The 56570-nt window shown below is 69.2% G+C and carries 50 protein-coding genes and 2 tRNA genes (2 of these 52 only partly in view); 28 read left to right on the top strand and 24 right to left on the bottom strand.

Features of this window, described 5'->3' with window-relative positions:
* On the top strand, positions 1-476 hold the 3' portion of the coding sequence (locus AC2SGK_RS02885; RefSeq protein WP_488322091.1) for a GcvT family protein. 2017 nt of this gene lie to the left of the window's left edge; 476 of the gene's 2493 nt are visible here — the last part of the coding sequence; the start codon falls outside the window, past its left edge; the stop codon is at positions 474-476.
* On the opposite strand, the gene AC2SGK_RS02880 is transcribed toward AC2SGK_RS02885, so the two are convergent.
* From AC2SGK_RS02880 to uvrA, 3 genes are all read right to left on the bottom strand, one after another.
* The gene (locus AC2SGK_RS02880; protein WP_488322090.1) at positions 473-1051 is read right to left on the bottom strand and encodes a TetR/AcrR family transcriptional regulator; all 579 of its coding nucleotides are present in this window, start codon (positions 1049-1051) and stop codon (positions 473-475) included. The two genes, AC2SGK_RS02885 and AC2SGK_RS02880, sit on opposite strands and share 4 nt — an antisense overlap.
* 266 nt (positions 1052-1317) lie before the next feature.
* Positions 1318-1392, bottom strand: a tRNA-Gly gene (locus AC2SGK_RS02875).
* Positions 1393-1517: 125 nt separating this feature from the next.
* Entirely contained in the window at positions 1518-4379 is a 2862-nt protein-coding gene (uvrA, locus tag AC2SGK_RS02870; RefSeq protein WP_488322089.1) for an excinuclease ABC subunit UvrA, read from the bottom strand.
* A 223-nt stretch (positions 4380-4602) separates the two neighbouring features.
* Here uvrA and AC2SGK_RS02865 point away from each other — a divergent pair, with 223 nt between their 5' ends.
* Complete coding sequence (locus AC2SGK_RS02865; RefSeq protein ID WP_488322088.1) at positions 4603-8037, top strand: pyruvate carboxylase; 3435 nt, start codon at positions 4603-4605, stop codon at positions 8035-8037.
* A gap of 122 nt (positions 8038-8159) precedes the next feature.
* Here AC2SGK_RS02865 and AC2SGK_RS02860 read toward each other — a convergent pair whose 3' ends face one another.
* From AC2SGK_RS02860 to infC, 5 genes are all read right to left on the bottom strand, one after another.
* Complete coding sequence (locus AC2SGK_RS02860) at positions 8160-8531, bottom strand: hypothetical protein (protein ID WP_488322087.1); 372 nt, start codon at positions 8529-8531, stop codon at positions 8160-8162.
* 31 nt (positions 8532-8562) lie between these two features.
* On the bottom strand, positions 8563-10587 hold the full coding sequence (locus AC2SGK_RS02855) for a M3 family metallopeptidase (protein WP_488322086.1): 2025 nt from the start codon (positions 10585-10587) through the stop codon (positions 8563-8565).
* A gap of 26 nt (positions 10588-10613) precedes the next feature.
* Positions 10614-11666, bottom strand: a complete 1053-nt coding sequence (locus AC2SGK_RS02850; protein ID WP_488322085.1) for a HesA/MoeB/ThiF family protein — start codon at positions 11664-11666, stop codon at positions 10614-10616.
* Complete coding sequence (gene dut / locus AC2SGK_RS02845) at positions 11663-12145, bottom strand: dUTP diphosphatase (RefSeq protein ID WP_488322084.1); 483 nt, start codon at positions 12143-12145, stop codon at positions 11663-11665. The genes AC2SGK_RS02850 and dut overlap by 4 nt, the downstream gene beginning before the upstream one ends.
* A 76-nt stretch (positions 12146-12221) precedes the next feature.
* Positions 12222-12761, bottom strand: coding sequence for a translation initiation factor IF-3 (infC, locus tag AC2SGK_RS02840; RefSeq protein ID WP_488322201.1), 540 nt, complete (start codon positions 12759-12761; stop codon positions 12222-12224).
* A gap of 202 nt (positions 12762-12963) precedes the next feature.
* On the opposite strand from infC, the gene AC2SGK_RS02835 reads away from it, so the two are divergent.
* The 8 genes from AC2SGK_RS02835 to AC2SGK_RS02800 all read left to right on the top strand — a co-directional run bounded on the left by AC2SGK_RS02835 (position 12964) and on the right by AC2SGK_RS02800 (position 22228).
* Positions 12964-13704: a hypothetical protein gene (locus AC2SGK_RS02835; protein WP_488322083.1), complete on the top strand. Its 741-nt coding sequence runs from the start codon at positions 12964-12966 to the stop codon at positions 13702-13704.
* Complete coding sequence (locus AC2SGK_RS02830; protein WP_488322082.1) at positions 13704-14579, top strand: glycosyltransferase family 2 protein; 876 nt, start codon at positions 13704-13706, stop codon at positions 14577-14579. Before AC2SGK_RS02835 ends, AC2SGK_RS02830 begins: the two co-directional genes overlap by 1 nt.
* Positions 14580-14697: 118 nt before the next feature.
* On the top strand, positions 14698-15207 hold the full coding sequence (fabA, locus tag AC2SGK_RS02825; protein ID WP_488322081.1) for a bifunctional 3-hydroxydecanoyl-ACP dehydratase/trans-2-decenoyl-ACP isomerase: 510 nt from the start codon (positions 14698-14700) through the stop codon (positions 15205-15207).
* Between the two features lie 22 nt (positions 15208-15229).
* Positions 15230-16459 carry a beta-ketoacyl-ACP synthase I gene (gene fabB, locus AC2SGK_RS02820; protein WP_488322080.1) on the top strand — a complete coding sequence of 410 codons (1230 nt, stop codon included), beginning with the start codon at positions 15230-15232 and terminating at the stop codon, positions 16457-16459.
* Positions 16460-16474: 15 nt separating this feature from the next.
* Positions 16475-17278 (top strand): enoyl-ACP reductase FabI, encoded by an 804-nt coding sequence (locus AC2SGK_RS02815; protein WP_488322079.1) that lies wholly within the window; start codon positions 16475-16477, stop codon positions 17276-17278.
* Positions 17279-17337: 59 nt separating this feature from the next.
* Entirely contained in the window at positions 17338-18189 is an 852-nt protein-coding gene (locus AC2SGK_RS02810; RefSeq protein WP_488322078.1) for an alpha/beta fold hydrolase, read from the top strand.
* Between the two features lie 105 nt (positions 18190-18294).
* The gene (locus AC2SGK_RS02805; RefSeq protein WP_488322077.1) at positions 18295-18834 is read left to right on the top strand and encodes a PAS domain-containing protein; all 540 of its coding nucleotides are present in this window, start codon (positions 18295-18297) and stop codon (positions 18832-18834) included.
* Positions 18827-22228: a chemotaxis protein CheB gene (locus AC2SGK_RS02800; protein ID WP_488322076.1), complete on the top strand. Its 3402-nt coding sequence runs from the start codon at positions 18827-18829 to the stop codon at positions 22226-22228. The genes AC2SGK_RS02805 and AC2SGK_RS02800 overlap by 8 nt, the downstream gene beginning before the upstream one ends.
* Positions 22229-22237: 9 nt before the next feature.
* Here the strand turns inward: AC2SGK_RS02800 and AC2SGK_RS02795 are convergent, their stop codons facing one another.
* On the bottom strand, positions 22238-22816 hold the full coding sequence (locus AC2SGK_RS02795) for a TetR/AcrR family transcriptional regulator (protein ID WP_488322075.1): 579 nt from the start codon (positions 22814-22816) through the stop codon (positions 22238-22240).
* Between the two features lie 132 nt (positions 22817-22948).
* Here AC2SGK_RS02795 and AC2SGK_RS02790 point away from each other — a divergent pair, with 132 nt between their 5' ends.
* The 3 genes from AC2SGK_RS02790 to AC2SGK_RS02780 are packed head-to-tail and all read left to right on the top strand — an operon-like array spanning position 22949 to position 28686.
* Positions 22949-24184 (top strand): efflux RND transporter periplasmic adaptor subunit, encoded by a 1236-nt coding sequence (locus AC2SGK_RS02790; RefSeq protein ID WP_488322074.1) that lies wholly within the window; start codon positions 22949-22951, stop codon positions 24182-24184.
* Between the two features lie 6 nt (positions 24185-24190).
* On the top strand, positions 24191-27304 hold the full coding sequence (locus AC2SGK_RS02785) for an efflux RND transporter permease subunit (RefSeq protein ID WP_488322073.1): 3114 nt from the start codon (positions 24191-24193) through the stop codon (positions 27302-27304).
* Positions 27301-28686 (top strand): efflux transporter outer membrane subunit, encoded by a 1386-nt coding sequence (locus AC2SGK_RS02780; RefSeq protein ID WP_488322072.1) that lies wholly within the window; start codon positions 27301-27303, stop codon positions 28684-28686. The genes AC2SGK_RS02785 and AC2SGK_RS02780 overlap by 4 nt, the downstream gene beginning before the upstream one ends.
* Before the next feature lie 74 nt (positions 28687-28760).
* On the opposite strand, the gene AC2SGK_RS02775 is transcribed toward AC2SGK_RS02780, so the two are convergent.
* Positions 28761-28847, bottom strand: a tRNA-Leu gene (locus AC2SGK_RS02775).
* Positions 28848-28954: 107 nt separating this feature from the next.
* Here AC2SGK_RS02775 and lipB point away from each other — a divergent pair.
* The 4 genes from lipB to AC2SGK_RS02755 all read left to right on the top strand — a co-directional run bounded on the left by lipB (position 28955) and on the right by AC2SGK_RS02755 (position 32513).
* Entirely contained in the window at positions 28955-29599 is a 645-nt protein-coding gene (lipB, locus tag AC2SGK_RS02770) for a lipoyl(octanoyl) transferase LipB (RefSeq protein ID WP_488322071.1), read from the top strand.
* A gap of 117 nt (positions 29600-29716) precedes the next feature.
* Positions 29717-30157, top strand: a complete 441-nt coding sequence (locus tag AC2SGK_RS02765) for a c-type cytochrome (RefSeq protein WP_488322070.1) — start codon at positions 29717-29719, stop codon at positions 30155-30157.
* Between the two features lie 170 nt (positions 30158-30327).
* Entirely contained in the window at positions 30328-32004 is a 1677-nt protein-coding gene (locus AC2SGK_RS02760; RefSeq protein WP_488322069.1) for a cytochrome c oxidase subunit I, read from the top strand.
* Positions 32005-32018: 14 nt separating this feature from the next.
* Positions 32019-32513: a DUF2244 domain-containing protein gene (locus AC2SGK_RS02755; protein ID WP_488322068.1), complete on the top strand. Its 495-nt coding sequence runs from the start codon at positions 32019-32021 to the stop codon at positions 32511-32513.
* A 42-nt stretch (positions 32514-32555) separates the two neighbouring features.
* On the opposite strand, the gene AC2SGK_RS02750 is transcribed toward AC2SGK_RS02755, so the two are convergent.
* Together AC2SGK_RS02750 and AC2SGK_RS02745 are read right to left on the bottom strand one after the other, a co-directional pair.
* Positions 32556-32744, bottom strand: a complete 189-nt coding sequence (locus AC2SGK_RS02750) for a DUF3008 family protein (RefSeq protein WP_488322067.1) — start codon at positions 32742-32744, stop codon at positions 32556-32558.
* Positions 32745-32786: 42 nt separating this feature from the next.
* Positions 32787-33248: a GatB/YqeY domain-containing protein gene (locus tag AC2SGK_RS02745; protein WP_488322066.1), complete on the bottom strand. Its 462-nt coding sequence runs from the start codon at positions 33246-33248 to the stop codon at positions 32787-32789.
* A 155-nt stretch (positions 33249-33403) separates the two neighbouring features.
* Between AC2SGK_RS02745 and carA the strand changes: the two genes are divergently transcribed.
* Both carA and AC2SGK_RS02735 read left to right on the top strand, forming a co-directional pair.
* Positions 33404-34552 (top strand): glutamine-hydrolyzing carbamoyl-phosphate synthase small subunit, encoded by a 1149-nt coding sequence (gene carA / locus AC2SGK_RS02740; protein WP_488322065.1) that lies wholly within the window; start codon positions 33404-33406, stop codon positions 34550-34552.
* Between the two features lie 107 nt (positions 34553-34659).
* Positions 34660-36786 (top strand): glycosyltransferase, encoded by a 2127-nt coding sequence (locus AC2SGK_RS02735; RefSeq protein WP_488322064.1) that lies wholly within the window; start codon positions 34660-34662, stop codon positions 36784-36786.
* 7 nt (positions 36787-36793) lie between these two features.
* Here AC2SGK_RS02735 and AC2SGK_RS02730 read toward each other — a convergent pair whose 3' ends face one another.
* Positions 36794-39589 (bottom strand): [protein-PII] uridylyltransferase family protein, encoded by a 2796-nt coding sequence (locus AC2SGK_RS02730; protein ID WP_488322063.1) that lies wholly within the window; start codon positions 39587-39589, stop codon positions 36794-36796.
* Positions 39590-39804: 215 nt separating this feature from the next.
* On the opposite strand from AC2SGK_RS02730, the gene AC2SGK_RS02725 reads away from it, so the two are divergent.
* The 3 genes from AC2SGK_RS02725 to ilvN all read left to right on the top strand — a co-directional run bounded on the left by AC2SGK_RS02725 (position 39805) and on the right by ilvN (position 43145).
* Positions 39805-40644, top strand: coding sequence for an arginyltransferase (locus AC2SGK_RS02725; RefSeq protein WP_488322062.1), 840 nt, complete (start codon positions 39805-39807; stop codon positions 40642-40644).
* Between the two features lie 160 nt (positions 40645-40804).
* Positions 40805-42559, top strand: coding sequence for an acetolactate synthase 3 large subunit (locus AC2SGK_RS02720; protein WP_488322061.1), 1755 nt, complete (start codon positions 40805-40807; stop codon positions 42557-42559).
* Positions 42560-42584: 25 nt separating this feature from the next.
* Positions 42585-43145, top strand: coding sequence for an acetolactate synthase small subunit (gene ilvN / locus AC2SGK_RS02715; RefSeq protein WP_488322060.1), 561 nt, complete (start codon positions 42585-42587; stop codon positions 43143-43145).
* 16 nt (positions 43146-43161) lie between these two features.
* On the opposite strand, the gene AC2SGK_RS02710 is transcribed toward ilvN, so the two are convergent.
* Both AC2SGK_RS02710 and AC2SGK_RS02705 read right to left on the bottom strand, forming a co-directional pair.
* The gene (locus tag AC2SGK_RS02710) at positions 43162-43536 is read right to left on the bottom strand and encodes a hypothetical protein (protein WP_488322059.1); all 375 of its coding nucleotides are present in this window, start codon (positions 43534-43536) and stop codon (positions 43162-43164) included.
* A gap of 287 nt (positions 43537-43823) precedes the next feature.
* Positions 43824-44606, bottom strand: a complete 783-nt coding sequence (locus AC2SGK_RS02705) for a M48 family metallopeptidase (protein WP_411837179.1) — start codon at positions 44604-44606, stop codon at positions 43824-43826.
* Positions 44607-44748: 142 nt separating this feature from the next.
* On the opposite strand from AC2SGK_RS02705, the gene AC2SGK_RS02700 reads away from it, so the two are divergent.
* From AC2SGK_RS02700 to AC2SGK_RS02690, 3 genes are read left to right on the top strand one after another with little or no spacing between them, the layout of a single operon-like run.
* Positions 44749-44994, top strand: coding sequence for a hypothetical protein (locus AC2SGK_RS02700; protein ID WP_488322058.1), 246 nt, complete (start codon positions 44749-44751; stop codon positions 44992-44994).
* Between the two features lie 27 nt (positions 44995-45021).
* On the top strand, positions 45022-45594 hold the full coding sequence (locus AC2SGK_RS02695; protein ID WP_488322057.1) for a nitroreductase family protein: 573 nt from the start codon (positions 45022-45024) through the stop codon (positions 45592-45594).
* Positions 45591-46307 (top strand): EI24 domain-containing protein, encoded by a 717-nt coding sequence (locus AC2SGK_RS02690; RefSeq protein ID WP_488322056.1) that lies wholly within the window; start codon positions 45591-45593, stop codon positions 46305-46307. The genes AC2SGK_RS02695 and AC2SGK_RS02690 overlap by 4 nt, the downstream gene beginning before the upstream one ends.
* Here the strand turns inward: AC2SGK_RS02690 and AC2SGK_RS02685 are convergent.
* Together AC2SGK_RS02685 and mce are read right to left on the bottom strand one after the other, a co-directional pair.
* Complete coding sequence (locus AC2SGK_RS02685; protein WP_488322055.1) at positions 46264-46533, bottom strand: DUF1467 family protein; 270 nt, start codon at positions 46531-46533, stop codon at positions 46264-46266. The two genes, AC2SGK_RS02690 and AC2SGK_RS02685, sit on opposite strands and share 44 nt — an antisense overlap.
* Positions 46533-46937: a methylmalonyl-CoA epimerase gene (gene mce / locus AC2SGK_RS02680; RefSeq protein ID WP_411837184.1), complete on the bottom strand. Its 405-nt coding sequence runs from the start codon at positions 46935-46937 to the stop codon at positions 46533-46535. Before mce ends, AC2SGK_RS02685 begins: the two co-directional genes overlap by 1 nt.
* Positions 46938-47063: 126 nt before the next feature.
* Between mce and AC2SGK_RS02675 the strand changes: the two genes are divergently transcribed.
* Complete coding sequence (locus AC2SGK_RS02675) at positions 47064-47798, top strand: response regulator (protein ID WP_488322054.1); 735 nt, start codon at positions 47064-47066, stop codon at positions 47796-47798.
* A gap of 3 nt (positions 47799-47801) precedes the next feature.
* On the opposite strand, the gene AC2SGK_RS02670 is transcribed toward AC2SGK_RS02675, so the two are convergent.
* The 6 genes from AC2SGK_RS02670 to AC2SGK_RS02645 form a co-directional block, all read right to left on the bottom strand.
* Entirely contained in the window at positions 47802-48977 is a 1176-nt protein-coding gene (locus AC2SGK_RS02670) for a DUF1501 domain-containing protein (RefSeq protein ID WP_488322053.1), read from the bottom strand.
* A 4-nt stretch (positions 48978-48981) separates the two neighbouring features.
* On the bottom strand, positions 48982-50349 hold the full coding sequence (locus AC2SGK_RS02665) for a DUF1800 domain-containing protein (protein WP_488322052.1): 1368 nt from the start codon (positions 50347-50349) through the stop codon (positions 48982-48984).
* Between the two features lie 68 nt (positions 50350-50417).
* Complete coding sequence (aspS, locus tag AC2SGK_RS02660; RefSeq protein WP_488322051.1) at positions 50418-52193, bottom strand: aspartate--tRNA ligase; 1776 nt, start codon at positions 52191-52193, stop codon at positions 50418-50420.
* A 62-nt stretch (positions 52194-52255) separates the two neighbouring features.
* Complete coding sequence (locus tag AC2SGK_RS02655; protein WP_488322050.1) at positions 52256-52918, bottom strand: CPBP family intramembrane glutamic endopeptidase; 663 nt, start codon at positions 52916-52918, stop codon at positions 52256-52258.
* Positions 52891-53697, bottom strand: a complete 807-nt coding sequence (locus AC2SGK_RS02650; RefSeq protein ID WP_411837190.1) for a glycoside hydrolase family 25 protein — start codon at positions 53695-53697, stop codon at positions 52891-52893. The genes AC2SGK_RS02655 and AC2SGK_RS02650 overlap by 28 nt, the downstream gene beginning before the upstream one ends.
* A 166-nt stretch (positions 53698-53863) precedes the next feature.
* A complete protein-coding gene (locus AC2SGK_RS02645) occupies positions 53864-54187 on the bottom strand; it encodes a hypothetical protein (protein WP_488322049.1) in 324 nt (107 codons plus the stop codon).
* A gap of 157 nt (positions 54188-54344) precedes the next feature.
* Between AC2SGK_RS02645 and AC2SGK_RS02640 the strand changes: the two genes are divergently transcribed.
* Both AC2SGK_RS02640 and AC2SGK_RS02635 read left to right on the top strand, forming a co-directional pair.
* Positions 54345-55199, top strand: coding sequence for a glycosyltransferase (locus tag AC2SGK_RS02640; protein WP_488322048.1), 855 nt, complete (start codon positions 54345-54347; stop codon positions 55197-55199).
* On the top strand, positions 55199-56014 hold the full coding sequence (locus AC2SGK_RS02635; protein ID WP_488322047.1) for an NAD-dependent epimerase/dehydratase family protein: 816 nt from the start codon (positions 55199-55201) through the stop codon (positions 56012-56014). Before AC2SGK_RS02640 ends, AC2SGK_RS02635 begins: the two co-directional genes overlap by 1 nt.
* Here AC2SGK_RS02635 and cobT read toward each other — a convergent pair.
* Positions 56011-56570, bottom strand: the final stretch of a protein-coding gene (gene cobT, locus AC2SGK_RS02630; RefSeq protein WP_488322046.1) for a cobaltochelatase subunit CobT. 1309 nt of this gene lie beyond the right edge of the window; 560 of the gene's 1869 nt are visible here — the last part of the coding sequence; its start codon lies off the right edge, out of view; it ends in the stop codon at positions 56011-56013. The genes AC2SGK_RS02635 and cobT overlap by 4 nt on opposite strands.

The raw sequence follows: 56570 nt of genomic DNA, 5'->3' as shown, positions 1-56570 counted from the left end.
TGATCGAGGCCGGGGAGCCCTCTGGCATGCGGCTGGTCGGCGCGCGCGCCCAGAACTGGCTGCGTCAGGAGAAGTCCTATCGCGCCTTCGGCACCGAGCTGGGCCGGGACGCGACGCCGCTGGAGGCGGGGCTGGACCGCTTCGTGGATCTGGGCAAGGAGTTCCGCGGCAAGGCGGCGATGGAGGCCAAGGGCATCCGGTCGACCTGCGTCACGCTGCTGATCGACGGGCCGGCGGATGCCGATCCCTGGGGCCGCGAGGCGCTGTTCCTGGACGGGCAGAAGGTCGGGCGGCTGACCTCGGGCGGCTGGTCGGTGGCCTTCGGCAAGCAGATCGGCATGGGCTATGTCCGCCCCGACTTGGCCGCGCCGGGCACCCGTCTGCAGCTGCGGATGTTCCGCGAGCTGTATGATGCCGTGGTGACCGAGGACAGCCCCCACGACCCGCAGAACGCGCGCATCCGGCTGGACGGCTAAGCGCCGTCCGGGCGCACCAGAAGCCGCAGCAGCGACCGGTAGGAGGCATCGACCGCCGGAAACCGGTCGTTCCACTGGGCCAGCCCCAGCATGGCATAGCCATGCGTCAGCGCCCAGATCGCCAGCAGCATGGCCTCGGCCCGCTCGGGACCGGTTACGGCCGTGCAGGCGGCCAGATGGATGGCATGGGTGCGCCGCACCGCCTGCTCCAGGTCCGGATCGGGCGGCAGGGGCGCGCTGAACATCAGCCGGAACAGGTCCGGATGGCGCGCCGCGAAGCCCAGATAGACCTCCTCGATGCGCACCAGCCAATCGAACGGGTCCGGATGGGCGTCGCGGTCCAGCGCCTCCAGATCGGCGTGGAACATGCGGAAGCCCTGCGCCGCGATGGCCGCCAGCAGCCCCGGCATCCCCGCGAAATGGTGCGCCGGCGCCGCGTGCGAGACCCCTGCCCGTGCCGCGATGCGCCGCAACGTCAGCCCCGCCATTCCCTTTTCGGCCAGAATCGACAGCCCGGCCTGCACCAGACGATCCGCGACGCCGCCCTCGGCCGGAGACGCTTTGACGAAGGTCATGTTTCACCTACCTTGACAGTGTCAAGCCAATTGCACCAGACAGGACAGAACCCAGACGATCCCAAGGCGAGCGCGCGGCGCAACCTCGGGGGGCTTTCGACGCCTCGGTGCTCGGATCTGGGGGTCGGCCTGGCCGTCAGCGTTTCTGTGTCATTTTTCCGATTTCGCGCCAGTGCCGGCCAACCCTCACGGGGGCCTGTCCGACGCTCCAAAACAAAAGGCCGGCCAAAACAAAAGGCCGGACCCGAAGGTCCGGCCTTTTGTTTTGGAGCGGGCGATGAGATTCGAACTCACGACCCTAACCTTGGCAAGGTTATGCTCTACCCCTGAGCTACGCCCGCACTCCAGTTCCTCTGGCGATCCGTGTGACCGTCTCGCCTTCGGTGAGCGGTGATTTACGGTCTGCCGCCGGGGGTTGCAAGAGGAAAAAACACCGCCCTGCGATTTTTTTCCGCGATGCCCCCGATCACTCCGCCGCCCGGCTGCGGGCCGGGTTCAGCATCGGGCCCAGATAGCGGCCCGTATGGCTCTCGGGGACGCGGGCGACCTCCTCGGGCGTGCCGGCTGCGACGATGACGCCGCCCCCGTCGCCGCCCTCGGGGCCGATGTCAATGATCCAGTCGGCGGTCTTGATGACGTCCAGGTTGTGCTCGATCACGATGACCGAATTGCCCTGATCGACCAGTTCGTGCAGCACCTCCAAGAGCTTGCGCACATCCTCGAAATGCAGGCCCGTCGTCGGCTCGTCCAGGATATAAAGCGTGCGGCCCGTGGAGCGGCGCGACAGCTCCTTGGACAGCTTCACGCGCTGCGCCTCGCCGCCCGACAGGGTCGTCGCCTGCTGGCCGACCTTGATATAGCCCAGGCCCACCTGCATCAGCGCGTCCATCTTCTCGCGGATCGACGGGACGGCGCTGAAGAATTCCTGCGCGTCCTCCACGGTCATGTCCAGCACGTCGGCGATGGACTTGCCCTTGAACTGCACCTCCAGCGTCTCGCGGTTGTAGCGCTTGCCCTTGCAGGTCTCGCATTCGACATAGACGTCGGGCAGGAAATGCATCTCGATCTTGATGACGCCGTCGCCCTGGCAGGCCTCGCAGCGCCCGCCCTTGACGTTGAAGCTGAAGCGGCCGGGCTTGTAGCCGCGCGCCTTGGCCTCGGGCAGGCCCGCGAACCAGTCGCGGATGGGCGTGAAGGCCCCGGTATAGGTCGCCGGGTTCGACCGGGGCGTCCGGCCGATGGGGCGCTGGTCGATGTCGATGACCTTGTCCAGCTGCTCCAGCCCCTTGATCGTCTCGCAGGGCGCGGGCGTCTGGCGGGCGCCGTTCAGGCGCAGGGAGGCGGTCTTGAACAGCGTCTCGATGGTCAGCGTGGACTTGCCCCCGCCCGACACGCCCGACACGCAGACGAAGCGGCCCAGAGGAAATTCAGCGTTGACGTTCTTCAGATTGTTGCCAGTCGCCTTGACCACGGTGATCTTCTTGCCGTTGCCCTTGCGGCGAGTCTCGGGAACCTCGATCGCGCGTTTGCCCGACAGATACTGGCCGGTCAGGCTGTCGGGATCGGCCGCGATTTCCGCGGGCGTGCCGTGGCTGACCACGGTGCCGCCATGCACCCCAGCACCAGGCCCCATGTCGAAGACGTAATCGGCGTGGCGGATCGCATCCTCGTCATGCTCGACCACCAGCACCGAGTTGCCCTGATCGCGCAGGTTCATCAGCGTGGTCAGCAGCCGGTCGTTGTCGCGCTGATGCAGACCGATGGACGGCTCATCCAGCACATAGAGCACCCCGGTCAGGCCCGAGCCGATCTGGCTGGCCAGGCGGATGCGCTGGCTTTCGCCGCCCGACAGCGTGCCCGCGGCGCGCGACAGGGTCAGATAGTTCAGGCCCACATTGACCAGGAAGCCCAGCCGCTCGCGGATCTCCTTCAGGATCGCGGAGGCGATCTCGGCCTTCTGCCTGGACAGGTGGTTCGGCGCGTCGGTGATCCAGTCCAGCGCATCCTGGATCGACAGCTGCACGACCTCGCCGATATGGTTGCCGGCGATCTTGACCGCCAGCGCCTCGGGCTTCAGGCGATAGCCCCCGCAGGCGCCGCAGGGGCGGTTGTTCTGATAGCGCTCAAACTCCTCGCGGACCCAGGCGCTGTCGGTCTCGCGCAGGCGGCGCTCCATGTTGGGGATCACCCCCTCGAAGACGCGGGCGATCTGATAGACGCGGCCCGAATCGTCGAAACGGAAGTTGATCTCCTCCTTGCCCGACCCGCGCAGGAACATCTGCCGGACGCTTTCGGGAAGGTCCTTCCACGGGGTCTTCTTGTCGAAGCCGTAATGCTTGGCCAGCGCATTGATGGTCTGGGTCAGATAGGCGGATTTCGTCTTGGCCCACGGCGCGATGGCCCCCTTGTCCACCGACAGGGCGGCATCAGGCACGACCAGGCGTTCGTCGAAGAACAGCTCGACCCCCAACCCGTCGCAGACCGGGCAGGCACCGAAGGGCGCGTTGAAGGAAAACAACCGCGGCTCAATCTCGGGGATGGTGAAACCGCTGACGGGGCAGGCGAACTTCTCAGAAAAGGTCAGGCGCTCCGGCTCGGCATCGCCTTCGGTCGCCAACTCCAGATGCGCGATGCCGTCGGCCAGGTTCAGGGCGGTGCGCAGGCTGTCGGCCAGACGGGTCTCCAGCCCCTCGCGGACCACGATCCGGTCCACGACCACGTCGATGTTGTGGCGGAACTTCTTGTCCAGCGTCGGCGCCTCGTCCAGCTCGTGGAAGGTGCCGTTGATCTTGACGCGCTGAAAGCCTTGGCGGCGCAGTTCGGCCAGTTCCTTCTTGTACTCGCCCTTGCGGTCGCGGACGATGGGCGCCAGCAGATAGGCGCGCGTGCCCTCCGGCAGGGCCATGGTGCGGTCGACCATGTCCTGCACCTGCTGCGCCTCGATCGGCAGGCCGGTCGCGGGGGAATAGGGCGTGCCCGCGCGCGCGAACAGCAGGCGCAGATAGTCGTAGATCTCGGTCACGGTGCCCACGGTGGAACGCGGGTTCTTGGAGGTCGTCTTCTGCTCGATGCTGATCGCGGGGCTGAGGCCGCTGATATGGTCGACGTCCGGCTTGCCCATCATGTCCAGGAACTGGCGTGCATAGGCCGACAGGCTCTCGACATAGCGGCGCTGCCCCTCGGCATAGACCGTGTCGAAGGCCAGAGACGACTTGCCCGACCCCGACAGGCCGGTGATCACCACCAGCTGATCGCGGGGGATGTCCATGTCGACGTTTTTCAGGTTGTGCTCGCGCGCGCCGCGCACCTCGATGAACTTCTGTTCCATGCCTATCCCCGCGTGACCAAGCGCATGAGATAGGGACGCGCGGCCGGAAAGCAAGTTCCAATTGCGAACGAAGCCGGAACATGCCTGCGGCGCAACGGCCGCCGCCGCATCGCTCCTCAGCCTTTGGTCGCAGAGCGCGTCGCCGACTCTTCTGGTTAACGCTAACACTTGCGCTGCATCGCAGCACGGATAGGATGCTCGGCAACGAGGAAGGGGGCTTGGCATGTTCAAGAAGATTCTGGTGGCGAACCGGGGCGAGATCGCCATCCGCGTGATGCGCGCGGCCAACGAGCTGGGCAAGAGGACGGTCGCCGTCTATGCCGAGGAGGACAAGCTGGGTCTGCACCGCTTCAAGGCGGACGAGGCCTACCGCATCGGCGAGGGGCTGGGCCCGGTCGCGGCCTATCTGTCCATCCCCGAGATCATCCGGGTGGCCAAGCTGTCGGGGGCCGACGCGATCCATCCGGGATACGGCCTCCTGTCCGAGAACCCCGATTTCGTCGATGCCTGCGTGGCGGCCGGGATCACCTTCATCGGCCCGCGCGCCGACACGATGCGCGCGCTTGGCGACAAGGCCAGCGCGCGGCGCGTGGCGATCCAGGCGGGCGTGCCGGTCATCCCCGCGACCGAGGTGCTGGGCGACGACTTCGACGCGATCAAGGCCGAGGCCGCCCAGATCGGCTATCCGCTGATGCTGAAGGCCAGCTGGGGCGGCGGCGGTCGCGGCATGCGCCCGATCAACGGCCCCGAGGAGCTGGTCGAGAAGGTCCGCGAGGGCCGCCGAGAGGCCGAGGCCGCCTTCGGCAATGGCGAGGGCTATCTGGAGAAGATGATTCTGCGCGCCCGCCATGTGGAAGTTCAGCTCCTGGGCGACACGCATGGCGGCCTCTATCACCTCTATGAGCGCGACTGCACCGTGCAGCGCCGCAACCAGAAGGTCGTGGAACGCGCCCCTGCCCCCTATCTGACCGAGGACCAGCGCGCCGAGGTCTGCGGCCTGGCGCTGAAGATCGGGCAGGCCGTCGGCTATCAGAACGCCGGCACGGTCGAGTTCCTGATGGATATGGACAGCCAGCAGTTCTACTTCATCGAGGTGAACCCCCGCGTCCAGGTCGAGCATACCGTGACCGAGGAGGTCACCGGCATCGACATCGTGCAGTCCCAGATCCGCATCGCCGAGGGCGAGACCCTGGCCAGCGCCACCGGCCATGCCAGCCAGGCCGACATCACCCTGTCGGGCCATGCCCTGCAATGCCGGGTGACGACCGAGGACCCGCAGAACAACTTCATCCCCGATTACGGCCGCATCACCGCCTATCGCAGCGCGACCGGCATGGGCATCCGCCTCGATGGCGGCACCGCCTATTCGGGCGGCGTCATCACGCGCTATTACGATTCGCTGCTGGTCAAGGTCACGGCTTGGGCACAGACCCCCGACCAGGCGATCCGTCGCATGGACCGCGCGCTGCGCGAGTTCCGGGTGCGGGGCGTCAGCACGAATATCGACTTCGTCATCAACCTGCTGAAGCACCCGACCTTCCTGGACGACACCTACACGACCAAGTTCATCGACACGACCGACGACCTGTTCGACTTCAAGAAGCGCCAGGACCGGGCGACGCGCATCCTGACCTATCTGGCCGATATCAGCGTGAATGGGCATCCCGAGACCGCAGGCCGCGCCCTGCCCCCGGCCCAGGCCCGCGCGCCCCAGCCCCCCGCGCCCATCGCGACCCCCGCCCCCGGCACCCGTCAGCTGCTGGAGAGCCAGGGCGCCCAGGCTGTGGCCGACTGGATGGCCGCGCAGAAGCACCTGCTGATCACCGACACCACCATGCGCGACGGGCATCAGTCGCTGCTGGCGACGCGGATGCGCTCGATCGACATGATCCGCGTGGCGCCCAGCTATGCCGCCAACCTGCCGCAGCTGTTCAGCGTGGAATGCTGGGGCGGCGCGACCTTCGACGTGGCCTACCGCTTCCTGCAGGAATGCCCCTGGCAGCGCCTGCGCGACATCCGCGCGGCCATGCCCAACCTGATGACGCAGATGCTGCTGCGCGCGTCGAACGGGGTGGGCTACACCAACTATCCCGACAACGTCGTGCAGTTCTTCGTGCGTCAGGCGGCGGAAACCGGGGTCGACGTGTTCCGCGTCTTCGACAGCCTGAACTGGGTCGAGAACATGCGCGTCGCCATGGATGCGGTGATCGAAAGCGGCAAGATCTGCGAAGGCACCGTCTGCTATACCGGCAACATGCTGGACCCGGACCGGTCGAAATACGACCTGAAATACTATGTCCGCACGGCGCAAGAGCTGAAGGCCGCGGGCGCGCATGTGCTGGGCCTGAAGGACATGGCGGGCCTCCTGAAGCCCGCCGCCGCGCGCCTCCTGATTCGCGCGCTGAAGGAGGAGGTCGGCCTGCCGATCCACTTCCACACCCATGACACCAGCGGCATGGGCGGCGCCACGATCCTGGCTGCGGCCGATGCGGGCGTCGATGCCGTCGATTGCGCCATGGACGCGCTATCGGGCAATACCAGCCAGCCGACGCTCGGCTCCGTGGTCGAGGCTCTGGCCGGGACCGAGCGCGACACCGGTCTGGACATCGGCGCGATCCGCGCGATCAGCAACTACTGGGAGCGCGTGCGCGAAAGCTATGCCGCCTTCGAGAGCGGCCTGCAATCGCCCGCCTCCGAGGTCTATCTGCACGAGATGCCCGGTGGGCAGTTCACCAACCTCAAGGGCCAGGCCCGGTCGATGGGGCTGGAGGATCGCTGGCACGAGGTCGCCCAGGCCTATGCCGACGTGAACCGCATGTTCGGCGACATCGTGAAGGTCACGCCCTCCTCCAAGGTCGTTGGCGACATGGCGCTGATGATGGTGGCGCAGAACCTGACGCCCGCCGACGTGCTGGATCCGGCCAAGGATGTCAGCTTCCCCGATTCGGTGGTGGACATGATGCGCGGCAATCTGGGCCAGCCCCCCGGCGGCTGGCCGCAGGCGATCCAGGCCAAGGTGCTCAAGGGCGAGGCCCCGATCATCGACCGCCCCGGCGCGCATCTGCCCCCCGTCGATCTGGAGGCCGAACGCGCCAAGCTGTCCGAGATGCTGGACGGAAAGACGATCGATGACGAGGATCTGGCCGGATACCTGATGTATCCCAAGGTCTTCACCGACTACATGCAGCGCCACGGGACCTATGGCCCGGTCCGCACTCTGCCCACGCGCAGCTTCTTCTACGGCATGGAGCCTGGCGAGGAGATCAGCGTCGAGATCGACCCCGGCAAGACGCTGGAGGTGCGCCTGCTGACCCTGGGAGAGACGGACGAGGCCGGCCAGATCAAGGTCTTCTTCGAGTTGAACGGTCAGCCGCGTCAGGTCCGCGTGCCGAACCGCAAGGCCACCGGCGCGCAGGCCGCGCGGCCCAAGGCCGATGCCGCCAATCCGGGCCATGTCGGCGCGCCGATGCCGGGCGTCGTGGCCTCGGTCGCGGTGACCGCGGGCCAGAAGGTCGCGCAGGGCGACATGCTCCTGACCATCGAGGCGATGAAGATGGAGACCGGCCTGCACGCCGATCGCGACGGCACGATCAAGGCGCTCCATGTCGCCCCAGGCCAGCAGATCGACGCCAAGGACCTCCTGGTCGAGATCGACTGAGCCACAGGGCCGGGGCACCCCGCCCCGGCCCCGCACGACCGCGCCGCGTCAGCGGCGCGCAAGGCCCGGGCGGCAGCACGCCGACCATCGGTCGGCACCCCCGCACCCGGACCCGGACGCCCTCAGCCCGGACAGCGCTGATAGAGCCGCGCACCCCCCGCATCGGTCACGCGCAGCGACGTGCCCTCCATCACGGCGGTCAGGGCGCGCGTGTCGGTCATCCCCTCGCTAGAACAGCTCAGGCTCAGCGACCCGTCCGCCCCCACCGCGCCGCGCGTGCAGCGCGCCTCGTAGAACCGCCAGCTCTCCCCGGCCAGCGTCAGCCGCGTCTCGGAGGCCGGATCCCCGCAGGCCTCGGCCCGCAGGTCATAGGTCCCGTCGACCAGCGCCGCGCCGCCCTGCGCGGGGGGCGGCGCGGAAACGCCGGCGGTCTCGGTCTTGCAGGCCGCAAGGGCCAGCACCGCCAGCAGGGCGGCGGGCAGGATGGGGGTCATGGGTCTTCTCCTTCTTCCTGTCGCGCGGGCCTCAGTCCAGCCCGCGCCCTTTCAGCAGGGCATCGACGCCCGGCATGCGGCCCCGAAAGGCCATCCACAGCTGATCCGCGGGCGCCGATCCGCCCTTGGACAGGATCGTCTCCTCCAGCCGCCGCGCGGTGGCGGGATCGAAGATGTCGCCCGTCTCGGCGAAGGCCGCGAAGGCATCGGCATCCATCACCTCGGACCACATGTAGCTGTAATAGCCCGCCGCATAGCTGTCGCCCGCGAAGACATGCGCGAAATGCGGCGTCGCATGGCGCATGGGGATCGCCCCCGGCGCCTCCAGCCCGGCCAGAACCTCGGCCTGCCGCGCCATCGGGTCCGCGGCAGGCGCGCCCTCATGAAAGGCCAGATCGACCAGCGCGCTCTCCAGATATTCCACGGTCGAGAACCCGGCCCCCGCCTTGCCCGCGGCCAGCATCTGGTCGCGCAGGTCGGCGGGCAGGGCATCGCCCGTCTCATGATGGCGGGCATGGGCGTCCAGCACGGCGGGCTGCTCCAGCCAGTGCTCATAGAGCTGGCTGGGCAGTTCCACGAAATCCTGCGCGACCGAGGTCCCCGAGATCGAGGGCCAGGTCACGTCCGACAGGATGTGATGGGTCGCATGGCCGAATTCGTGAAACAGCGTGCGCGCATCGTCCCAGGACAGGAAGGCAGGCCCGCCCGGTTGCTCCGGGGGCGTGAAGTTGCAGACATTGACCACGATGGGCCGCTGCCCCTCCCCGATCCTGTGCTGCACCTGAAGCGCCGAACACCAGGCCCCCGACCGCTTGGAGGGCCGCGCGAAGTAATCGCCCACGAAGATCGCCATCAGCGCCCCGTCCCGCGTCACCCGCCAGGCCCGCACGTCGGGCGCCCACAAGGGCGCCTCCAGCGGCTGGAACTCCAGCCTGAACAGGCGCTGCACCACGTCGAAGACCGCGCCCAGCATCGCGTCCAGCGTCAGATAGGGCGCGACCGCATCGGCGTCGAAATCATGGGTCTGCGCCCGGTGGCGTTCCGCGTAAAGACGCCAGTCCCAGGCCTCCAGCGGGCCGTTGACGCCATCCGCATGCAGCATCGCGGTCAGCGCCTCCTGATCGGACAGGGCGCGGGCGCGGGCGGCGGTCCAGACCTGGGACAGCAGGTCGCGCACCCGCTCGGGCGTCGCTGCCATCTGCGTCTCCAGCTTGTAGCTGGCGAAATCGGCATGGCCCAGCAGCTGCGCCCGCTCATGGCGCAGGGCCAGGATCTCGGAGACCAGCGGCAGGTTGTCGGTCGCCTCACCGCCCGCGCCCGAGCCCGATCCGCGCGCGGTCCAGGCCCGGAACGCCGTCTCGCGCAGCGCGCGGTCCTGCGCATGCTCCAGGAACGGCACGATCAGCGAGCGGTTCAGCGTCACCACCTGCCCCTCGCGCCCCCGCTCGCGCGCGGCGGCGCGCATCGCGCGGACCAGCCAGTCGGGCAGCCCCGCCAGCGCGTCATCGGCCACGAGCAGGACATAGTCCCGCTCATCCGTCAGCACGTTCTGGGTGAATTCGGTGGTGAGCACCGCCAGCCGGGCGCGGATCTGCGCCATGCGCGCCCGGCCCTCCGCGTCCAGCCCCGCCCCCGCCCGCGTCAGGTCGCGCAGCGCCAGCTCGGTGATGCGCCGATCCTCCGGGGCCAGGGCATCGGCCCCCTCGGCCACCGCGCGGACGCGGGCGTAAAGGCGCGGGTCCATGCTGATCCGGCTGCCATATTCCGCCAGGCGCGGCGCGAAATCGCGCTGCAACGCTTGGCGCGCATCGTTCGAATCGACCCCCGCCAGCGTGTAGAAGACCGACAGGACCCGGTTCAGCCCCTCATCGGCCAGCTCCATCGCCGCGATGGTGTTGGCGAAATCGGGCGCCTCCGGGTTGGCGGCGATCGCCTCATGCGCGGCCTCGGCCTGGGCCAGCGTGGCGTCGAAGGCGGGGGCGAAATCGGTGTCGCGGATCAGGTCAAAGCGCGGCAGCCCCTCGGGGCCGGTCCAGCGGGTCAGTTGCGGGTTCATGGTGCCTCCTGTCGTCGGAGGGCAGCCTAGGGTTGCGCCGCCGCGGGTTCCAGCGCCGATTGCGTCCCGCAGACCGGGCAGGCAGGGTCCCGCGCGGTGGCGATCATGCGGCTGTCGCCATACAGGGCGTCGAACAGCATCATCCGCCCGCGCAGGCCCTGACCCGCGCCGGTTAGGTGCTTGATCGCCTCCAGCGCCATGATGCTGCCGACGATGCCGGGCAGCGCGCCCACGACGCCCGCCGTGGCGCAGGGGGCGTCGGTCTCTGGCGCGGCGGGGAACAGGCAGGCCAGGCACGGACCGCCGCGCGCCGGGTCGAACAGGCTGACCTGTCCGTCCCATTGCCCGATCGCGCCCCAGATCAGCGGCACCCCCGCCGCCACGCAGGCGCGGTTGATCGCCGCGCGCCCCGCGAAGCTGTCGGTGCCGTCGATCACCAGGTCGTGCTGCGCGATAAGGTCCGCGTCGGCCTCGGTGATGCGCCGCGTCAGGGGCGTCACGTCCAGATGCGGGTTCAGCGCCAGCATGGCCTGGGCCGCGGCGTAGGCCTTGGGCTCACCGCGCAGGTCGTCGCGGAAGATGACCTGACGCTGGAGGTTGGACAGCGCCACCGTGTCGTCATCGGCCAGCGTGATCCGCCCGACCCCCGCGGCGGTCAGGTACTGGCACAGTGGCGCCCCCAGCCCCCCCGCGCCCACGATCAGCACGCGCGCCGATTTCAGCCGCATCTGCCCCGCGCCGCCGATCTGCGGCAGCACCAGATGGCGGGCGTAGCGGTCCAGTTCGGCCTCGGACAGCGAAGGATCGAAGGTGGCGACCGGCGCGGGGGGCGTGGCCTGCACGCGCAGCCGGCGCAGCAGGCGGCGATATCCCGCGACCAGCGCGACCACCGCGCCCAGCACCAGCCAGCCCGCCGCATTGCCGCCCACGGCAGCCGCCGCCGAACTGCCCGGCGCCGCGACCTGCAGCGCCAGCATGCCCACCCACAGCACCGCCACGACCAGGAGCGTCACCTGACGCGGCAGGTGCAGCACCCACCCCAGGATCAGCGCCATGACGATCAGAAAGAGGCCGGTCACAGACCCGCACCTCCGCCGGTCGAGCCGAAGCCCCCCTGCCCGCGCGCCGTCCCGTCCAGGCTGTCGACCAGATCGAAGCGCGCCTGCGGGGCGGGGGCCAGCACCATCTGCGCGATGCGGTCGCCGTGGCGGATGGTGAAGGGCGCGTCGCCCAGGTTCAGCACGATTACCCCCAGAGGCCCGCGATAGTCGCAGTCGATCGTGCCGGGGCTGTTGGGCAGGGTGATGCCATGCTTCAGCGCCAGGCCCGAGCGGGGGCGGATCTGCGCCTCCCAGCCTTTGGGGATGGCCAAGGCCAGACCGATCGGGATCAGCGCGCGGCCCAGGGGGGGCAGCGTGACGCCACCCTCACGCAGGGCGGACGGAAGGTTGGCGCAGAGATCGGCCCCCGCCGCGCCCGCCGTCTGATAGGCGGGCAGAGGCAGGTCGGGATCGGCGTCGGGCAGGCGCATCACGCGCAGGACGGGAGCATGGGTCATGCGCCCATCCATGCAACGCAAAAGGCCGCGCGGCAATGCCTGCGCGGCCTTTCGGGCAGGTTCGGGTGTCGCGGCCTCAGCGGGGCGCGATCATCATCACCATCTGCCGGCCTTCCAACTTGGGCATGGATTCGACCTTGCCGTTGTCGCCCACGTCGTCGCGTACGCGGTTCAGCAGTTCGAGGCCCAGATCCTGGTGGGCCATCTCGCGGCCGCGGAAGCGCAGGGTCACCTTGACCTTGTCGCCGCCTTCCAGGAACTTCAGGACGCTGCGCATCTTGACATCGTAGTCGTGAGTATCGGTTCCGGGACGGAACTTGATCTCCTTGACCTCGATGACCTTCTGCTTCTTGCGGGCCTCGGCCTCGCGTTTCTGCATCTCGTACTTGTACTTGCCGAGGTCCATGACCTTGCAGACCGGAGGGGCTGCATTGGGCGAGATCTCGACCAGATCCAGACCCGCGTCCTGCGCCATCTGCAGGCCGACCGAGGGCGGCACGACGCCGATGTTCTCCCCTTCGGGGCCGATCAGGCGGATTTCGGACACGCGGATTCGTTCGTTGGTGCGGGGACCGGTGTCGCGTTGGGGCGGTGCGTTATGCGGACGGCGGGCTATGGCGATGCTCCTTATATGGCCAAGGCGAAGTGACAGGAAAATAAGGGCAACCGCGCCGATATTCAACCGGAATTGATGTGTTGCGGCCCCTTAGGTCCCGGTTTTCCGGCATTCGCCGCCCCCCGCACCGCCCGCGACGCTTTTCCCACGGCGGGGCCTGTGCCATAGAGGCGCAAAGGGCCGCAGGACCAGGGGGACAGCCATGCCGAAACGGACGCCGATCATTGTGGTTCTGGTCGTGGGGCTGGGCGCCGTGGGCCTGCTGTGGCAGCAGCGGCTGAGCGCGCCGGCCCCGGCCGATGACGGCGCGGAGACGGTCGTGGCGCAGGCGCCCGCCCAGGACAGCGCCGCGCCGGTTGCGGATGATGCCGCGCAGATGGCCGACGACGCCGCCGGCGCCGCGGCCGAGGCCGCCGAGGATGCGGATCGCGCCATCGTCGATCCGGGCACCGACACCGAGGCCGCCGCAGGTGCCGCGGCGGACGCGGCCGCCGATGCCGCAGCCATCGCCGCCGACGCCGCCGCCGAGGCCGCCCGCGCCTCCGAGGATGCGGGCGTGGCCCCCGCCAGCGAGGCCGCCGATGCGGCCGAGGCCGCAGCCGAGGCCGCGCTGGCCGCCGCCGACCGGGCCGCGGCCGCGGCCGCCGGCGCGACATCGGGCGTGGCGGGCCTGACCCAGGGCGCGGCCGAGACCGCCGCCGAGGCCACCCAGGATGCCGCCCAGGCCGCAGCCGAGACCGCCGACGCCGCCTCTGTCGCCGCCCGCATCGAGGCGCTGCTGACCCCCGAGGGCTTCGACCGCGCCGAGGTCGAGCGCATCATCAACGACGCCGCCATCCCCGACGCGCAGAAGGCCACCCTGAAGCAGCTGGTCGCGCAGGCGGGCTCGGACCCCGCCCTGCTGGCCGCCGCGCTGGAGCAGGTCAAGGCGGTGATGCGCTGATGCCTGCCCTTCCCGTCCGGCCGCGCGACGCGTTCCTGGCCTCCCGGCCCGCCGTGCTGTCCAAGGGCCCGCTGGCCATCCTGCTGGGCGAGGATGACAAGGCGGTCGAGCGCACCGTCCAGCACCACCTGGACCTGGGCTTCCGGCACGTCCTGCTGATGTCCGACCAGCCCCAGGACCTGCCCGAGACGATGGCGGGGCGCGTCACGCAGCTGTCGCACGACTGCCGCCGCCCCGCCGCGCATGTGGAGGCGGTGAACGCGGTGATCCGCGCGGTGGCGCCGGGCACCTGGCTCTATTACGCGTTCAACGCCGAGTTCCTGTTCTTTCCCTTCTGCGAGACGCGCAGCGTGGGCGAGATGCTGGCCTTCCACACCGAGGAACGCCGGCCGGCGATGCTGACCTACGTGATCGACCTCTATGCGCCCGACCTGAAGGCCGCGCCCGATGCGGTCGACCCCGACAACGCGATGTTCGACCGGGCCGGATACTATGCCCTGGGCCGCAGGGGCGCGGACGGGCAGGTCCGGGAGCGGCAGCTGGACTTCCATGGCGGGCTGCGCTGGCGCTATGAGGAGTTCCTGCCGGCCGACCGCCGCCGCATCGACCGCATCGCACTGTTCCAGGCGGCGCCGGGGCTGACCGTCACCGCCGACCACCGCTTCTCGGTGGAGGAATACAACACCTATTCCTGTCCCTGGCACCACAACCTGACGGCGGCCATCGCGTCCTTCCGCGTGGCCAAGGCGCTGGTGACCAATCCCGGCTCGCGCGAGCGGATCGGCGACATGACCTGGCGCAACTCGCACCGCTTCGACTGGAGCAGCCAGCAGCTGATGGATCTGGGCCTGATGGAGCCCGGCCAGTGGTTCTGAGCCGCCGGGCCGCGGACATCGCTTGCCCTTGCGCGGGTCTTGCCCCGGGTGATAGACCCTGCGGCAACCTGAAAACCGACCGGCCCGCAGGGGCCTAGATGACAAAGGCACGACCCGCATGGCGATGACCCAGACCAGCTTCGACCGCGACGACCTGCTTGCCTGCGCGCGCGGAGAGCTGTTCGGCCCCGGCAATGCGCAGCTGCCCGAGCCGCCGATGCTGATGATGGACCGCATCACCGACATCTCGGAGGATCGGGGCGCGCATGGCAAGGGCCATGTGGTGGCGGAATTCGACATCCAGCCCGACCTGTGGTTCTTCGGCTGCCATTTCCCCGGCAACCCGATCATGCCGGGCTGCCTGGGCCTGGACGGGCTGTGGCAGCTGACCGGCTTCAACCTGGGCTGGCGCGGCTGGCAGGGGCGCGGCTATGCCCTGGGCGTGGGCGAGGTCAAGCTGACCGGCATGGTGCGCCCCGACCGCAAGCTGCTGCGCTATACCGTCGACTTCACCAAGGCCGTGCAGACCCGCCGCCTGACCATGGGCGTCGCCGACGGCCGGGTCGAGGCCGACGGAGAGCTGATCTATCAGGTCAAGGACATGAAAGTGGCCCTCTCGGCCAGCTGACCCCATCCAGAAGGAGGCCCCCATGCGCCGCGTCGTCATCACCGGGCTTGGTATCGTATCCCCCATCGGCAACAATGCCGACGAGGTCACCGAAAGCCTGCGCACGGGCCGTTCGGGCATCGTCGCAGCCCCGGAATATGCGGAGCACGGATTCCGCAGCCAGGTCCACGGCATGCCCCAGATCGTGCTGGAGGACCATGTCGACAAGCGCGACCTGCGCTTCATGGGTCCGGGTGCGGCCTACAACTTCATCGCCATGGAGCAGGCCATCAAGGACAGCGGCCTAGAGGAGAGCGACGTCTCTAACCCGCGCACCGGCCTGATCATGGGATCGGGCGGGCCGTCCACGTCGAACTTCTTCCTGGCCCATCAGACCGTGATCGAGAAGGGCGCGCCCAAGCGCATGGGCCCCTTCATGGTCACGCGCTGCATGTCCTCGACCAATTCGGCCTGCCTGGCCACGCCCTTCAAGATCAAGGGCGTGAACTATTCCATCACCTCGGCCTGCGCGACCAGCGCGCATTGCATCGGCAACGGGGTCGAGCAGATCCAGATGGGCAAGCAGGACATCGTCTTCGCCGGCGGTGGCGAGGAGCTGGACTGGACGCTGTCCTGCCTGTTCGATGCGATGGGCGCGATGTCGTCGAAATACAACGACACGCCAGAGACCGCATCGCGCCCCTATGACGCGACCCGCGACGGGTTCGTCATCGCAGGCGGCGGCGGCGTCGTCGTCCTGGAGGAGCTGTCCCATGCCCTGGCGCGCGGCGCCAGGATCTATGCCGAGGTCACGGGCTACGGCGCGACCAGCGACGGCTACGACATGGTCGCTCCTTCGGGCGAGGGCGGCGAGCGGGCGATGCGCCTGGCCCTGTCCACCCTGCCCGAGGGGCGTCGGGTCAACTACATCAACGCGCATGGCACCTCGACCCCTGTCGGCGATCTGGGCGAGATCAAGGCCATCCGCCGCATCTGGGGCGAGGGTTCGACCCCGCCCGTCAGCTCGACCAAGTCGCTGACCGGCCATTCCCTGGGCGCGACGGGCGTGCATGAGGCGATCTACAGCCTGCTGATGTTGCAGAATGACTTCATCGCGGCCTCCGCGAACGTCACGACGCTGGACCCCGAGATACAACCGGGCGAGATTGCCACCAGCCGCGTGGACAATGCGGGGTTGGATTCGGTCCTGTCGAACAGCTTCGGCTTTGGCGGCACCAACGCCACCCTGCTGATGTCGCGCTATCAGGACTGAGACAAGGGACAGAGCATGGGCGATCTTCTGAAGGGCAAGCGCGGGCTTGTGATGGGGGTCGCCAACGATCGCTCCATCGCGTGGGGGATCGCGCGGGCGATGGCCGCCGAGGGGGCCGAGCTGGCCTTCTCCTATCAGGGCGAGGCCTTCGGCAAGCGGGTCGAGCCGCTGGCCGCATCGGTCGGATCGGACCTGCTGATCGACGTGGACGTCACGGATGACGCGTCGCTGGATGCGGCCTTCGAGACGCTGGCCGAGCGGTGGGGACGGCTGGACTTTCTGGTCCATGCCGTGGCCTTCTCCAACAAGGACGAGCTGGCCGGCCGGTTCATGAACACCAGCCGCGCCAACTTCAAGCACAGCCTGGAGATCAGCTGTTATTCGCTGATCGAGGTCGCGCGCCGCGCCCATCCGCTGATGGCGGCCAAGGACGGATCGGGCGGCGGGTCGATCATCACCCTGACCTATGGCGGATCGAACCGGGTCACGCCCTTCTACAACGTCATGGGCGTCGCCAAGGCCGCGCTGGAAAGCAGCGTGCGCTATCTGGCCAACGACCTGGGCCCGGACGGCATCCGCGTCAACGCGATCAGCCCCGGCCCGATGAAGACGCTGGCAGGCGCGGCCATCGGCGGGGCGCGCAAGACCTTCCGCCATACCGAGGCGAACGCCCCCCTGCGCGCCAATGCCACGCTGGATGCCATCGGCGGCACCGCCGTCTGGCTGACCTCGGACTGGGGCGCCTGCACCACCGGAGAGATCGTGATGGTCGATGGCGGCTATCACGTGTTGGGCATGCCGCAGAGCGAGAACCTCTAGGCAGGGACATGCCGCAGAGGCCGGGGGCTGTCTGCCCCCGGACCCCCGAGGATATTTTCATGAAGAAGAAGGGCGGCGCGATGGGTCACTTCACGGCGGACGACGGGGCGCGGATCGCGTTCAGCGACGAGGGCGCCGGGCTGCCGGTCCTGTGCTTGGCCGGGCTGACGCGGGCCATGTCCGATTTCGATTATGTCGCGCCGCATCTGTGCGGGGTGCGGATGATCCGCATGGATTATCGCGGGCGTGGTGCGTCGGACTGGACGGGGGCCGCGACCTATACCGTGCCGCGCGAGGCGCGCGATGCAGTGGAGCTGCTGGACCATCTGGGGATCGACCGGGCGGCGGTGCTGGGTACATCGCGCGGCGGTCTGGTCGGGCTGTTCCTGGCGGCCACGGCGCATGACCGGCTGGCCGGGCTGTGCCTGAACGACGTGGGCCCCGAGATCGAGCGCGCCGGGCTGGAGCGGATCTTCGACTATGTCGGTCGCAATCCGGCCGTCCGGACCCACGCGGCCCTGGCCGCACGGCTGCCCGAGGTGATGCCGGGCTTCGCCGATGTCCCGGAGGGCCGGTGGCTGGAGGATGTCCGGCGGCACTACCACGAGACGCCGGAGGGCCTGCGCATCGCCTATGATCCGGCGCTGCGCGAGGCGTTCCTGGCCGCATTCGAGGGGGCACCGGTCGATCTCTGGCCGCTGTGGAAGGCCACGGCCGGGCTGCCGGTCGCGCTGATCCGGGGCGCGAATTCGGACCTGCTGTCGGTCGCGGTCGCGGACCGGATGCAGGCCATGCGCCCCGATATGATCCGGGCCGAGGTGCCGGGCCGCGCGCATATCCCCTGGCTGGACGAACCCGAGGCGCTGGTTGCGATCCGCGCTTGGCTGACGGCCTGCGGCGGGGCAATCTGACCGCGCCGGGCGGGTCGCTGCGCAAAACGTGACTTGCCCCTCGGGAACTGAATTCATAGAGTCCGCCTGAACGTCAGGTGAGGGGCCTGTCGAGACAGGATGACGATGCCCAACCACCATCTGCCCGATGCCCTGCGCAACCAGATTGCGCGGTCCCGAATTGCGATCGCCCTGGCGACCTGTGACGGGGACATGCCGCTGTGCCTGGTCAATGACGGATTCTGCCGTCTGACCGGCTATGACGCCGACGAGGTTCAGGGGCGCAACTGCCGGTTCCTGCAGGGTCCCGACACGCCGCCCGAACAGGTCCGCGACATGGGCCTGTTCTTGGCCGATGACGCGCGAGACGAGGGGCGGTTCCCGGTCCTGAACTATGCCCGCGACGGGCGGCGCTTCACCAATCTGGTCTTCATGTCCAAGCTGCGAGACCAGACGGGCGGGCTGCGTTTTCTCATCGCCTCGCAGTTCGACGTCACAGCGGCGACGGCGGCGGGCACGCTGGCGCAGGATGACGCGACGCTTGGGCGCAACATGTCCGACCTGCGCCGCGCCGCGGGTCAGTTCGGCCTGATCATGGCCGATTCCACCGAATTGATCGCGCGCTCGATCAGCACGCTTGCAAGGATCAGCCTGCGCGATGAATGACGCCTCGCCACAGCGCCAGGAGGCGCGCCCGGACTTTGCCGTGGTCGGCATCGGCGCCTCGGCCGGGGGCCTCGAGGCCCTGCACGACCTGCTGCGCGACGCCCGCCGCGAGGACCCGGCCGCCTATGTCGTCATCCAGCACCTGGACCCGACCCATGACAGCGTGCTGGCCGAACTGCTGGACCGCCGTACCGCGCTGAGCGTGATGCAGGCGACCGACGGCACGGTGCTGCGCCCCGGCCATGTCTACACCATCCCCCCCGGCGCGCGGATGCTGATCAGCGACGGCCAGCTGCACCTGACCGATTTCGACCAGCCGCGCGGCCTGCGCCGTCCGATCGACGACTTCTTCGAGAGCCTGGCCCAGGATCGCGGCCCTGCCGCCGCCTGCGTGATCCTGTCGGGGACAGGCGCGGACGGCACCCTGGGCCTGCGTGCCGTCAAGGAGCATGGCGGCATCTGCGTCATCCAGGAACCGCGCACGGCGCGTTACGACGGCATGCCGCTGTCGGCGGAGGCGACCGGGCTGGTCGATTACGTCCTGCCACCCGACCGGATCGTCCCGGCGATCCTGCAGTTCTTCGATTCCGGCGACATGGAGGTAGCCGAGGACCGGATGCTGGCCGATGCGCGCCATATCTGCCAGCACCTGCTGGAGCATTGCGGGCACGACTTCTCGGGCTACAAGATGTCGACCCTGGTGCGGCGCATCCGCCGCCGCCTGCAGGTGCTGAACATCGCGGACAGCGGTGCCTATCTGGAGCATCTGAAACAGCATTCCGACGAGTGCGAGCTGCTGCTAAACGAGTTCCTGATCAACGTCACCCGCTTTTTCCGCGACCCCGAGCTGTTCCAGACGCTGCGCGAACAGGCGATCCGGCCGTTGGTCGCGGCCGCCGACGGCGAGGAGCTGCGGGTCTGGGTGGCGGGCTGCTCCTCTGGCGAGGAAGCCTACAGTATCGCCATGCTGATCGACACCGAGATGCGCGCGGCCGGCCTGCGCCCGCGCTTCACGGTCTTCGCCAGCGACATCGACAAGAAGATGATCGAGATCGCCCGCGCGGGCACCTATCCGATCAGCGCGCTGGCCGACATCCCCGAGGAGCTACGGGCGGAGTACACCACCCATCGCGACGCGCTGATGCAGATCACGCCGCAGCTGCGCGACCGGGTGCGGTTCTCGCTGCATTCGGTGCTGCGCGATCCGCCCTTCGCGCGGGTCGACCTGATCTCGTGCCGCAACCTGCTGATCTATCTGGACGAGGACATGCAGGGCCGGGTCCTGCCGCTGTTCCATTACGCGCTGCGGCCGGGCGGTTACCTGTTCCTCGGCCCGTCCGAAGGCGTGCGCCGCGAAGCTGCGCATTTTACCGAGCTGGACCGCCCCGCCCGCCTCTATCGCCGCGACGGCAGCCAGGCGCGGATGCCGCTGGACATGCCCTTCCTGCGCGGCGACGTGGATCGCGGGGGGCCGGCCGGCCGGGCGCGCGCCAAGGGCAATTCGGGGGCTGCGGATGCGGCCGTCGCCGCGCAGCGCCGGGTTTTGGACCGTTTCGCCCCCGCCTCCCTGCAGCTGTCGCGCGCCGGAGAGCTGCTGTGGTCGGCGGGCAGGCTGGGTCGGTTCCTGTCGGTCGATCCGATGGCGAGGAAGCCGGTCCTGGCCCCGTCCATCGTCCATCCGGGCCTCAAGGAGGCGGTGACGGCGGCGCTGGACAAGGTCGGCACGACCGGCCGCGCGGTGATCGTGCGCAACCTGATAGCGCGATCCGAGCTGGGCGCGCAGCCGGTGACGCTATTCGCCGAACCCCTGCCCGACCGCAGCGTGCTGATGGTGTTCCACGAGGCGGGCGCCCCCGCCGTCACCGGCCCGTCGGACGAGACCGACGAGCTGAGCGTCACGGAATCGCGGTCGGACCTGCTGGAGGAGCAGCTGCGCCTGACGCGGATCGAGCTGCACAGCGCGGTTGAGGAGCTGGAGACCGCGAACGAGGAGCTGAAGAGCTCCAACGAAGAGATGATGTCGATGAACGAGGAGCTTCAGTCCACGAACGAGGAGCTGAGCACCGTCAACGACGAGCTGAAATCCAAGGTCGACGACCTGACCGCCGCGAACAGCGACCTTCAGAACTTCTTCTCGGCGACCAAGATCCCGCTGCTGGTGGTCGATCGCGACGTGCGGGTGCGCAACTTCACCGGCGCGGCGCTGCAGATCTTTCCGCTGCGCAAGTCCGATCACGGCCGCCCGCTGGCCGATGTGTCGAACGTCTTCGCCAGCGACGTGCTGCTGCGCATGGCGGCCGAGGTCGCGCAGCGCGGCGAGGCGCAGACCGCCGAACTGCGCGAGGCGCAGGCCGACCGCATCTGGCGGGTGGACGCCAAGCCCTATCGCAGCGCGGACGGGCGTCTGGACGGCGCCATGCTGGTCTTCGAGGACGTGACCGCCCTGCGCGACCTGCATGCCGAGGTCGGACGCCAGGAGGAGCGGCTGAACGCCGTGCGCTCGATGGCGCGGATCGCGGTCTGGGACTATGACGCGCGCGACCGGGTGCTGACCATCGACGACAGTTCCAACCTGCTGGGTCTGGGAGAGACCGCGCGCCTGCCGCTGCAGGCCTTCGCCGCCCTGATCGCCTCGGACGAGCGCGAGGGGCTGATGGCCGATCTGGCCGCCTGCGCGCGGGGCGAGCCTTTCCGCCGGGTGATCCGCCCGTCTGCGGACAGCCGCAGCGGCACCTTGCTGGAGACGATCGGCGCCCGGTTCGGCGGTGACGAGGGCGGAACGCGCGTGCTGGGCGTGATGGTCGACGTGACCGCCGCGCAATCGGCGGCCCAGCTGCGCGAGGCGGTGATCTCGGAGATGGACCACCGGGTCAAGAACCTGTTCACGCAGATCTCGGCGATGCTGCGGATGGCCGCGCGCGAGACCGACGACGCGCAGACCGTGGTCGAGGAGGTCTGCGCGCGCATCAACGCCCTGGCCGGGTCACACGGCCTGACCACCGCCAAGGGCCAGAAATCCGAGGTCCCGCTGCGCGCGCTGATCGAGACGACGCTGGCACCCTATGACGGCGGACGCGTCACGCTGGAGGGAGACGCGCTGTCCATACCGGCCAAGCGCGTCGTGCCCATGTCGCTGATCCTGCACGAACTGGCCACCAATGCCTTCAAGTACGGCGTGCTGGGCCCGGTCGAGGGGCGATTGGACGTGTCATGGCAACTGGCCGACGGCCAGAGCGTCATGGACTGGATCGAGACCTATGACACCGCCCGCCCCGAGGTCGAGACGAACGAGGGTTTCGGGTCGATCCTGCTGGAGGGGGCCGCGGCCCAGATCAACGGCACGCTGGAGGTCGAGACCACCGGCACGACGCGGCGGACGCGACTGACCTTCTGAGGTGCCGCCTTACAGCAGCCCGCCCACGCGGCGCAACGTGTCGCGGATCATCGGCGTGATGTCCTCCAGGGTCATCGTCTCGTCCGCGGCCCAGGTGCGGACCGCGTGGGACAGCGCGTGCGTCGCCAGTTCCGCGACCAGCATCGCCTCGACCTCGCGCTCGGCGCCGAGGCGGCGGACCAGCATGCCGCCGAGGGTCTGCGCAATGCTGTCCATCGAATTGCGGAATACGGTCATCAGTTCGGGCGTGCTGTCCCAGACCTGCTCGATCATCCGGACGACCTGACGGTCGAGCTCCTTCAGCTCCGGCATCCGGCCCAGCAGGCAGGCCAGATCGTCGACCAGCGGCGCGTCGGATGCGACAATCCATTCCGCCGTGCAACTGTCCGGCTGCGGCGGCGTTCCCAGCACGGCCGCCTGCTTGTTGGGGTAGTAGTTGAAGAAGGTCCGGGTGCTGATGCCCGCCTCGGCGGCGATGGAGTCGGTCGTGACGGCCGCATATCCCGATTTCAGGCTGAGCCTGAGAGCGGCAAGCTGGATCTCGCGGGCGGTCTGCTGGCGCCGCCTGTCGCGCAGGTTGCTGTTCATGTTTTGGGCAGGCTCCTCGTGCACGGAAAGCAAACATTGCATACTCCGCATAAACATGCAATCAGCATCCCAAAGCGACGCGCCGTCAGGTGCCAACCCAGGAAAAACATGATGTCAAAGCAAAGACTTATGATGGGCGCCGCCCTGGCCTCCGCGATTCTGTCGATCACGCCCGTGCTGGCGCAGGCGCCCGAGGGCATGCCGCCCAAGCAGGTCGGCGTGATGGAGGTGACGACGCAGGACGTGCCGCGCATCGTCACCCTGCCCGGCCGCGCCGTCGCCGTGAATGAGACCGCGATCCGCCCCCGCGTCGGCGGGCTGGTGACCGAGATCCTGTATCAGCCCGGCACGCAGCTGGAGGCCGGTGCGCCGATGTTCCGCATCGAGGACACCACCTATCGCGCCAACCTGGCCAGCGCCGAAGCGCAGGTTGCCTCGGCCCGCGCCCAGGTGACGCAGGCGCAGTCCGCCTTCAACCGCACGCAGCAGCTTCTGGGCTCCGGCACCACCCAGGCCCAGGTCGAGGAGGCGCAGGCCACCCTGGACCAGGCCACCGCCGCGCTGGAATCGGCCGAGGCCGCCCGCACCCTGGCGCAGTCCGAGCTGGACTGGACGCTGGTCACCAGCCCCATCGCGGGCATCGCCAGCGTCTCGGCGGCCTCGATCGGCGATCTGGTCTCGGCCGGTCAGGCCGACGCGATGGCCACCGTGACCCAGCTGGACCCGATCGAGGTGGACATGTACGAGCCCTCCTCGCGGTTTCTCAGCGTGCTGGACGACATCAATGACGGCCGCCTGCGGCTGAACGACGAACTGGCCGCGACGCTGACGCTGGAGAACGGCCGCGAGTATCAGGCCGTGGGCCAGCTGGTCGCGCCGGGGGTGACGGTCTCGACCTCGACCGGGTCGATCGACACGCGGTTCCGCTTCGACAACCCCGAAAACCTGCTGCTGCCGGGCATGTTCCTGCGCGGCCAGGTCGATCTGGGCGTGACCTCGGCGATCCTGGTGACGCAGTCGGCCGCGGTGCGCGACAAGGTGGGCAACCTCTCGGCCTGGGTGGTCGAGGACGGCAAGGTCACCCAACGCCAGCTGACCGAGGACGGCAGCTATCGCCAGCAATGGATCGTGACCGACGGGCTTGAGGACGGCGACATGCTGGTCGTGGACGGCACGGCGGGCCTGGCCGAGGGAATGGAGGTCGTATCGGTGCCCGTCACCGTCGACGACACCGGCGTCGTGCGCGACGCGGCCCCCGCACAGGGCGACGCGGCCCAGCCCGCCACCGCCGAGGCCCCACCCGCAGAGGCCTCGCCGGCGGACGCCCCCGCGACCGACGCCCCCGCCGACGCGACCGGCACGGAGTAAGCGCCGATGGCCCGTTTCTTCATTCACCGCCCGGTCTTTGCCTGGGTGATCGCCCTGATCACCATGCTGGTCGGCGCGCTTGGCCTGAACAGCCTGGCGATCGAGCAATATCCCCAGATCGCCCCTACCACCGTCCGCGTCAGCGCGGCCTATAACGGCGCCTCGGCCGAGATCGTCGAATCCTCGGTGACGACCGTCATCGAGGATGCGATGACGGGCCTGGACGGCCTGACCTACATGACGGCGAACTCGACGCCCGGTTCGGCCTCGGTCTCGCTGACCTTCGACGACACGGTGGACCCCGAGATCGCGCAGGTGCAGGTGCAGAACAAGCTGCAGCTGGTCACCTCGCAGCTGCCCGACGTAGTGCAGCAGCAGGGCGTGCAGGTCGAACGCTCGACCAGCTCGATCCTGCTGGTGGCGGCGCTGACCGCCCCCGAGGGCAGCTTCTCGACCGTCGAGCTGGGCGACCTGATCTCGCAATACATCGAGGACCCGGTCAAGCGCGTCTCGGGCGTGGGCTCGATCAACGTCTTCGGCTCGGGCTATGCGATGCGCGTCTGGATGGACCCGATGAAGATGGTCCAGTACAGCGTCACCCCCGCCGACGTGACGGCCGCGGTCGCGGCGCAGAACACCAACGTCACGGTGGGCGATCTGGGCGCGCAGCCCGCGGCCGAGGGGCAGAACCTGACCGTCTCGGTCACCGCGCAGTCGCAGCTCTCGACCGTCGAGGAGTTCGAGAGCATCCTGCTGCGCGTTGACCCGGACGGCTCGACCGTCTTTCTGGGCGACGTCGCCCGGATCGAGGTCGGTCAGGAGAGCTATGGCGGCAATTCGCGCTACAACGGCAACCCGGCGGCGGCGCTGGCTGTGAACCTCGCGACCGGCGCCAACGCGGTCTCCACCGCCGAGGCCGTGCGCGCCACCATCGACGATCTGGCGGGCGTCCTGCCCGCGGGCGTCGAGGTGGTCTATCCCTACGACACCTCGCCCTTCGTCGAGAAGTCGATCAACCAGGTCTACAAGACCCTGGCCGAGGCCGTGCTGCTGGTCTTCCTGGTGATCCTGGTCTTCCTGCAGAGTTGGCGGGCGACGATCATCCCGGTCGTGGCGATCCCGGTCGTGCTGCTGGGCACCTTCGCGGTGCTGGCGGCGGCGGGATACTCCATCAACACGCTGACCATGTTCGCGCTGGTGCTGGCCATCGGCCTTCTGGTCGACGACGCCATCGTGGTCGTCGAGAACGTCGAGCGGGTGATGGAGGAGGAGGGTCTCGACCCCGTCGCCGCGACCGAGAGGAGCATGGACGAGATCACCTCGGCGCTGGTCGGCATCGTGCTGGTCCTGTCGGCGGTGTTCCTGCCGATGGCCTTCCAGACCGGCGCGACGGGGGTGATCTACCGACAGTTCTCGATCACCATCATCACCGCGATGATCTTGTCCCTGGGCGTGGCGGTGATCCTGACCCCGGCCATGTGCGCAAGCCTGCTGCGCCCGCGCAAGCACGGTCAGGGCGGCATCGCGCCCGCGCGCTGGTTCAACCGCAACCTGGACCGCACGACGCATGGCTATGTCGGCTTGGTCACACGGCTGGTCAAGCGCCCGCTGCGGATGCTGATCGTGCTGGTGGCCATCGGTTTCGGCGTGCTGACGCTGTTCGACCGCCTACCCGGATCGTTCCTGCCCGACGAGGACCAGGGCGTGGCGCTGGCCATCATCCAGGGTCCCGACGGATCGACCACCCAGCAGACGCAGGCGCTGGTCGAGAAGGTCGAGGAATATCTGCTGACGCAGGAGACCGACACGGTCGAATCCGTCTTCGCCGCGCTCGGCTTCAGCTTCGCCGGGACCGGGCAGAACAACGCCATCGTCTTCATCAAGCTGCGCGACTACGAGGAGCGCGACGGCTTCGACATCGCGTCGCTGGTGAACCGCGCGAACGGCTATTTCTTCACCACCAACCGCCAGGGCCAGATTTTCGTGCTGCAGCCCCCTGCGATCCAGGGTCTGGGCACCTCGTCGGGCTTCACCATGTACATGGTGGACCAGGCCGGACAGGGTCAGGACGCGCTGGTCCAGGCGGCCGGACAGCTGGTCGCCAAGGCGCAGGAGGGCGGACAGGTCACCAACCTGCGCGGCCTCGAGACCGCCGTCAGCCAGACCGCCCTGCGCCTGGACATCGACCAGCAGAAGGCCGCGGCCTTCGGTCTGAACATCGGTGACGTGAACGCCATGCTGTCAGTGATCTTCGCCGGGCGCGACGTGAACGACTTTGCCCTGGGCAACGACCTGCGCCCTGTGATCGTGCAGGGCGAGGCCGCCGCCCGCAGCCAGCCCGAGGACATCGAGCGCTGGTACGCCCGCAACGGCCAGGGCGAGATGGTGTCCTTCGGCGCCTTCGCGGACCAGAGCTGGCAGCAGGAGCCGCAGGCCCTGGCGCGCTTTGGCGGCACCCGCGCGCTGGAGCTGTCCGGCGCGGCCGCGCCCGGCCTCTCTTCGGGCGAGGCGATGGACGTGATGGAGGCGATGGTCGCCGAACAGGAGGGCGGCTTCGGCACCGCCTGGACGGGCCTGTCGTTCCAGGAGCGCCTGTCGGGCAACCAGGCACCGCTGCTCTTCGCGCTGTCGGCGCTGGTGGTGTTCCTGTCGCTGGCCGCGCTCTACGAGAGCTGGTCGGTGCCGCTGGCGGTCATGCTGACCGTGCCGGTGGGCATCCTCGGGGCCCTGGCGGCGGCGCTGTTCTTCGGACAGTCGAACGACGTCTACTTCAAGGTGGGCCTGCTGACGACCATCGGCCTGGCGGCGCGCAACGCGATCCTGATCGTGGAGTTCGCCGAGGCCCAGATCAAGGAGGGCAAGACCATGATCGAGGCCGCGCTGATCGCCTCGCGTCAGCGCCTGCGGCCGATCCTGATGACCACCTTCGCCTTCATGCTGGGCGTGCTGCCGCTGGCCATCGCCTCGGGTGCGGGTGCGGGTGCGCAGAACTCGATCGGCATCGGCGTTCTGGGCGGCATGGCCTCCTCGGCCGCGATCGGCATCTTCCTGGTGCCCGTCTTCTACGTCGCCGTGCTGAAGCTGCGGCAGATGATCTCGCGAAAGGAAAAGACCTCGTGACCCTCCCCCGCATGACCCGGGCGACGCTGTCGCTGACGGCGCTTCTGATGATCTCGGCCTGTGCGGCGGTGGGGCCCGACCCCACCGACCTGCCCGACACCCGCGTCCAGGCGACCTTCGACGAGGGCGACGCCGCCCCCGCCGGTCAGGTCGGCACGACCGCCTTCTGGTCGGGCTACCAGGACCCCACCCTGTCACGCCTGATCGCCGACGGGCTGGGCACCAGCCTGGACATCATCAGCGCCAACGAACGCATCCGCGCCGCCGCCGCCGACCTTCAAGCGACCCAGCCCCTGGCGGCGCAGATCACCGGCGAACCCGCCACCGCGTCGCGCGCCCGCACCGGCGGAGACGGCATCCCGACCGGCACCACGCGCAGCGCGAACCTCTCGGCGGGCTTCGTCTTCGACCTGTTCGGGGGCGCCCGGCGCGCCCGCGAGGGGGCGGCCGCCGCCTATGCCTCGGCCGAGGCGCAGGCCCAGGTCACGCGCCTGGCTTGGCTGGCAGAGGTCATCAGCGCCTATTCCGACGCCCGCTTCAACCAGCAGGCGCTGGCCCTGACGCGCGACACGATCGAGGCGCGGCAGGCCACGCTGCGCGTCACCCGCGAAAGCCAGGCGCTTGGCCTCGCCACCGATTTCGATATCGCCCAGACCGAGGCGCTGCTGCAGACGGCCCAGGCCGACCTGCCGAACTTCGAGGCGCAGTTCAACGCGCAGGTCTATCGCCTGTCGACGCTGCTGAACCGTCAGGCGGAGCCGCTGATGGCGCAGATGCGGGGCGGATCGGCCGCGCTGCGCATCCCTCCCGGGCCGGGGACCGGGGTGCCCGCCGACTTGCTGCGCAACCGGCCCGACGTGCGCGCGGCCCAGCAGGATGTGGTCCAGGCGCTGGCCGCGGTGGGCGTCGCCACGGCCGACATGCTGCCGTCGCTGTCGCTGTCGGGCACCGTCAGCGACCAGAGCGGCGCCACGACCTGGGGCTTCGGCCCGCGCATCAGCCTGCCCGTCGCCAATCAAGGCGTGCTGGCCGCGACCCGCAGCCGCCGCATCTCCGAGGCGCGACAGGCCGATCTGACCTGGCGCAGCCAGGTCGCCTCCGCGGTCGAGGACGTGCAGACCAGCCAGTCGAACCTGCGCCGCCTGCGTCAGCGCGTCGATGCGCTGGAACAGGCCGCCGCCAGCTATGACCGCGCCTATGCGCTGGCCCGCACCAACTTCGAGGCGGGCGCCCTGCCCCTGGTCGACCTGCTGGACGCCGACCGCCAGCGTGCCGCGGCACGGCTGCAGGCGGCCACGGCCCGCAACGACGCGGCCAAGGAATGGGCCGCGCTGCAGATCGCGACCGGCGCCGGTGCCGCCGTGGCGCGGATCGCGCAATAGCCTGAAGCCCCGCGCGACCAAGCGTCGTGCGGGGACCCTTGCGGGGTCGCGTCACTGATCTGAAAGGGGGGTGATGGTGCGGCCGAGAAGACTCGAACTTCCACTCCGGTTAAGGAACAGCGACCTCAACGCTGCGCGTCTACCAATTCCGCCACGGCCGCATCCGGGCAGTGGGCGGGTGATAGCCCAGCCCGGAACCAAAGAAAAGCGCTTTCTTGTCCCGCCGATCCCTGTTGACGCAGGCCGGCGGGCGGGCCACATCCCTGACATGACCGACTGGATCATCACCCCCGGCCTGACCGACCTCGCCGACGCCGTCGCGCGCATGGAGGCGCGCGTCGCAGCCATCCATGCCGGCACCGCCGACGAGGCCGTCTGGCTGGTCGAGCACCCGCCCATCTACACCGCCGGCACCAGCGCCCGGCCCGAGGACCTGCTGTCGCCGCGCTTTCCGGTCCATGCGACGGGACGCGGCGGGCAGTACACCTATCACGGGCCGGGCCAGCGAATCGCCTACGTGATGCTGGACCTGAACCGCCGCGGCCGCGACGTGCGCGCCTTCGTCGGCCAGCTGGAGGCCTGGGTCATCGACGCGCTGGCCGATTTCGGCGTCACCGGCGTGGTGCGCCCCGGCCGCGTGGGGGTCTGGGTGCCACGCCCGGACAAGCCCGCCCTGTTCGACGGCAGCATGCGCGAGGACAAGATCGCCGCGATCGGCGTCAAGCTGCGCCGATGGGTCAGCTTCCACGGCATCTCGATCAATCTCGATCCGGACCTGACCCATTACGACGGCATCGTGCCCTGCGGCATCACCGGCCACGGGGTGACGTCGCTGGTCGATCTGGGCCTGCCGGTGACCATGGCCGATCTGGACGTGGCGCTGCGCCAGGGGTTCGACCGCCGCTTCGGCTGAGGCGGCGCGGCAACAGCGGCGAATGCGACCTTTCGGGGTCTTTCCTTTCCCGGAACGATCCATCAGGCTGCCCTTCGGGAGACCACAGCCCTTATCGGGCGGAGCGAGGAACGACGCATGAGATCAGCCTTTGTCGGCGCCCTGCTGGGCGCGACCCTAGCCATACCCGCCGCAGCCCAGGAGGCGGGCGACCCCGCGGCGGGCGAAAGCGAATTCCGCAAATGCCGCGCCTGCCACATGATCCAGGACGGCAGCGGCGCAGACATCGTCAAGGGCGGCGCCACCGGGCCCAACCTGTGGAACATCGTCGGATCGCCGATCGCCCACACCGAAGGCTACAACTACGGTGACGGCCTGCTGGCCGCCAAGGCCGCCAATCCCGACCTGGTCTGGACCGAGGAGGAACTGATCGCCTATGTCACCGACCCCACGGCCTGGGTCCGCGAGAAGTCGGGCGACGACAGCGTGCGCAGCAAGATGACCTTCAAGCTGGCCCGCAACCAGGCCGATCTGGCGGCCTATCTGACCACCGTCTCGCCGGACGCACCGGCCGAGTGATCGCACGGCGATCGCGCCAATCAGGGCCCCGGCCGGACGCCACCGTCCGGCCGGGGTCTTTGCGTCCAGGATCACAGTGACGCATTGCCCGGTTGACGCAGGTGGTCTAAAGAATGCGTGATAATGACGGTCGGCAGGCCGGATCGACGACATCTTGAGGGAGTTCGGGTATGGCAGACGCAGCCGCACACGGCCACGACGACCATCATGACACCCGCGGGTTCTTCACCCGCTGGTTCATGTCCACCAATCACAAAGACATTGGTATTCTTTACCTTTTCACCGCCGGCCTGGCGGGCCTGATCTCGGTCAGCTTCACCGTCTACATGCGGATGGAACTGCATGAGCCGGGCGTGCAGTACATGTGCATGGAAGGCGCGCGATTCTTCGCCGACGCCGCCGCCGAATGCACCCCGAACGGCCACCTGTGGAACGTGATGATCACGTATCACGGCGTGCTGATGATGTTCTTCGTGGTGATCCCGGCGCTGTTCGGCGGTTTCGGCAACTACTTCATGCCGCTGCAGATCGGCGCGCCGGACATGAGCTTCCCGCGCATGAACAACCTCAGCTACTGGCTCTATGTGGCCGGCCTGATGCTGGGCATCGCGTCGCTGCTCGCTCCGGGCGGCAACCAGCAGCTGGGTTCGGGCGTGGGCTGGGTCCTCTACCCGCCGCTGTCCACGACCGAGGGCGGCTACTCGATGGACCTGGCGATCTTCGCCGTCCACGTCTCGGGTGCCTCCTCCATCGTCGGCGCGATCAACATCATCACCACCTTCCTGAACATGCGCGCCCCCGGCATGACGCTGTTCAAGGTGCCGCTGTTCGCCTGGTCGGTCTTCATCACCGCCTGGCTGATCCTGCTCGCCCTGCCGGTGCTGGCCGGCGCCATCACCATGCTGCTGATGGACCGCAACTTCGGCACGAACTTCTTCAACCCGGCAGGCGGCGGCGACCCGGTGCTGTACCAGCACATCCTGTGGTTCTTCGGACACCCGGAAGTGTATATCATCATTCTGCCCGGCTTTGGCATCATCAGCCACGTCATCGCGACCTTCTCCAAGAAGCCCGTTTTCGGCTATCTGCCGATGGTTCTGGCCATGGCCGCGATCGGCATCCTGGGCTTCGTCGTGTGGGCGCACCACATGTACACGGTCGGCATGTCGCTGACCCAGCAGAGCTACTTCATGCTGGCCACCATGACGATCGCCGTGCCCACGGGCATCAAGGTCTTCTCGTGGATCGCAACGATGTGGGGCGGCTCAGTCGAGTTCAAGACGCCGATGCTCTGGGCCTTCGGCTTCCTGTTCCTGTTCACCGTCGGCGGCGTGACCGGCGTGGTCCTCAGCCAGGCGCCGCTGGACCGCGTCTATCACGACACCTACTATGTCGTGGCGCATTTCCACTATGTGATGTCGCTTGGCGCGGTCTTCGCGATCTTTGCGGGCATCTACTACTGGATCGGCAAGATGTCGGGCCGCCAGTACCCGGAATGGGCGGGCAAGCTGCACTTCTGGGCGATGTTCATCGGCGCGAACCTGACCTTCTTCCCGCAGCACTTCCTGGGCCGCCAGGGCATGCCGCGCCGCTACATCGACTATCCGGTGGAATATGCCTTCTGGAACGCGATCAGCTCGTGGGGCGCCTATCTGTCCTTCGCCTCCTTCGTGTTCTTCATCGGCGTGATGTTCTACACCCTGTTCGCCGGCAAGCGCGTGACCCAGAACAACTACTGGAACGAGTATGCCGACACGCTGGAATGGACCCTGCCCTCGCCCCCGCCCGAGCACACGTTCGAGCAGCTGCCCAAGCGCGAGGACTGGGACCGCAGCCCGGCCCACTGAGAGACCGCCCCGCGATGCCCTATCGCTGGCATGAATCGGCCCCGGACACGTCCGGGGCCTTTTTGCAGGAGCTGACCCTCTGGCCGCACCGCTCGCTGCCCAAGCGGGGCTTCGTGTGGTTCATCGGGACCACGGCCGCCCTCCTGACGCTTCCCATCCTGGCGGTCCTGGGAACCAGCGTCCTGTGGGGGCTGCTGCCCTTCATGGTGCTGGCCGTTGGCGGGGTCTGGATCGCGCTGCGCCACACCTATCGCAGCGGCCAGACGCGTGAGGAGCTGCTGCTGGACCGGACCCGCCTTCAGGTCTGCCGCAAGGATCCGGGCCGGCCCGACCAGCTGTGGCAGACCAACAGCTATTGGGTGCGCCCGACGCTGCGCAACGGCCCGGTCGAGGCCTATCTGACCCTGACCGACGGACAGCGCGAGATCGAGCTGGGCGCCTTCCTGACCCCCGAGGAACGCCGCACCCTGTGCGAGGAGCTGACCCGGCGCTTGGCCGCCACGCGCTGAAACGCGAACGGCCCCGCATCGCGGGGCCGTCATGGTGCCGGGTCAGTCGTCGTCGGCGCGGTCAGGCAGATCGTCGTGATCGGTCGCGGCCATCTCCGCCAGCTCGTCCTCGGACATGCTGTGATACATGTCCTTGGACGCGCCCTGCAGATCGCCGACCTTCGTCTCGCCGCGCTTGGCCGACAGGGCGGCTCCGGCGGCGCGCTGCTGCGCCTTGGATTGGGCTTTCATGGGTCACCTCCTGCCGCCGAACGCCGCAGCAGGCGGCCGGGTTCACCCCAGAAGCCGCGCCTTGACCGCGGGACCCACGGCGCCGAAATCCATCTGCCCGGCGTGACGCTCCTTCAGCGCCGCCATGACGCGGCCCATGTCGCGGATGCCCTCGGCGCCCAGATCGGCGATGGCGGCGTCGATGGCGGCGGTCGTCTCAACTGCATCCATCTGGCGGGGCAGGAATTCCTGGATGACGGCGATCTCGTCCTCCTCCTTGGCCGCCAGCTCCAGCCGGCCGCCCTCCTCATAGGCCTTGGCCGATTCCTGGCGCTGCTTGACCATGCGCGACAGGATCAGCACCAAGTCGCCCTCGGTCAGCGTGCCGTCGCCGTCACCGCCCCGGCCCGCGATCTCGCGGTCCTTCACGGCGGCCGCGATCAGGCGCAGGGTGGACAGGCGGGCGGTGTCGCGGGCCTTCATCGCCTCCTTGGTGGCGGCTTGCAGCTTGGCGCGCAGTTCCATGATCGTCTCCGGTTCCTGGGCGCGGGACGCGCCGGAAAGCACCGCATCTAGACCCGCGCGGCCCCGGTTTCAAGCATCCGCCCCCGCCCGCTGCGGGTTGACCTTGCGGCGCAAGGCCCCTATTCACCGGCTGATTTGATTCCAGAGGTGCCGACATGGCTGCAAAACCGACCGCCTGCCTGGCGCTTGCCGACGGGACAATCTTCTATGGGATGGGCTTCGGCGCCCCCGGAGAGGTCGTCGCCGAGCTGGTCTTCAACACGGCGATGACCGGCTATCAGGAGATCATGACCGATCCCTCCTATGCCAGCCAGATCGTGACCTTCACCTTCCCCCATATCGGCAATACCGGCGTCACCCCAGAGGATGACGAGGCCCCGGACCCGGTCGCCAGCGGCATCGTCGTGCGGTGGGACCCGACCGAGCCGTCGAACTGGCGTTCGACCTCGGACCTGGCCGAATGGATGGCGCGGCGCGGGCGCATCGGCATCGGCGGCGTCGACACCCGCCGCCTGACCCGCGCGATCCGTCAGCAGGGCGCGCCGCATGTCGTGCTGGCGCATGACCCGGACGGCAATTTCGATATTGCCGCCCTGATCGCGCGGGCGCGCGACTGGAAGGGCCTCGTGGGCCTGGACCTGGCGCGCGACGTCAGCTGCGCGCAGAGCTATCGGTGGGATCAGGGGGCCTGGGCATGGGGCGCGGGCTTCGGCGCCGCGACCGAGGACCGTCCCTTCAAGGTCGTGGCCGTGGACTATGGCGCCAAGCGCAACATCCTTCGGTCGCTGGTGGCTTATGGCGCGGATGTCACCGTCCTGCCCGCCACCGCCACCGCCGAGGAGGTGATGGCCCACGAGCCCGAGGGCGTATTCCTGTCGAACGGCCCCGGCGATCCGGCGGCGACGGGCGACTATGCCGTGCCCATGATCCAGGACCTGCTGGCCCGCGACATGCCGATCTTCGGGATCTGCCTGGGCCACCAGATGCTGGCGCTGGCGCTTGGCGCCAAGACGGTCAAGATGGGCCACGGCCATCACGGTGCGAACCATCCCGTGCGCGACGTGGAGACCGGCAAGGTCGAGATCACCTCGATGAACCACGGCTTTGCCGTCGATTCGCAGACCCTGCCCAAGGGCGTGATCGAGACCCATGTGAGCCTGTTCGACGGCAGCAATTGCGGCATCCGCGTCGCGGACAAGCCGGTCTTCTCGGTCCAGCACCATCCCGAAGCCGCGCCCGGACCGCAGGACAGCCTCTACCTGTTCCAGCGCTTCACCGATTCGATGCGCGCGCGCCGCGGCTGAGTGCGGCAGCGCGGGCGCGCCCGCGGGTTTTTCCGCCCGCGCGCCCGCGCTTAATCTTTCGTTAAACCATTCCGTGCCATGAGGGGTCGTCCAAAAGGGATACGACCATGGCGCAGCCTGCCCCCCTACCCCGGCCTGCCGGCCTGTCCGCACCCGCGGCGGACCCGTCGCAGGTCGTGCTGCGCGGCCCGACGCTGGCGCCGCGCGATCAGCGCCCCCTGAGCCAGATCCTGCTGGAGGACGGGGCGGTCGATGCGGCCGACCTGACCAAGGCCATGATGATCCGCAACCGGCTCGGCGCGCCGCTGGAGCATGTGCTGCTGTCGCAGGGCATGGTGACGCCGGTCGCGATGGCCCGGGCCCTGTCGCGCCAGTGGCGCACCACCGCCATCGACCCCGACCAGAGCCCCGCCGACCCCCGGCTGATCGACGCGGCCGGCGCGGGGTTCTGCCTGACGCATGGCATCCTGCCGTGGCGGCGGATCGGCGGGGTCACCTGGATCGCGACCGCCCGGCCCGACAGCTTTCACACCATCCTTCCCGCCCTTCCCGCGCAGTTCGGCCATGTCCGGATGCTGCTGTGCAGCGAGGAGCAGGCCCAGGCCGGGGTGCTGGCCCCGCGCCGCATCCGCCTGATCCGCGAGGCCGAGACCCGCGTGCCCGCCGCCGAAAGCTGCCGGACGCAGGACAAGGCCCGCACCACCCGCATCGCCGTCCTGGCCCTGGTCGTGACGGTTCTGGGGCTGGCGCTGGTGCCTGCGCTGATGGTCGGGCTGCTGACGCTGTGGGCGGTGCTGACGCTGCTGACGCAGAGCGGACTGAAGCTGATGGCGTTTCTGGCCGCGGGGCGGGCGCGGCGCGAGGCGGATCACCGCGCGCTGGCCGTCGCGCAAGGCCATCTGCCGCCCGCCGCGAATGAGGCGCCCCTGCCGCCGATCTCGGTGATGGTGCCGCTGTTTCACGAGGAGGACGTCGCGGGCAAGCTGGTCGCGCGCCTGTCGCGCCTGACCTATCCGCGCGAGCTGACCGACATCCTGCTGGTCATCGAGGCCAGCGACCAGATCACCGCCAAGGCGCTGGAGGGGGTGCGCCTGCCGCATTGGCTGCGCGTCGTGCGCGTTCCCGACGGCCCGATCAAGACCAAGCCGCGGGCGCTGAACTATGCGCTGAACTTCTGCCGGGCCGAGATCGTGGGCATCTGGGATGCCGAGGACCGACCCGACCCCGACCAGTTGCACAAGGTCGCCCGCCGGTTCCGCGATGCGCCGGCGGACGTGGCCTGCCTGCAGGGGGCGCTGGACTACTACAACCCGCGCACCAACTGGCTGGCGCGCTGCTTCACCATCGAATACGCGGGCTGGTTCCGGGTGCTGCTGCCGGGCGTGGCGCGGCTTGGGCTGGTGGTGCCGCTTGGCGGCACGACGCTGTTCTTCCGCCGCCCGGTCCTGGAGCAGGTGGGCGCGTGGGATGCCTGGAACGTGACCGAGGACGCGGATCTGGGCGTCCGCCTGGCCCGGCGCGGCTACCGGACCGAGATCCTGGACACCACCACCGACGAGGAGGCGAACTGCCGCGCCCTGCCCTGGATCAAGCAGCGGTCGCGCTGGCTCAAGGGCTATGCGATGACCTGGGCGGTCCACATGCGCGACCCGGCGGCGCTCTATCGCGATCTGGGGGCGTGGCGGTTCTGGGGCTTTCAGGTGCAGTTCCTGGGCGCGCTGTCGCAATATCTGCTGGCCCCGATCCTGTGGAGCTTCTGGCTGCTGACGGCGGGCCTGCCCCACCCGCTGCGTGCGCCGCTTGAAAGCGCGGCGGGACGGTGGGCGATCCCGACGCTGTTCGTGCTGTTCGTGGCCTCCGAGGCGCTGAGCATCTTCGTCGGCATGCGCGCCGTGCGCGGGGCCAAGCACCGGCACCTGATGGCCTGGGTGCCGACGCTGCATTTCTATTATCCCCTGGGCTGCCTGGCCGGGTGGAAGGCGATCTATGAGGTGGTGACCAAGCCCTTCTACTGGGACAAGACCGCCCATGGCCTGTTCGTCGAGGCCGAGGCTCAGCCCGCCCCGGTGCCGCTGGCACCCGGCATGGTGTCCCTGCCGGTGCTGGGCCAGATCGGCGGCCGGTCGCTGGCCGATGTGGCGGCGCGGCTGCAGGACAGCGCGGATGCCGCCACCGCGGCGCAAACCTCGACCGAGGCCCCCGCCGAGGCCGAACCGCGCAGCGCCGCGGGCTAAGCGACGCTCAGTCGCCGGTCGCGGGCATGTCGGCCTCGATCAGGGCGCGGGCGTCGGCGACATGGCGCGCCACCTCCCGCGACAGCTGGTCGGCATCGGTCACGCCCGCCTCGCGCAGCAGGAAGGCCTGACCGCCGCGGCCGATCTCCTCCATGTCCAGCGGGCGCTCGGTCAGAAGCCGGCTCGCCGCGTGCAGCCGCCACAGGGCGCGCCAGGCGGAGGACAGACGCTCAGCCGCATCGGCCGACAGCAGGCCGCCGCGCCGACCGGCGCGCAGCTGCGCCAGCGTGCCGCGCGCCGGATCGCCCGCCCGCAAGGCGCAGGCCTGTGCCAGCAGGTCGATGTCCTGCAGCCGGCCCGGCCCGCGCCGCGCGTCCAGCGGCCCGTCGGCAGGCTTGGCCGCAAAGAGCCGCGCCCGCATCTGCGCCACGTCGGGCATCACCCGCTCGTCGCCCCCGCGCCGGCGCAGCACGTCGAGCCGCAGGGCCTCGATCTCGTCCGCCAGTGCGTCCGACGCCCCGCCGCAGCGGGCCACGACGCGGGCGCGGGTCAGGGCCAGATGCTCCCAGGTCCAGGCCTCGGTCATCTGATAGCTGCGGAAGCTGTCCAGCGAGGTCGCCACCGGCCCCTGCCGCCCGGAGGGGCGCAGACGCATGTCGACCTCGTAGAGCCGCCCCTCGGCGGTGGGCGCGGACAGGGCGGTCACCATGGCCTGGGTCAGCCGCGCGTAATAGGGACGCGCGGCCAGCGGACGCGGCCCTTCGGAGGCCTCGACCCCCGCCCCGTCATAGACCACGATCAGGTCCAGATCCGACCCGGCATTCAGGACCCGCGCGCCCAGGGACCCCATGCCCAGCACCACCGCGCCGCGCCCCGGCGGCGGGCCGTGGCGGCGGGCGAAATCCTCGGCCGTGACCGGGATCAGCGCCGCGACGCAGGCCCCGGCCAGATCGGCATAATGCACCGCCGCCTCGTCCGCGCCGATCAGGCCGCGCAGGTGATGCACGCCGATGCGGAATTGCCATTCATGCGCCCATCGCCGCGCCGCATCCAGCGCGCGTTCGTAACCGCCGCCGGGCTGGGTCAGCGCCCGCTCCAGCACCCGCGCCAGATCGTCGCGCAGACCCGGCTCGCCCGGCCAGGGCGCGAAGAAGCTGCCGGCCAGCACCCCGTCCAGCACCGCCGGGTGACGCGCCAGATAGGCCGCCAGCGCCGGCGCGGTGCCGCAGATGTCCACGATCAGGTCAATCAGCTGGGGGTTCGCCTCGAAGAGCGAGAACAGCTGCACCCCCGCGGGCAGGCCCGACAGGAACCGGTCAAACCGCGCCAAGGCCTCCTCCGGGTGACCCGCCCCGGCCATACGCGACAGAAGCGGCGCCTCGATCCGGCGGAAGATCTGGCGCGCCAGCTCCGAGCGCAGCGCCGGATAGGCCTGCCAGCCCGCGATGATGTCGCGCGACTGCGCCGACAGCTCGGGCAGCGGTGCGGTGGCGGCCTGCGGCGCGAAGAACCGCTCGGTCAGGTCATGGACGCGGGCCAGCCGCTCCTTGAGATGCGCGCACCAGGCCTGCGGATCGGATGCACCCGACAGGCCCGCGACAACGCGCAGGCCCTCGGGGTCCTTGGGCAGGCTGTGGGTCTGGGCGTCGTTCACCATCTGGATGCGGTGCTCGATGTCGCGATGCGCGCGGTAATGCGCGGTCAGCTCCTCCGCCGCGTCTGCCGGTACCCAGCCCTTCGCAGCCAGCGCCGCAAGCCCGCCCACCGTGTCGCGGCATTGCAGGTCGCGGTCGCGACCGCCCGCGATCAGCTGGCGGGTCTGGGTGAAGAACTCGATCTCGCGGATGCCGCCCCGGCCCAGCTTAAGGTTGTGGCCCGCAACCTCCAGCCGCCCGCCCAAGCCCTTGTGGTCGCGGATGCGCAGGCGCATGTCATGGGCGTCCTGGATGGCGGCGAAGTCAAGATGCTTGCGCCAGACGAAGGGCCGCAGCTCGCGCAGGAAGCGCTGCCCCGCCGCGATGTCGCCCGCCGCGGCGCGAGCCTTGATGAAGGCCGCGCGTTCCCAGGTGCGGCCCTCGGCCTCGTAATAGGCCAGCGCGGCGGCGGTCGAGATACAGACCGGCGTCACCGAGGCGTCGGGCCTCAGCCGCAGGTCCACCCGGAAGACATAGCCGTGCCCGGTCACGTCCGACAGCGTCCCGGTCATGCGCCGCGTGGCCCGGATCAAGGCGGCACGGGCCTCCATCTGGTCGGCCTCGGCATAGGCGGTTTCGTCGAACAGCACGATCAGGTCGATGTCGGAACTGTAGTTCAGCTCGCGCGCGCCGCCCTTGCCCATGGCCAGCGCGAAGATGCCCCCCGCATCGGCCCGGGTCTCGGGCAGCTTGCCGCGCCGGGCCTCGGTCGCCACATGGGCGCGCAGCGCCAGATCGACGGCCCGGTCGGCCAGATCGGACAGCGCGCCGGTCACCTGCTCCAGCGGCCAGACCCCGCCCAGATCGGCCAGCGCGGCCTGCAGCGCCACCCGCCGCTTGGCCCGCCGCAGCGCCACGCCCAGATCCTCGGGCTCCAGCGTCTCGAGGCCCGCCGTCTCGCGCGCGACGACATTGTCATGCTCCAGCGCCGCGACCAGCCAGTCCGCCTCGGACCGCAGGAGCCCCGCCAGATAGGGGCTGCTGCCCGCAGCCCCCGCGATCAGCGCGCGCAGGCGGTCGGGACAGGCGGGAAACAGGCCCGCCAGATCGGCGCCGCGGGCGGGATCGGCAGACAGCGGCAGGCGGGTGATGCGGTCGGAAAAGCTCATGGCCGCCACCTTAGCCGCGGCCCGCGCCCCGTCAACGGCGGCTGGCAGGGGCGGGCCGTCAACCATTCCCGCAGGTTGCGGGCCTGGGGTGCTTTCGGCGCTTGGCCTGTCCGGCAAAGATTGATAGGCTCTGCGACATTCCATCGACCAACCGGAACCATCAGCGCCCGCATGACCAGCCGCGATCTGCCCAGATGCTGCACGGGGCGCACCTGATGCGCCATACGCTTCCCCATGCGCCGCAGTTCTATGTCACGGCCCCGCAGCCCTGCCCCTACCTGCATGGCCGCGCCGAGCGCAAACTGTTCACCGCGCTGCAGGGCGACAATGCGGCCGATCTGAACAACGCGCTGTCGCGGCAGGGCTTCCGGCGCTCGCAGAACGTGCTCTACCGCCCCAGCTGCGAAAGCTGCGTGGCCTGCATGTCGGCGCGCATCCGGGTCGCCGATTTCGCGCCCTCGCGCACGCAGCGCCGCGTCGCGCAGCGCAACGGCGCCCTGCGCCGCCTGGCCACCAGTGCCTGGGCCACCGAGGAGCAGTTCGAGCTGTTCCGCCGCTACCTGGACCGCCGCCATGCCGACGGGGGCATGGCCGACATGGACATCTTCGAATTCGCCGCGATGATCGAGGAGACCCCGGTCAAGACGCGCGTCATCGAATACCGCTGCAGCGACGCCGCCATGCCGGACCTGGCCGAGGGGGACGACCACCTGGCCGGCGTCTGCCTGACCGATGTGCTGGATGACGGGCTGAGCCTGGTCTACAGCTTCTACGATCCGCTGCTGGCCGGGGCCAGCATGGGGACCTACATCATCCTGGATCACATCGAGATCGCCCGGGCGGCGGGGCTGCCCTATGTCTATCTGGGCTACTGGGTGCCGGGCAGCCGCAAGATGGACTACAAGGCTCGCTTCGGCGCGCTGGAGATCTACAAAGGCGGCGTCTGGCAGGATATCGGCGACCCGGAGGCCCATTCCAACGAGGCCCATCCCCTGTCGGTCGATCCGATCGTGGAGCAGGTAGCCCGGATCGCGCTGCCGCAATTCGACCGATAGCGCCCGTCGACACGCGAAAGAAAGTTTCAATTCGCGACCTGCCTGCGTCACTTTCTCCATGAAATGGCATTGACCCGGTCACGGCGTGACCCTAGGTTGCGCCGACGCCGGGTCGGGGAAAGCCCTGCCGGCGGGTGTTTTTGATGGATGGAGCAAGACGATGTCCCGAACAATGACGGGTGCGAGAATGGTGGTCGAGGCGCTGCGCGATCAGGGCGTCGATACCGTATTCGGATATCCGGGCGGGGCCGTGCTACCCATCTATGACGAGATCTTCCAGCAGAACGACATCACCCATGTCCTGGTGCGCCACGAACAGGGCGCCGTCCACATGGCCGAGGGCTATGCCCGCGCCACCGGCAAGCCCGGTGTCGTGCTGGTGACCTCCGGTCCCGGCGCCACGAACGCGGTCACCGGCCTGACCGATGCGCTGCTGGATTCGATCCCGCTGGTCGTGCTGTCGGGACAGGTCCCGACCTTCATGATCGGCACCGACGGGTTCCAGGAGGCCGACACCGTCGGCATCACGCGGCCCTGCACCAAGCACAACTGGCTGGTCAAGGACACCGACAGGCTGGCCGCCACGATCCACAAGGGCTTTCACGTCGCGACCTCGGGCCGGCCCGGACCGGTGCTGATCGACATCCCCAAGGACGTGCAGTTTGCCACCGGTACCTATGTCGGCCCCAAGCAGGTCGATACCGGTCGCTATCAGCCCGCCAAGAAGGGCGATCTGGGTGCGATCACCCGCCTGGTGGAGCTGCTGGAGCAGGCCGAGCGGCCGATCCTCTATACCGGCGGCGGGGTCGTGAACTCGGGTCCCGGCGCCAGCCAACTCCTGCGCGAGCTGGCCGATGCGACGGGATTCCCGGTGACCTCCACGCTGATGGGGCTGGGCTGCTATCCGGCCTCGGGCAAGGCCTGGCTGGGCATGCTGGGCATGCACGGCACCTATGAGGCGAACTTGGCCATGCATGGCTGCGACCTGATGATCAACATCGGCGCGCGCTTCGACGACCGCATCACCGGGCGCGTGGCCGATTTCAGCCCCGGTTCGGTCAAGGCGCATATCGACATCGACCCCAGCTCGATCAACAAGGTCGTCCGCGTGGACGTGCCGATCGTGGGCGATGTGGGCCATGTGCTGGAGGACCTGATGAAGGTCTGGAAGGCGCGCGGCCGCAAGACCAACAGCCCGGCGCTGAAGCAGTGGTGGGCGCAGATCGAGGAGTGGCGCGCCCGCAAGTGCCTGTCCTATCGGAACAGCGACACGATCATCAAGCCGCAGCACGCCTTGGAGCGGCTGGAGGCGCTGACCAAGGGCCATGACCGCTATGTCACGACCGAGGTCGGCCAGCACCAGATGTGGGCCGCGCAGTATCTGGGCTTCGAGGGGCCGAACCGCTGGATGACCTCGGGGGGCCTTGGCACGATGGGCTATGGCCTGCCGGCCTCGATCGGCGTGCAGATGGCGCATCCGGAGGCGCTGGTCATCAACGTCGCGGGCGATGCCAGCTGGCTGATGAACATGCAGGAGATGGGCACCGCGGTGCAGTTCCGCCTGCCGGTCAAGCAGTTCATCCTGAACAACGAGCGCCTCGGCATGGTGCGTCAGTGGCAGCAGCTGCTGCATGGCGAACGCTACAGCCAGTCCTGGTCGGACAGCCTGCCCGATTTCGTGAAGCTGGCCGAGGCCTTCGGCTGCGCCGGTGCGCAGGTGCGCGATCCCAAGGATCTGGACGCGGCCATCCAGCAGATGATCGACTATGACGGTCCCTTCATCCTGGACGTGCTGGTCGAGAAGCACGAGAACTGCTTCCCGATGATCCCGTCGGGCAAGCCGCATAACGAGATGCTGCTGGGCGAGGCCGAGACGCAGGGCGTCATCGAATCCGAAGGCGCGGTGCTGGTCTGAGACCGGCCGGAGAGAGGGCAGAACCATGAGCGCTTTGAACATCCAGAAGGGCATGTCCAGCCATTCGGCCTATGACCTGCGCGACCCCCACGCCCCGCGCGAGGAGAGCCACACCCTGGCCGTCCTGGTCGAGAACGAGCCGGGCGTGCTGGCCCGCGTAATCGGCCTGTTTGCAGGCCGCGGCTACAACATCGACAGCCTGACCGTGGCCGAGGTGGACCATACCGGCCACCGCTCCCGCATCACGGTGGTGACGCGTGGCACCCCGGAGGTGATCGAGCAGATCAAGGCGCAGCTGGGCCGCATCGTGGTCGTCCACGAGGTCCACGACCTGACGGTCGAGGGTCCGGCGGTCGAGCGTGAGTTGGGCCTCTTCAAGGTGCGCGGCAGCGGCGAGAAGCGCGTCGAGGCGCTGCGCATCGCCGAGATCTTTCGCGCTAACGTGGTCGATTCGACGCTGGAGAGCTTCGTCTTCGAACTGGTCGGCACGCCGTCCAAGCTGGACGCCTTTGCCGACCTGATGCGTCCCCTCGGGCTGATCGACTTGGCACGGACGGGCGTCGCCGCCCTGTCGCGGGGGGTCTGATCGACTGCCGCCCGCCTTAGCGGGCGGCTCCGCTGCGCGACTGGTGATAGGCGGCGGGACGCAGGCCCATGGGCTTGTGGACGGCCGGCACCGCAGCGCCGCAATCCTGCCCTGCGACGACGCGCAGCGTCGGCCGGGCTGCCGGTTGCGTTTCAGCCAGGAGTTGCGGCAACTGCGGACAACGCTGTTCGGACAGGATCGACACCGACAGCGCGTGGCGCAGATTGCCCACCGTTCGCGTGTCGAGTTCGACCAGATCCCCAGGCTGCGGCCAGTCGCCCGGTCCGACGAAATTCTCCTGACCTTGCAGATAAGCCAATGTCGCCTGATCTTCGCACCAGATGATCGCCTTTTCGCGCGATCCACTGCTCCATACGACAACCCCGATCATGGGCGCCCCTTCATAAGAATCGGCGCAACCGCGCCATATGGTGTCAATTCAAACATCTGTTTTGTGCGAACCTGAGCCGACTAAAGCAGAAACCCGCCGATTTGCCAGCGATTTTCTTCCTAATGTCGAATTTTATTTCACCTTTGGGTTGTTACGTGGCGCGGCAGGCACAACCGTCAACCTCGACCCGCGGGGGCTTTTTCCTACACTCGCGCGGCGGCCCGTGCTCCACGCCAAAGGGCGGTCGAGGACGCGGAACCGTCCCCGCCCGGCCAAGGGTCTTCGAATCAGCGGATGCGACCCGCCTGCACGTCAGCCACGGCGCGGCGGACCTGGGCCAGACGCTGCGCGCGGGCCGGATGCGTGCCCATCACGTGGTTGCCCGGATCGGGGATGCGCTGAAACAGGGCCGATCCGCTGATCGGATCGTAGCCCGCGTTCAGGGCGATGATCGCGCCCAGATAGTCGGCTTCCAGCTCCCACTCCTTGGAGTAGTAGCGCGCGCCCACTGATGCGCCGATCTCCTGCGCGCGGGCGACGGCGCTGGTGTCGCCGCCATAGGCGGAGGCGAGGCTGCCCAGCACCACCGCGGCGGCGGTCGCCGCCCCCGACTTGCGGTCCAGGTGGTTCAGGATGTGGTGCGCGGCCTCATGGCCCACGACGAAGGCGATCTCGTCCGGCGACCGGGTCTGCGCGATCAGCGACAGGGTGAAGCCGACGATCGGCCGGCCGTTGCGGTCGACCGTCTGAAAGGCGTTCGGCTCCAGCCCGGGCCGGTCATCGACGACGAAGATGAAGTCGCAGCTGATCGGCGCGGTGCGGCGGTTGAGGCAGTCCTGCCGCACCGCGGGCTCCATCCGGCGCATGACCTGCACGAAGCTGCGCGCCGCCCCGTCCGGCGTGCCGCTGTGGGGTGCAGAGGGCGCGGGCAGGACCGGTGCCGCGGGCGCGGAATAGGGGTCGGGCCGCGGGCCGGTCGGCATCGGTGCGGGCATGGGCGCGCAGCCTGCCAACGTCACGGTCGCCGCGACCAATCCTGCCAGCCAGCCCCGCGCGATCATTCTGCCCATCCTGCCACATCCCGTTCGGGCGCCGCCCCGGCGACGCGTCATTCCGCGCCAGTTTAACCCCTGCCCGGTCCGCGTAAAGCCCGCCTGCTTGCCGCTGCCGCCCATTCACGCGATTGTCGGGGCAACCGCCAGGGAGAATCGCATGTTCACCATCGAACACGACTTCGACGCCACCGTCATCACGCTGATCGACGAGGCCGAACCGGGCACGCGCCCCCTGAACGAGGACGTGGTGATCCTGGGCTTCGACGACCGCGTCGTGCTGGAGCAGATGGACGAGGACGGCGACGATGTTGTGCGCATCAGCCTGTCCATGCACCAGCTGACCGAGCTGCGCCTGGCGCTGAACCTTCCCGAAGGGAACTACCGCATCGACAAGCAGCCCTGACGCGCGGCTGCCCAACCGGAGATCGACTTGCCTCAGAAAAACGACGCCGCCGTGGAGTTCCTGGCCACCCGCCGGTCCCACCCGCCCAAGCTGATGACCGCCCCCGGCCCGGATGCCGGGCAGATCCGCGACCTGCTGACGCTGGCCGCGCGCGTGCCCGACCACGGCAAGCTGGAGCCGTGGCGCTTCGTCGTGCTGGGCCGGCAGACGCTGGACGCGCTGGCGCCGGTGCTGCACGACGCGGTGCTGGCCGCGGGTCAGGACCCGGCGCAGGCCGCGAAGGCCGCCTCGGCGCTGGCCTCGCCGGTGATCGTCGCGGTGGTATTCAGCCCGGTCGACAGCCCCAAGGTCCCGGAGTGGGAACAGATGCTGTCGGCGGGGGCGGTCTGCCTGGGGCTGGTGAACGCCGCGCTGGCCCATGGCTGGGCCGCCGCCTGGCTGACGGGCTTTGCCGCGCTGGATGCGGGCTTCGCGCAGGCGCATCTGGGCGTCGTGGCGCCGGAACGGATCGCCGGGCTGATCCATATCGGCACGCGCGGGGCCACCCCGCCAGAACGGCCCCGCCCCGACATCGACGCCAAGACCGCGTGGCGGCCATGATGCCGGTGACCGCGCTGGCGCGGGGCTGGGCGGACCTGCTGCGGCCCTCGGTCCTGCGGCTGGCGGTGCTGGGCGTGGCGCTGACGCTGGTGCTGTTCGTGGCGTTGCAGGCGGCGATCTTCTGGGCGCTGCGGCTGTGGCTGCCCGGCGGGCTGGAGCTGCCGTGGCTGGGCACGGTGCAGTTCGGCGACGTGCTGTCCTGGGGGTCGCTGGCGCTGTTCCCGGTCATGGGCATCTTCCTGATGGCCCCGGTCGCGGCGGGCTTTGCCGGCCTCTTCTCCGAGACCGTCGCGGCGCGGGTCGAGGCGATCCACTATCCCCACCGCCAGGGGGCGTCGCTGGACTTCCTGGACGGGCTGCTGGAATCGGTCGCGGTCGTGGCGGCGATTCTGGGCGTGGCGGTGCTGAGCCTGATCCTGACGCCCTTCATCGGCCCCTTCGCGCCGGTCCTGTTCTTCGGGGCGAACGGCTGGCTGCTGGGGCGCGAGTTCTTCCAGATGGCCGCCCGGCGGCATCTGGAGGAGGGTCCTGCCCGCGCGCTGCGTCAGGCGCATTCGGGAAAGGTGACCGCGACCGGGGTGCTGGTCGCGGTGGGGCTGGTCATCCCGGTGGTGAACGTCACGGTGCCGCTTCTGGCGGCGGCGGCCTTCACCCACCTGTTCCAGATGATCAGCGGACCAGCTGATCCAGGTTCGAGATATCGGCCCGCGTGACGATCCCGCCCAGGATCATCCATGCGATCACCGCCCAGAGCAGGCTGGTGATCGCGGTCGTCCACAAGAGCTTGCGCCGCCAGTTGACGCCCGAAGGCGCCCCCGCATGGGTGCCCGGAACGACCGATCCCGCATCCGCCTGACTGCGCTGGCCGATCGGCATGACGCAGAACAGCGTCAGGAACCACAGCGATGCGAAAAGGACGATGCCGCCGGTCAGGTTCATCAGACTTGCTCCAGTTCGATCAGGCAGCCGTTGAAGTCCTTGGGGTGCAGGAACAGCACCGGCTTGCCATGGGCGCCGATCTTTGGCTCTCCACTGCCCAGGACGCGGGCGCCCTGCCCCTTCAGGTGGTCGCGGGCGGCCAGGATGTCCTCGACCTCATAGCAGATGTGGTGGATGCCGCCGGCCGGGTTGCGGTCCAGGAAGGCTTGAATGGGGCTGGCCTCGCCCAACGGGTGGAGCAGCTCGATCTTGGTGTTGGGCAGCTCGATGAAGATCACGGTCACGCCGTGATCGGGTTCGTCCTGGGGCGCGCCGACGCGGGCGCCCAGGGCGGTTTCGTATTGCGCGGCCGCGGCCCCCAGGTCGGGGACGGCGATGGCGACATGGTTCAGACGACCGATCATCACACCCTCCGTTTGCCGCCTTGTAAGCCGTCGGAGCGGTTCAGGAAAGGAAAAGCGGCGTCGTTAACGGCTTCTTAGCGACTCTGGTATTAGCTGGTCCTGCCGGGATTAAGAAAGGGACCGATCATGGTGACGGAACTGGAAACGAACGCTGCCAAGCCCTTGCCGCAATGGCGATTGTCGCTGCCCGGCCGGCCGCTGACCGGCCTGACGGTGCTGGTGATCGAGGATTCGCGCTTTGCCAGCGAGGCCGTGCGGCTGCTGTGCCTGAAATCGGGTGCGCGGATTCGCCGCGCGGACTGCCTGCGCTCCGCGGCCCGGCATCTGCGCAGCTATCGTCCCGCGGTGGTGATCGTCGATCTGGGCCTTCCCGACGGCGACGGGGTGGCGCTGATCGCGGAGCTGACGGCGGCCGAACCGCGGGTACCGGTGATCCTGGCGATGTCGGGCGATCCGGACCGCGCCGGAGAGGCGCTGGCCGCGGGGGCCGACGGCTTCCTGCCGAAGCCGGTCGAGAGCCTTGCCATCTTCCAGCAGGCGATCCTCTCGACGCTGCCCGCGGGCAGCGCCTATCCGGGGCCGCGTGCGGTGCCCGACGACGTGATCCAGCCCGATGCGTCCGGCCTGCGCGACGATCTGGCCCATGTGGCCGAGGTTCTGTCCAGCGCCCAGGATACGGCCGAGATCGACTACATCGCGCGCTTTCTGGCCGGGGTGGCACGCTCGGCCCATGATCCGGCGCTGGAGGCCGCGGCCGCCGCACTGGCGCGCGACCATGTGGCGGGATACGCGCTGGCCACCGATCTGGCGCGCATCAGCGGCATGGTCCAGGACCGCCTGTCCCGCGTGGCCGAGATGTGAGGCTCAGGCGGTCAGGCCCGGATCGCCGCCCATCTCCAGTCCAGGAAAGACCGTCCCCTCCAGAACGTCGCGCGCAATGCCGAAATTGGCGTGCATCGCCCAGGCCGCGTAGGCGCGGATGTCGCGAAGCGGCATCAGGTCGCGCCCGTCATAGAGGTCGCCCTCGGCCAGTCCCGGCCAGCCGCCCCAGACCTGTCCGCCGCGGACCGCCCCGCCCGCGGCAAGCATCGCGCCGCCGGTGCCGTGGTCGGTCCCGGCCGATCCGTTCTCGCGCACGGTGCGGCCGAACTCGGTCATCGCCATGACCGTGGTGCGGTCCCAATGGGCCCCGAGCGCGTCGCGCAGCGTCAGGATCGTGTCGGCCAGCCGCCCCAATGCGCGGGTCATGCTGCCCGCCTGCCCCGCATGCGTGTCCCAGCCCGCAACCGAGAAGGTCGCGATCCGCGTCTCGCCGTTCAGCCGGTCGGCGGCAAAGCGGGCCAGCTGCAGATGCTCCTCTCCGGGGGCGCTCTCCATCAGCTCGGGCGACAGGCCGGTGATGATCTCCATCGCCTGCCGGCTGGCATCGCGGAACAGCGGATCGTCGTGATAGATGTGATCCAGCAGCAGCTGCGCCTGCGGGGTCAGGGTCATGTTGGCCTCGGGGGTCCAGCTTTTCGCCGGGGCCGCTCCGCGCAGGATCGGCATCTGCGCGACGCCCACCGAATAGGCCGTCTCGGAACTCTGGCCTGGCATCTGCTGCAGCAGCCGGTTCAGCCAGCCGTCCTGCTGGGCGTTCAGGCCGACATCGGTGCCGGTTCCGGCCTCCAGCATGTTCTGGCCGTCGAAATGGCTGCGCTTGTCACGATAGGGCGTCGAGACCGCGGGCGCGAAGCCCAGCTGCCCCGCCCGCCACAGCGGCAGCAGCGCCTCCAGCCCCGGATGCAGCGCATAGAACCCGTCCAGATCCGTGGCGCCGTGATCGGGGCCCAGGGACAGCGTCTTGCGCAGCGCGGAAAGGTTGCGGTCGCCATAGGGCTGGAACGCGTCCAGCCCGTCCATCGCCCCACGCAGGATGATGACCACCAGGCGGTTCTCTCCGGGGGCCGCGGCAAAGGTCGCGCTGGACAGCAGCGGATGGGCCGCAGCCGAACAGCCGATCAGCGCGGTGGATTTCAGGAACAGGCGGCGCGTCAGCATGGCGTCATCTCCGGTTGAAATCGGCCGAGGCCAGGACCAGTGCAATGCCCTCGGCCTGGCTCTCGGCCCGCGGCACGGCCCACTCCAGCGACCCCGAGGCCGTGTCGGCCAGGGTGCTGCGCAGGAAGGCGCGCGCATCGGGAAGGGGCGCGGCCAGCCGCTCGGGGTGGCTCATCGCCCAGGAGATCCGCATGGCCAGGCCCTGCGGGCTGGCCCAGGCCGCGGCCTCCTCGGGCCAGCCGTCCGGGCCGGGCGGGCCGACCCAGGGCTGCCCCATCACCGCCAGCGGCTGCAGCAGGACCGTCTGCAGGTCGCGGCCGGGCATAGCCCGGACCCGCGCGCCGTCCAGCCCCAGGGCGCGCAGGCTGGCCGCCAGGAACTCAAAGGGCTGGCGCATCTTGGCGCGGAAATGCGTCTCCAGCTCGGGCGCCTCGGCCAGGGCCAGGTTCATCGCGCCCAGATTGCCGCCGCTGTCGACGAAGACGCCCACCAGCCGATCGACCAGGGCCGCGGGCGGATCGTCGGCGATGAAATGCACGGCCATCTTGCGCGCCAGGTGCCGGGCCGTGGCCTCATGGCCCGCCAGCGTGTCGATGACCGCGCGGATGTCGTCCAGGCTGGGCTTGCCGCCGCCGTAGTCGCGGCCCAGCACCGTCTCGGCGCCCGGTTCGGCGCGGGCGGGGCGAAAGACGCCCGGCTGGCGCGGGTTGTAGGTCAGCCCGGTCAGCAGCTCGGCCAGCTGCTCGACATCGCGCTGGCTGTAGGCCGCGCCGACGCCCAGGCTGTGCAGCTCGATCATCTCGCGGGCGTGGTTCTCGTTCAGGCCGGTCGCGCGCTTGGGGTTCTTGCGCGCCTCGACCGAGTTCGGCCCCACCGCCCGCGCCTGATCCAGAAAGCGCAGCATGGCGGGATGGGTCTCGGCCGCGAACATCATGTCGGCGAAGCGCCCGGACAGATGTGGGCGGATCGCCTCCTCGACCATCGAGACCCCGAACAGGTCCAGATAGACCGTGCCGCCCCGGACGGTGAAGTGATCGGCCCAGAACGCCACCAGACGCTCTCCGAAGCCGGAGGGGTCGTCCACCGCCCGCGCGAAGCGGCCGCGGATCGCGGCGGTGACGGCGCCGCGCAGCGCCTGACGGTGCCGGCGGTCGGCCTGGCGCGCATCGGGCCTGTCCTGGCGCAGGTCGCGCTTCAGCAGCTGCGCCGTCTTCTGCCAGTCGCGCACCTGATCCAGCGTCACCCCCTGAGGATCGGGCGCGGTCGCGGCGGCGACAGCGGCGGCGACCCCTGCGGGATCGGCCGGGGGCGTCAGGCGCGGCGACAGGCCATAGCCGAGCCGCAGCGCCGCAAGATGGGCATAGCTGGTCATGCGAGGACGGACCCCTTGGCAGTTGCTGCTGCGCAGCACCCTGCCATGATCCGCCCCCCGCTGTCAGGTCACTCTTTCGGCAACGTCCGCAGGCGCAGCTCGCGCATCTGCTCGTTGGTGGGCTCACTGGGCGCGCCCATCATCAGGTCCTCGGCGCGCTGGTTCATCGGGAACATGATGACCTCACGGATGTTCTGCTCGTCGGCCAGCAGCATCACGATGCGGTCGATGCCCGCGGCGCACCCCCCGTGCGGCGGCGCGCCATAGCGGAACGCCTTGACCATGCCGCCGAAGCGCTTCTCGACCTCGGAGGCCGGGTAGCCTGCCAGCTCGAAGGCCTTGAACATGATCTCGGGGGTGTGGTTGCGGATCGCGCCACTGATCAGCTCATAGCCGTTGCAGGCCAGGTCGTACTGGTATCCCAGCACCTCCAGCGGATCGCCCTGCAGCGCCTCCATCCCGCCCTGTGGCATGGAGAAGGGGTTATGGCTGAAGTCGATCTTGCCGTCGTCGGTCTTCTCGTACATCGGGAAATCGACGATCCAGGCGAACTTGAACTGGTTCTCGTCGATCAGGCCCAGCTCGCGCCCGATCTCGGTGCGGGCGCGGCCCGCGACGGCCTCGAACTGGTCGGGACGCCCGCCCAGGAAGAAGGCCGCATCGCCCTCGGCCAGGCCCAGCTGCGTGCGGATCGCCTCGGTCTTCTCGGCCCCAAGCGCCTTGGCGATTGGACCGGCGGCCTCGGTCGTGCCATCCTCGGCCTTGCGCCAGAAGATGTAGCCCATGCCGGGCAGGCCCTGGCTCTGGGCGAAGGCGTTCATGCGGTCGGCGAACTTGCGGCTGCCGCCGGTCGGCGCGGGAATGGCGCGGACCTGGGTGCCCTCCTGCTCCAGCAGCTTGGCGAAAATGCCGAAGCCAGACCCGCGGAAGTGATCGCTGACGATCTGCATCTCGATCGGGTTCCGGAGGTCCGGCTTATCGGTGCCGTATTTCAGCAGGCTCTCGGCATAGGGGATCAGCGGCCAGTTGGCATCCACGCGGCGGCCGCCGCCGAACTCCTCGAATAGGCCCTGGATGACCGGCTGGACGGTGGCGAACACGTCCTCCTGCCGGACGAAGGACATCTCCATGTCCAGCTGATAGAAATCGGTCGGGCTGCGGTCGGCGCGCGGGTCCTCGTCGCGGAAGCACGGGGCGATCTGGAAGTACTTGTCGAAGCCCGCGACCATGATCAGCTGCTTGAACTGCTGAGGCGCCTGCGGCAGGGCATAGAACTTGCCCGGATGCAGCCGCGACGGTACCAGGAAGTCGCGCGCGCCCTCGGGGCTGCTGGCCGTGATGATCGGCGTCTGGAACTCGGTGAAACCCTGGTCCCACATGCGGTTGCGAATCGAGCGCACGACCTTCGAGCGCAGCATGATGTTGTTGTGCAGGCTCTCGCGGCGCAGGTCCAGGAAGCGGTAGGCCAGCCGCGTCTCCTCGGGGTAGTTCTGGTCGCCGAAGACCGGCAGGGGCAGCTCCTCCGCGGGGCCCAGCACCTCGATCTCGGTCGCATAGACCTCGATCTCGCCGGTGGGCAGCTTGGGATTGACCAGCGACGCGTCGCGCAGCTTCACCCGCCCGTCGATGCGGATGACGGTCTCGGCCCGCAGCCGGTCCATCGCGGCGAAGGCGGGGCTGTCGCTGTCGGCCAGGACCTGCGTCATGCCGTAATGGTCGCGCAGGTCGACGAACAGCACGCCCCCGTGGTCGCGGACCCGGTGGACCCAGCCCGACAGGCGGACGGTGGTTCCGGCATCGGCGGCCTTCAGGTCGCCGCAGGTATGGCTGCGATAGGCGTGCATGAGCGTTTTCCCCAAGATTTCAGCCCCCGCACAAAGCGCGGGACGGCCGGGAAGTCAACTGCTCAGAACGGCCGCACCACATTGCCGCTGTAGAAATAGACGCCCATGCCGACGGCAAACAGCACGTTTCCCGCCACCGCATGCAGCGCCCACGCCGCCGGAAAGCCGTGCCGCAGATAGGCGCGCGCGAAGAACCAGCCCCCCACGAAGGTCATGATCGCCACGATCCAGGACCAGTACATCAGATGCGCGAAGGAGAAGACCGCTGCGTTCAGCGCGATGGCGGCCCGCCCTTGGGGCAGGATCGCGCCATAGCGGTGAAAGAACAGCGGACGGAAGATCAGCTCCTGCGGCAGGGCCGACAGGATCGGATAGAAGGTCCAGATGACCAGCAGGAATTCGGGCCGGTGGCGGGGCATGGCGAACAGCGCCTCGGGGCGCATCCAGGCCAGGATCAGCCAGCCTGCCGCCAGCGTGGCCAGCGCGATGCCCGCCAGCTCCTGCCAGGGCATCCGCCGCCAGCCGCGCACCAGCACCCGCCAGCGGAACCCGCCGGTGATCCACAGCAGCGCCATGCCCGCCAGGCTGAACAGGGCCAGCGCGGTGAACAGCCGCTCGGGCGGCAGGAACAGCGCGATGGCCAGCGGCGCCCCGACATAGAGCGCCGCGAACTCGACCCTGAGCCAGCGCCGCGGCGCTAGCGGACCAGACGCGCCTGCAGCCATCGCGCCCAATCCGCAGCCGACCCCACGAAGGCGTTGATGTCCGTATCCCCCTGGATGCCCGGAACGATGCCCGTGCCGGTATACTGCCAGAAGGTCCAGCGCTGTCCCGGATAGGTGACACTGGGATGATCCGCGACCGAGCGCAGCCAGAACTCCGCGTTCATGCGGCCCATCTGGTTCTCGCGGTAGAAATCGACGGTGGTGTAGATGATCGGGCGCTGGCCGTAATGGCGGCCGACGATCTGCATGAAGACCTCGGCCTCGCGCAGGACCTCGGCGGCCGGGGGCCGGCGGGGGCAGTTGCGCGAATTGGTCCATTCCATGTCCAGGACGGGCGGCAGCGATCCGGCCTCGCGCGGGACGTTCCGGATGTACCAATAGGCGTTCTCGGCGCCCGAACGGCAGAAGTAGTAGAAATGATAGGCGCCCCGCGGGATGCGGGCCTGCGCGGCCTCATACCAGTAGCGGCGGAAGTTCGGGTCGGCATGATCGCCGCCCTCGGTCGCCTTGATGAAGGCGAAGCTGATGCCCGCGCCGCGCACCCGGTTCCAGTCGATGTCCCCCTGCCAGCGCGAGATGTCGATGCCATGGACCGCGTGGCCATAGGGGGCGCCGTTGCGCCACTGATGCGGCGCGCGGTCGCCCAGCTGCGGATTCGCACCCGGTCCGGGCGCCACCTGATAGCCGGAATAGCCGCCCCCCCGCGGCGGCGTGCGCCCGCAGGAAACGGCGAATGTCACCACCGCCAGTCCCAGCAACAGCTTTGTCAGAAATTTCATGCCTGCCCCGTCCTTCCGTCAGAAGATACCGCCCGCGGCGCTTTGCGCGCCATTATCGGGCCGTTATCTCAAAACCGTGAGGCAATGTCATCGGTGCAGGGTGGTCACGGTTGCGTCAACCGCGACGCAGTGCGCCCCGAACGGCGGTCCGGGGCGCGCAGCAGGATCAGTTCGCGGGTGCGGGGGCCTCGGCCGGGGCATCCTCGCCGGCCGGGCGGGCTGCGGTGCCGACCGGGCCGGTGGCGCCGTCGGCGGGGGTATCGGCGCCCGGCGTGGTCGGGGCGCCGACATCCTCGCCCAGCCCCTCGGCGTCGGTGACGGGCGTGCCGGCCGGGGGCGGCGTAGTGGCGATGCCGTCGTTCTGCTCATTCGCACCGGGGGTGAAGACGAAGAACACTACCGCCGCGACCAGCAGAGCCAAGGCGATGGCGATGAGCGCGGGCTTGTGCTTGCGCGCGGCCTTTTCGGGATTCTCGTGATTGTAGGACATGGCGTGGGCTTCCTCTGTGTCTGGGGGCCAACGTCAGCAGGGGGACAGGGTTCCGCCGCCCGCCCCCCCGCCCGCGCGCCGTGCCTGCGGCGGCTTGGCAAACGCGGCGATGCTCTGTCATGAAGGCCGCCAACCGCGCCCATCCGCAGGAGACGCCATGACCCCGCCCGACCTGCCGCCCGCCCTTGTCGCGGACCGGCCCGCCGCCGCCGACCGCGCCTTCGTCACGCTGGTCACAAACCCGGCCTATCTGCCCGGCGCGCTGGCGCTGCTGCGCTCGCTGCGGCTGACCGGCACGCGCGCCGATCTCGCGGTGATGCATCGCGGCCTGAACGCGACGCAGCAGGATCAGCTGAGATCCCTGGGCGCGCGGCTGATCCGGGCCGAGCTGCTGGACACGTCCGAGGCGTTCGATCAGGCCCATGCCCGCGACGCGCTGCACGCCCGCGCGGCCTTCCTGCGCGGGGCCAAGCCTGATTTCCACACGCCCCTGGACAATTTCGTCAAGCTGCGCCTGTGGCAGCTGGATTACGCGCGCTGCGTCTTCATCGACGCCGATGCGCTGGTCCTGCGGCCGGTGGACAAGCTGTTCGACTTTCCCGAATTCTGCGCCGCGCCCAATGTCTATGACGGGCTGGACGGGTTCGGGCGGATGAATTCCGGCGTATTCACAGCCCGGCCGGACCCTGCCACCTTCGCGGCGATGATGGCGCATCTGGACCGGCCGGGGGTCTTCTGGCGGCGCACGGACCAGACCTTCCTGCAGGATTTCTTCCCTGACTGGCAGGGCCTGTCGATCCATCACAACCTGCTGCAGTATGTCTGGACCCACATGCCCGCGCTGTGGGACTGGGGTCAGATCCGCATCCTGCATTTCCAGTATGAAAAACCGTGGGAGGACCATCCCAAGGTCCCCGCCCTGCGGCCGCTGATCGACCTGTGGCGTCATGTCGCGGAGGGCGGGGTGATGCCCGATCTGACGGCCCTGCCCGCCCCCCCGGTCCCCGCCTGATGCGCGTCGCGCTGACCGGGGCGGGCGGCATCCTGGGCCAGACGCTGTCGCGCGCGCTGGCGGCGGCCGGGCACAGGGTCACGCCGCTGGACCGGGCGCATAGCTGGGCGCTTGGGCAGCCGGTCGATCTGTCGGGCCAGGACGCGCTGATCCATGCCGCCTTCGCCCATGCGCCCGGCCGCTATCGCGGGGGCGAGGGCGACGATCCGGCAGGCTTCGTCGCGGCCAATCTGGACGGCACGCGGCGGCTGTTCGACGACGCGACGGCGGCGGGCGTCGGGCGGGTGCTGTTCCTGTCCTCGCGCGCGGTCCATGACGGGCACCCTGCGGGGCTGCGGCTGCCGGACGACCTGCCCGCCCGGCCCACGACCCTCTACGGTCAGGTCAAGGCCCAGGCCGAGGCGCATCTGGCCGCCCTGCCCCTCTCGGGCACCGCGATCCGGGCGACCGGCGTCTATGGTTCGGGTGCGGCGTGGAAATGGGCCGGGCTGATCGCGGATTACCGCGCGGGCCGGCCCGTCGCCCCCCGCGTCGCGACCGAGGTCCATGCCGACGACCTGGCCCGCGCCGCCCTGCTGCTGCTGGACCGGGCGGACGCGCCCGCCACCGTCAATTGCAGCGATCTGGTGCTGGACCGGCACGACCTGCTGGCGCACGTGCAGCGGCTGACCGGCTGTCCGCATCCACCGCCGCCCCGGGCGGATGCGACGGGGCTGCGGATTTCCGACTGCGCGGCGCTGGCCGCCCTGGGCTGGCGCCCCGGCGGCACGGCGCTGCTGGCCCGCACGCTGGCGGACTGCGTGGACGCGCCCTAGCCCCGGCGCATCGCGGCCATGCCCAGGACGCGCGCGCGCTTGCGCGGGTCGCTGTCGAAGAGCGCGGCCAGCTGTTCGGTGATCGCGCCGCCCAGCTGTTCGGCATCGGTGATCGTCACGGCCCGCTGATAGTAGCGGGTCACGTCATGGCCGATGCCGATGGCCAGCAGCTCGACCGCGCGGCGCTTCTCGACCATGGCGATCACGTCGCGCAGATGGCGTTCCAGGAAGTTCGCGGGGTTCACCGACAGGGTGCTGTCATCGACCGGCGCCCCGTCCGAGATGACCATCAGGATCTTGCGCGCTTCGGGGCGCTTGACCAGGCGGCGATGCGCCCATTCCAGCGCCTCGCCGTCGATGTTCTCCTTCAGCAGGCCCTCCTTCATCATCAGGCCCAGATTGGGCCGAACCCTGCGCCAAGGCGCGTCGGCGGGCTTGTAGATGATGTGGCGCAGGTCGTTCAGGCGGCCGGGCTGGGCCGGACGACCCGCGGCCAGCCAGGATTCGCGGGCCTGCCCGCCCTTCCAGGCGCGGGTGGTGAAGCCCAGGATCTCGA

Source organism: Paracoccus sp. NIOT.M2S5SZ12, from assembly GCF_057748165.1.
The sequence above is the reverse complement of the archived record's forward strand: the minus strand, read 5'-3'. Positions and strand labels throughout refer to the sequence as shown.

Coding starts and splice junctions, on each gene's coding strand:
- AC2SGK_RS02880 (WP_488322090.1), bottom strand. CDS start 1,051: ATGACCTTCGTCAAAGCGTCTCCGGCCGAGGGCGGCGTCGCGGATCGT.
- uvrA (WP_488322089.1), bottom strand. CDS start 4,379: ATGGAACAGAAGTTCATCGAGGTGCGCGGCGCGCGCGAGCACAACCTG.
- AC2SGK_RS02865 (WP_488322088.1), top strand. CDS start 4,603: ATGTTCAAGAAGATTCTGGTGGCGAACCGGGGCGAGATCGCCATCCGC.
- AC2SGK_RS02860 (WP_488322087.1), bottom strand. CDS start 8,531: ATGACCCCCATCCTGCCCGCCGCCCTGCTGGCGGTGCTGGCCCTTGCG.
- AC2SGK_RS02855 (WP_488322086.1), bottom strand. CDS start 10,587: ATGAACCCGCAACTGACCCGCTGGACCGGCCCCGAGGGGCTGCCGCGC.
- dut (WP_488322084.1), bottom strand. CDS start 12,145: ATGACCCATGCTCCCGTCCTGCGCGTGATGCGCCTGCCCGACGCCGAT.
- AC2SGK_RS02835 (WP_488322083.1), top strand. CDS start 12,964: ATGCCGAAACGGACGCCGATCATTGTGGTTCTGGTCGTGGGGCTGGGC.
- AC2SGK_RS02830 (WP_488322082.1), top strand. CDS start 13,704: ATGCCTGCCCTTCCCGTCCGGCCGCGCGACGCGTTCCTGGCCTCCCGG.
- fabA (WP_488322081.1), top strand. CDS start 14,698: ATGGCGATGACCCAGACCAGCTTCGACCGCGACGACCTGCTTGCCTGC.
- fabB (WP_488322080.1), top strand. CDS start 15,230: ATGCGCCGCGTCGTCATCACCGGGCTTGGTATCGTATCCCCCATCGGC.
- AC2SGK_RS02815 (WP_488322079.1), top strand. CDS start 16,475: ATGGGCGATCTTCTGAAGGGCAAGCGCGGGCTTGTGATGGGGGTCGCC.
- AC2SGK_RS02810 (WP_488322078.1), top strand. CDS start 17,338: ATGAAGAAGAAGGGCGGCGCGATGGGTCACTTCACGGCGGACGACGGG.
- AC2SGK_RS02805 (WP_488322077.1), top strand. CDS start 18,295: ATGCCCAACCACCATCTGCCCGATGCCCTGCGCAACCAGATTGCGCGG.
- AC2SGK_RS02800 (WP_488322076.1), top strand. CDS start 18,827: ATGAATGACGCCTCGCCACAGCGCCAGGAGGCGCGCCCGGACTTTGCC.
- AC2SGK_RS02795 (WP_488322075.1), bottom strand. CDS start 22,816: ATGAACAGCAACCTGCGCGACAGGCGGCGCCAGCAGACCGCCCGCGAG.
- AC2SGK_RS02790 (WP_488322074.1), top strand. CDS start 22,949: ATGGGCGCCGCCCTGGCCTCCGCGATTCTGTCGATCACGCCCGTGCTG.
- AC2SGK_RS02785 (WP_488322073.1), top strand. CDS start 24,191: ATGGCCCGTTTCTTCATTCACCGCCCGGTCTTTGCCTGGGTGATCGCC.
- lipB (WP_488322071.1), top strand. CDS start 28,955: ATGACCGACTGGATCATCACCCCCGGCCTGACCGACCTCGCCGACGCC.
- AC2SGK_RS02765 (WP_488322070.1), top strand. CDS start 29,717: ATGAGATCAGCCTTTGTCGGCGCCCTGCTGGGCGCGACCCTAGCCATA.
- AC2SGK_RS02760 (WP_488322069.1), top strand. CDS start 30,328: ATGGCAGACGCAGCCGCACACGGCCACGACGACCATCATGACACCCGC.
- AC2SGK_RS02755 (WP_488322068.1), top strand. CDS start 32,019: ATGCCCTATCGCTGGCATGAATCGGCCCCGGACACGTCCGGGGCCTTT.
- AC2SGK_RS02750 (WP_488322067.1), bottom strand. CDS start 32,744: ATGAAAGCCCAATCCAAGGCGCAGCAGCGCGCCGCCGGAGCCGCCCTG.
- AC2SGK_RS02745 (WP_488322066.1), bottom strand. CDS start 33,248: ATGGAACTGCGCGCCAAGCTGCAAGCCGCCACCAAGGAGGCGATGAAG.
- carA (WP_488322065.1), top strand. CDS start 33,404: ATGGCTGCAAAACCGACCGCCTGCCTGGCGCTTGCCGACGGGACAATC.
- AC2SGK_RS02735 (WP_488322064.1), top strand. CDS start 34,660: ATGGCGCAGCCTGCCCCCCTACCCCGGCCTGCCGGCCTGTCCGCACCC.
- AC2SGK_RS02730 (WP_488322063.1), bottom strand. CDS start 39,589: ATGAGCTTTTCCGACCGCATCACCCGCCTGCCGCTGTCTGCCGATCCC.
- AC2SGK_RS02725 (WP_488322062.1), top strand. CDS start 39,805: ATGCGCCATACGCTTCCCCATGCGCCGCAGTTCTATGTCACGGCCCCG.
- AC2SGK_RS02720 (WP_488322061.1), top strand. CDS start 40,805: ATGTCCCGAACAATGACGGGTGCGAGAATGGTGGTCGAGGCGCTGCGC.
- ilvN (WP_488322060.1), top strand. CDS start 42,585: ATGAGCGCTTTGAACATCCAGAAGGGCATGTCCAGCCATTCGGCCTAT.
- AC2SGK_RS02710 (WP_488322059.1), bottom strand. CDS start 43,536: ATGATCGGGGTTGTCGTATGGAGCAGTGGATCGCGCGAAAAGGCGATC.
- AC2SGK_RS02705 (WP_411837179.1), bottom strand. CDS start 44,606: ATGGGCAGAATGATCGCGCGGGGCTGGCTGGCAGGATTGGTCGCGGCG.
- AC2SGK_RS02700 (WP_488322058.1), top strand. CDS start 44,749: ATGTTCACCATCGAACACGACTTCGACGCCACCGTCATCACGCTGATC.
- AC2SGK_RS02690 (WP_488322056.1), top strand. CDS start 45,591: ATGATGCCGGTGACCGCGCTGGCGCGGGGCTGGGCGGACCTGCTGCGG.
- AC2SGK_RS02685 (WP_488322055.1), bottom strand. CDS start 46,533: ATGAACCTGACCGGCGGCATCGTCCTTTTCGCATCGCTGTGGTTCCTG.
- mce (WP_411837184.1), bottom strand. CDS start 46,937: ATGATCGGTCGTCTGAACCATGTCGCCATCGCCGTCCCCGACCTGGGG.
- AC2SGK_RS02675 (WP_488322054.1), top strand. CDS start 47,064: ATGGTGACGGAACTGGAAACGAACGCTGCCAAGCCCTTGCCGCAATGG.
- AC2SGK_RS02670 (WP_488322053.1), bottom strand. CDS start 48,977: ATGCTGACGCGCCGCCTGTTCCTGAAATCCACCGCGCTGATCGGCTGT.
- AC2SGK_RS02665 (WP_488322052.1), bottom strand. CDS start 50,349: ATGACCAGCTATGCCCATCTTGCGGCGCTGCGGCTCGGCTATGGCCTG.
- aspS (WP_488322051.1), bottom strand. CDS start 52,193: ATGCACGCCTATCGCAGCCATACCTGCGGCGACCTGAAGGCCGCCGAT.
- AC2SGK_RS02655 (WP_488322050.1), bottom strand. CDS start 52,918: ATGGCTGCAGGCGCGTCTGGTCCGCTAGCGCCGCGGCGCTGGCTCAGG.
- AC2SGK_RS02650 (WP_411837190.1), bottom strand. CDS start 53,697: ATGAAATTTCTGACAAAGCTGTTGCTGGGACTGGCGGTGGTGACATTC.
- AC2SGK_RS02645 (WP_488322049.1), bottom strand. CDS start 54,187: ATGTCCTACAATCACGAGAATCCCGAAAAGGCCGCGCGCAAGCACAAG.
- AC2SGK_RS02640 (WP_488322048.1), top strand. CDS start 54,345: ATGACCCCGCCCGACCTGCCGCCCGCCCTTGTCGCGGACCGGCCCGCC.
- AC2SGK_RS02635 (WP_488322047.1), top strand. CDS start 55,199: ATGCGCGTCGCGCTGACCGGGGCGGGCGGCATCCTGGGCCAGACGCTG.